The 57,033-nt window shown below is 59.5% G+C and carries 54 protein-coding genes and 1 tRNA gene (2 of these 55 only partly in view); 18 read left to right on the plus strand and 37 right to left on the minus strand.

Annotation, left to right across the window (positions count from 1 at the left end; translation table 11 throughout):
* The 3 genes from AAIL67_RS13345 to AAIL67_RS13355 all read left to right on the plus strand — a co-directional run.
* Window positions 1–1,597, plus strand: partial view of an ABC transporter permease gene (locus AAIL67_RS13345; RefSeq protein ID WP_343484217.1) — the 3' portion only. It extends 1,028 nt beyond the left edge of the window; 1,597 of the gene's 2,625 nt are visible here — the last part of the coding sequence; its start codon lies beyond the left edge, outside the window; its stop codon occupies window positions 1,595–1,597.
* 87 nt (window positions 1,598–1,684) lie between these two features.
* Window positions 1,685–2,125, plus strand: a complete 441-nt coding sequence (locus AAIL67_RS13350; protein WP_034378766.1) for a VOC family protein — start codon at window positions 1,685–1,687, stop codon at window positions 2,123–2,125.
* 64 nt (window positions 2,126–2,189) lie between these two features.
* Entirely contained in the window at window positions 2,190–3,362 is a 1,173-nt protein-coding gene (locus AAIL67_RS13355; RefSeq protein ID WP_343484218.1) for a carotenoid 1,2-hydratase, read from the plus strand.
* On the opposite strand, the gene AAIL67_RS13360 is transcribed toward AAIL67_RS13355, so the two are convergent.
* The 7 genes from AAIL67_RS13360 to AAIL67_RS13390 all read right to left on the minus strand — a co-directional run bounded on the left by AAIL67_RS13360 (window position 3,351) and on the right by AAIL67_RS13390 (window position 11,674).
* Window positions 3,351–4,031, minus strand: a complete 681-nt coding sequence (locus AAIL67_RS13360; protein WP_034359891.1) for a TetR/AcrR family transcriptional regulator — start codon at window positions 4,029–4,031, stop codon at window positions 3,351–3,353. The genes AAIL67_RS13355 and AAIL67_RS13360 overlap by 12 nt on opposite strands.
* A 177-nt stretch (window positions 4,032–4,208) precedes the next feature.
* A complete protein-coding gene (locus tag AAIL67_RS13365) occupies window positions 4,209–6,653 on the minus strand; it encodes a membrane-bound PQQ-dependent dehydrogenase, glucose/quinate/shikimate family (protein ID WP_343484219.1) in 2,445 nt (814 codons plus the stop codon).
* 221 nt (window positions 6,654–6,874) lie between these two features.
* Window positions 6,875–7,867: a branched-chain amino acid ABC transporter permease gene (locus tag AAIL67_RS13370; RefSeq protein ID WP_034389398.1), complete on the minus strand. Its 993-nt coding sequence runs from the start codon at window positions 7,865–7,867 to the stop codon at window positions 6,875–6,877.
* 12 nt (window positions 7,868–7,879) lie between these two features.
* Complete coding sequence (locus AAIL67_RS13375; protein ID WP_003057801.1) at window positions 7,880–8,764, minus strand: branched-chain amino acid ABC transporter permease; 885 nt, start codon at window positions 8,762–8,764, stop codon at window positions 7,880–7,882.
* Window positions 8,765–8,812: 48 nt separating this feature from the next.
* Window positions 8,813–10,009 carry an ABC transporter substrate-binding protein gene (locus AAIL67_RS13380; RefSeq protein ID WP_034378762.1) on the minus strand — a complete coding sequence of 399 codons (1,197 nt, stop codon included), beginning with the start codon at window positions 10,007–10,009 and terminating at the stop codon, window positions 8,813–8,815.
* 55 nt (window positions 10,010–10,064) lie between these two features.
* Complete coding sequence (locus AAIL67_RS13385) at window positions 10,065–10,784, minus strand: ATP-binding cassette domain-containing protein (RefSeq protein WP_003064410.1); 720 nt, start codon at window positions 10,782–10,784, stop codon at window positions 10,065–10,067.
* Window positions 10,785–10,903: 119 nt separating this feature from the next.
* Window positions 10,904–11,674 (minus strand): ABC transporter ATP-binding protein, encoded by a 771-nt coding sequence (locus tag AAIL67_RS13390; protein ID WP_343484220.1) that lies wholly within the window; start codon window positions 11,672–11,674, stop codon window positions 10,904–10,906.
* A 718-nt stretch (window positions 11,675–12,392) separates the two neighbouring features.
* On the opposite strand from AAIL67_RS13390, the gene AAIL67_RS13395 reads away from it, so the two are divergent.
* From AAIL67_RS13395 to AAIL67_RS13405, 3 genes are read left to right on the plus strand one after another with little or no spacing between them, the layout of a single operon-like run.
* Window positions 12,393–12,782 (plus strand): hypothetical protein, encoded by a 390-nt coding sequence (locus AAIL67_RS13395; RefSeq protein WP_012837322.1) that lies wholly within the window; start codon window positions 12,393–12,395, stop codon window positions 12,780–12,782.
* Entirely contained in the window at window positions 12,783–13,310 is a 528-nt protein-coding gene (locus AAIL67_RS13400; protein WP_343484221.1) for an RNA polymerase sigma factor, read from the plus strand.
* 11 nt (window positions 13,311–13,321) lie between these two features.
* The gene (locus tag AAIL67_RS13405) at window positions 13,322–14,110 is read left to right on the plus strand and encodes an anti-sigma factor (protein ID WP_034389395.1); all 789 of its coding nucleotides are present in this window, start codon (window positions 13,322–13,324) and stop codon (window positions 14,108–14,110) included.
* A gap of 45 nt (window positions 14,111–14,155) precedes the next feature.
* On the opposite strand, the gene AAIL67_RS13410 is transcribed toward AAIL67_RS13405, so the two are convergent.
* The 22 genes from AAIL67_RS13410 to rpsO form a co-directional block, all read right to left on the minus strand.
* Complete coding sequence (locus AAIL67_RS13410; protein ID WP_034389394.1) at window positions 14,156–14,668, minus strand: DUF1178 family protein; 513 nt, start codon at window positions 14,666–14,668, stop codon at window positions 14,156–14,158.
* Between the two features lie 8 nt (window positions 14,669–14,676).
* The gene (locus tag AAIL67_RS13415; protein WP_003076486.1) at window positions 14,677–14,982 is read right to left on the minus strand and encodes a DUF2818 family protein; all 306 of its coding nucleotides are present in this window, start codon (window positions 14,980–14,982) and stop codon (window positions 14,677–14,679) included.
* A gap of 56 nt (window positions 14,983–15,038) precedes the next feature.
* On the minus strand, window positions 15,039–16,532 hold the full coding sequence (gene nuoN, locus AAIL67_RS13420) for an NADH-quinone oxidoreductase subunit NuoN (RefSeq protein WP_003064398.1): 1,494 nt from the start codon (window positions 16,530–16,532) through the stop codon (window positions 15,039–15,041).
* A 24-nt stretch (window positions 16,533–16,556) separates the two neighbouring features.
* Window positions 16,557–18,032: an NADH-quinone oxidoreductase subunit M gene (locus AAIL67_RS13425; RefSeq protein WP_003064396.1), complete on the minus strand. Its 1,476-nt coding sequence runs from the start codon at window positions 18,030–18,032 to the stop codon at window positions 16,557–16,559.
* Between the two features lie 16 nt (window positions 18,033–18,048).
* Window positions 18,049–20,085: an NADH-quinone oxidoreductase subunit L gene (nuoL, locus tag AAIL67_RS13430; protein ID WP_177340986.1), complete on the minus strand. Its 2,037-nt coding sequence runs from the start codon at window positions 20,083–20,085 to the stop codon at window positions 18,049–18,051.
* Between the two features lie 30 nt (window positions 20,086–20,115).
* Window positions 20,116–20,424 (minus strand): NADH-quinone oxidoreductase subunit NuoK, encoded by a 309-nt coding sequence (gene nuoK, locus AAIL67_RS13435; RefSeq protein ID WP_003057821.1) that lies wholly within the window; start codon window positions 20,422–20,424, stop codon window positions 20,116–20,118.
* Window positions 20,421–21,101 carry an NADH-quinone oxidoreductase subunit J gene (locus tag AAIL67_RS13440; RefSeq protein ID WP_034365061.1) on the minus strand — a complete coding sequence of 227 codons (681 nt, stop codon included), beginning with the start codon at window positions 21,099–21,101 and terminating at the stop codon, window positions 20,421–20,423. Before AAIL67_RS13440 ends, nuoK begins: the two co-directional genes overlap by 4 nt.
* Window positions 21,102–21,135: 34 nt before the next feature.
* Complete coding sequence (gene nuoI, locus AAIL67_RS13445) at window positions 21,136–21,645, minus strand: NADH-quinone oxidoreductase subunit NuoI (RefSeq protein ID WP_003057824.1); 510 nt, start codon at window positions 21,643–21,645, stop codon at window positions 21,136–21,138.
* Between the two features lie 11 nt (window positions 21,646–21,656).
* On the minus strand, window positions 21,657–22,733 hold the full coding sequence (gene nuoH, locus AAIL67_RS13450; RefSeq protein WP_003057825.1) for an NADH-quinone oxidoreductase subunit NuoH: 1,077 nt from the start codon (window positions 22,731–22,733) through the stop codon (window positions 21,657–21,659).
* Window positions 22,730–24,847 (minus strand): NADH-quinone oxidoreductase subunit NuoG, encoded by a 2,118-nt coding sequence (gene nuoG, locus AAIL67_RS13455; protein ID WP_063661548.1) that lies wholly within the window; start codon window positions 24,845–24,847, stop codon window positions 22,730–22,732. Before nuoG ends, nuoH begins: the two co-directional genes overlap by 4 nt.
* Before the next feature lie 23 nt (window positions 24,848–24,870).
* Window positions 24,871–26,235, minus strand: a complete 1,365-nt coding sequence (gene nuoF, locus AAIL67_RS13460) for an NADH-quinone oxidoreductase subunit NuoF (RefSeq protein ID WP_003064388.1) — start codon at window positions 26,233–26,235, stop codon at window positions 24,871–24,873.
* Entirely contained in the window at window positions 26,232–26,723 is a 492-nt protein-coding gene (gene nuoE / locus AAIL67_RS13465) for an NADH-quinone oxidoreductase subunit NuoE (protein ID WP_003057829.1), read from the minus strand. Before nuoE ends, nuoF begins: the two co-directional genes overlap by 4 nt.
* Window positions 26,720–27,973, minus strand: a complete 1,254-nt coding sequence (locus AAIL67_RS13470) for an NADH-quinone oxidoreductase subunit D (RefSeq protein WP_003076498.1) — start codon at window positions 27,971–27,973, stop codon at window positions 26,720–26,722. The genes nuoE and AAIL67_RS13470 overlap by 4 nt, the downstream gene beginning before the upstream one ends.
* 29 nt (window positions 27,974–28,002) lie before the next feature.
* A complete protein-coding gene (locus AAIL67_RS13475; protein ID WP_012837316.1) occupies window positions 28,003–28,614 on the minus strand; it encodes an NADH-quinone oxidoreductase subunit C in 612 nt (203 codons plus the stop codon).
* Between the two features lie 9 nt (window positions 28,615–28,623).
* Window positions 28,624–29,103 (minus strand): NADH-quinone oxidoreductase subunit B, encoded by a 480-nt coding sequence (locus tag AAIL67_RS13480; protein WP_003057832.1) that lies wholly within the window; start codon window positions 29,101–29,103, stop codon window positions 28,624–28,626.
* Between the two features lie 22 nt (window positions 29,104–29,125).
* A complete protein-coding gene (locus tag AAIL67_RS13485; protein ID WP_003064381.1) occupies window positions 29,126–29,485 on the minus strand; it encodes an NADH-quinone oxidoreductase subunit A in 360 nt (119 codons plus the stop codon).
* Window positions 29,486–29,559: 74 nt separating this feature from the next.
* Window positions 29,560–29,644, minus strand: a tRNA-Leu gene (locus tag AAIL67_RS13490).
* A 120-nt stretch (window positions 29,645–29,764) separates the two neighbouring features.
* The gene (secG, locus tag AAIL67_RS13495; protein WP_034378756.1) at window positions 29,765–30,160 is read right to left on the minus strand and encodes a preprotein translocase subunit SecG; all 396 of its coding nucleotides are present in this window, start codon (window positions 30,158–30,160) and stop codon (window positions 29,765–29,767) included.
* A 57-nt stretch (window positions 30,161–30,217) separates the two neighbouring features.
* Window positions 30,218–30,964: a triose-phosphate isomerase gene (gene tpiA / locus AAIL67_RS13500; protein ID WP_034378755.1), complete on the minus strand. Its 747-nt coding sequence runs from the start codon at window positions 30,962–30,964 to the stop codon at window positions 30,218–30,220.
* Window positions 30,961–31,968, minus strand: a complete 1,008-nt coding sequence (locus AAIL67_RS13505) for an NAD(P)H-quinone oxidoreductase (RefSeq protein WP_343484222.1) — start codon at window positions 31,966–31,968, stop codon at window positions 30,961–30,963. The genes tpiA and AAIL67_RS13505 overlap by 4 nt, the downstream gene beginning before the upstream one ends.
* A 130-nt stretch (window positions 31,969–32,098) precedes the next feature.
* Window positions 32,099–34,357, minus strand: a complete 2,259-nt coding sequence (gene pnp, locus AAIL67_RS13510) for a polyribonucleotide nucleotidyltransferase (RefSeq protein ID WP_343484223.1) — start codon at window positions 34,355–34,357, stop codon at window positions 32,099–32,101.
* Window positions 34,358–34,562: 205 nt separating this feature from the next.
* Window positions 34,563–34,829 carry a 30S ribosomal protein S15 gene (rpsO, locus tag AAIL67_RS13515; RefSeq protein ID WP_003057844.1) on the minus strand — a complete coding sequence of 89 codons (267 nt, stop codon included), beginning with the start codon at window positions 34,827–34,829 and terminating at the stop codon, window positions 34,563–34,565.
* A gap of 235 nt (window positions 34,830–35,064) precedes the next feature.
* On the opposite strand from rpsO, the gene AAIL67_RS13520 reads away from it, so the two are divergent.
* The 10 genes from AAIL67_RS13520 (at window position 35,065) to AAIL67_RS13565 (ending at window position 46,250) form a co-directional block, all read left to right on the plus strand.
* Window positions 35,065–35,346 (plus strand): hypothetical protein, encoded by a 282-nt coding sequence (locus AAIL67_RS13520; protein WP_343484224.1) that lies wholly within the window; start codon window positions 35,065–35,067, stop codon window positions 35,344–35,346.
* 80 nt (window positions 35,347–35,426) lie between these two features.
* Entirely contained in the window at window positions 35,427–36,032 is a 606-nt protein-coding gene (locus tag AAIL67_RS13525; protein WP_063661553.1) for a GspH/FimT family pseudopilin, read from the plus strand.
* Between the two features lie 67 nt (window positions 36,033–36,099).
* Window positions 36,100–36,672, plus strand: a complete 573-nt coding sequence (locus AAIL67_RS13530; RefSeq protein ID WP_082877259.1) for a GspH/FimT family pseudopilin — start codon at window positions 36,100–36,102, stop codon at window positions 36,670–36,672.
* Window positions 36,663–37,310, plus strand: coding sequence for a type IV pilus modification protein PilV (gene pilV / locus AAIL67_RS13535; protein ID WP_053283585.1), 648 nt, complete (start codon window positions 36,663–36,665; stop codon window positions 37,308–37,310). Before AAIL67_RS13530 ends, pilV begins: the two co-directional genes overlap by 10 nt.
* A complete protein-coding gene (locus tag AAIL67_RS13540; RefSeq protein ID WP_082877260.1) occupies window positions 37,307–38,245 on the plus strand; it encodes a PilW family protein in 939 nt (312 codons plus the stop codon). Before pilV ends, AAIL67_RS13540 begins: the two co-directional genes overlap by 4 nt.
* A gap of 3 nt (window positions 38,246–38,248) precedes the next feature.
* Window positions 38,249–39,052, plus strand: coding sequence for a PilX N-terminal domain-containing pilus assembly protein (locus AAIL67_RS13545; protein ID WP_082877261.1), 804 nt, complete (start codon window positions 38,249–38,251; stop codon window positions 39,050–39,052).
* 94 nt (window positions 39,053–39,146) lie between these two features.
* Complete coding sequence (locus AAIL67_RS13550; RefSeq protein ID WP_082877262.1) at window positions 39,147–42,881, plus strand: PilC/PilY family type IV pilus protein; 3,735 nt, start codon at window positions 39,147–39,149, stop codon at window positions 42,879–42,881.
* 11 nt (window positions 42,882–42,892) lie between these two features.
* The gene (locus tag AAIL67_RS13555) at window positions 42,893–43,342 is read left to right on the plus strand and encodes a type IV pilin protein (protein ID WP_063661561.1); all 450 of its coding nucleotides are present in this window, start codon (window positions 42,893–42,895) and stop codon (window positions 43,340–43,342) included.
* 30 nt (window positions 43,343–43,372) lie between these two features.
* Window positions 43,373–44,482, plus strand: a complete 1,110-nt coding sequence (gene ribD / locus AAIL67_RS13560) for a bifunctional diaminohydroxyphosphoribosylaminopyrimidine deaminase/5-amino-6-(5-phosphoribosylamino)uracil reductase RibD (protein WP_343484225.1) — start codon at window positions 43,373–43,375, stop codon at window positions 44,480–44,482.
* 52 nt (window positions 44,483–44,534) lie between these two features.
* The gene (locus AAIL67_RS13565) at window positions 44,535–46,250 is read left to right on the plus strand and encodes a phospholipase D family protein (protein ID WP_343484226.1); all 1,716 of its coding nucleotides are present in this window, start codon (window positions 44,535–44,537) and stop codon (window positions 46,248–46,250) included.
* Here the strand turns inward: AAIL67_RS13565 and AAIL67_RS13570 are convergent.
* Entirely contained in the window at window positions 46,204–47,247 is a 1,044-nt protein-coding gene (locus tag AAIL67_RS13570) for a tRNA-dihydrouridine synthase (RefSeq protein ID WP_343484227.1), read from the minus strand. The genes AAIL67_RS13565 and AAIL67_RS13570 overlap by 47 nt on opposite strands.
* 172 nt (window positions 47,248–47,419) lie before the next feature.
* Here AAIL67_RS13570 and AAIL67_RS13575 point away from each other — a divergent pair, with 172 nt between their 5' ends.
* Window positions 47,420–48,034: a hypothetical protein gene (locus AAIL67_RS13575; protein ID WP_224650000.1), complete on the plus strand. Its 615-nt coding sequence runs from the start codon at window positions 47,420–47,422 to the stop codon at window positions 48,032–48,034.
* 11 nt (window positions 48,035–48,045) lie between these two features.
* On the opposite strand, the gene AAIL67_RS13580 is transcribed toward AAIL67_RS13575, so the two are convergent.
* The 6 genes from AAIL67_RS13580 to AAIL67_RS13605 all read right to left on the minus strand — a co-directional run bounded on the left by AAIL67_RS13580 (window position 48,046) and on the right by AAIL67_RS13605 (window position 55,672).
* Window positions 48,046–49,260, minus strand: a complete 1,215-nt coding sequence (locus tag AAIL67_RS13580) for a class I SAM-dependent methyltransferase (protein WP_224649998.1) — start codon at window positions 49,258–49,260, stop codon at window positions 48,046–48,048.
* A gap of 33 nt (window positions 49,261–49,293) precedes the next feature.
* Window positions 49,294–49,818, minus strand: a complete 525-nt coding sequence (locus AAIL67_RS13585; RefSeq protein WP_034348967.1) for a GNAT family N-acetyltransferase — start codon at window positions 49,816–49,818, stop codon at window positions 49,294–49,296.
* A gap of 267 nt (window positions 49,819–50,085) precedes the next feature.
* The gene (locus AAIL67_RS13590; protein ID WP_343484228.1) at window positions 50,086–51,525 is read right to left on the minus strand and encodes a coniferyl aldehyde dehydrogenase; all 1,440 of its coding nucleotides are present in this window, start codon (window positions 51,523–51,525) and stop codon (window positions 50,086–50,088) included.
* A 180-nt stretch (window positions 51,526–51,705) separates the two neighbouring features.
* On the minus strand, window positions 51,706–52,062 hold the full coding sequence (locus tag AAIL67_RS13595) for a hypothetical protein (RefSeq protein WP_034378739.1): 357 nt from the start codon (window positions 52,060–52,062) through the stop codon (window positions 51,706–51,708).
* 29 nt (window positions 52,063–52,091) lie between these two features.
* On the minus strand, window positions 52,092–54,704 hold the full coding sequence (clpB, locus tag AAIL67_RS13600) for an ATP-dependent chaperone ClpB (RefSeq protein ID WP_343484229.1): 2,613 nt from the start codon (window positions 54,702–54,704) through the stop codon (window positions 52,092–52,094).
* Between the two features lie 131 nt (window positions 54,705–54,835).
* Window positions 54,836–55,672, minus strand: a complete 837-nt coding sequence (locus AAIL67_RS13605; RefSeq protein WP_231905795.1) for a helix-turn-helix domain-containing protein — start codon at window positions 55,670–55,672, stop codon at window positions 54,836–54,838.
* Between the two features lie 207 nt (window positions 55,673–55,879).
* Between AAIL67_RS13605 and AAIL67_RS13610 the strand changes: the two genes are divergently transcribed.
* Complete coding sequence (locus AAIL67_RS13610; RefSeq protein ID WP_343484256.1) at window positions 55,880–56,773, plus strand: DMT family transporter; 894 nt, start codon at window positions 55,880–55,882, stop codon at window positions 56,771–56,773.
* A gap of 88 nt (window positions 56,774–56,861) precedes the next feature.
* Here AAIL67_RS13610 and moaE read toward each other — a convergent pair whose 3' ends face one another.
* Window positions 56,862–57,033, minus strand: the end of a protein-coding gene (gene moaE / locus AAIL67_RS13615; RefSeq protein ID WP_343484230.1) for a molybdopterin synthase catalytic subunit MoaE. Its footprint extends 287 nt past the window's final position; only the last 172 of its 459 coding nucleotides appear in the window; its start codon lies beyond the right edge, outside the window; its stop codon occupies window positions 56,862–56,864.

The raw sequence follows: 57,033 nt of genomic DNA on the forward strand, positions 1-57,033 counted from the left end.
GCAGGTGCTGGGCGGCGATCTGGGCGGCGGCTTCTTTGCCGGCGTGCAGCCAGTCCTGCACTGGAGCCCTGTGGCAGCGCTGGTCTTCGGTCTGCTGGGCCTTGCCGCCACGCTGGCCGGAGCCTGGTGGCCCGCACGCGCCGCCATGGATTTGCCGCCAGCGACCACGCTCAAGGGACTGGGCAGCACGCATGAGAGAGCCCCGCGCCTGTGGCCCGCAGTGACGCTGCTTGCAGCCAGCCTGGTGCTGGCCTTTATGCCACCGGTGGCAGGTATCCCGCTGGCGGCCTATATGGCCGTGGGCCTGCTGTTGCTGGGCGGCATGTCAGCCCTGCCCTGGCTGCTGGGTTCGGTGCTGGGACTGGTACCCAAGGCCTTCTCGCGCCAGCCGCTGGCCATGCTGGCGCTGGAGCGCGCGCGGCGCATGCGCCACGCCACTACCGTGGCCGTGGGCGGTGTGGTGGCAAGCCTGAGCCTGGCCGTAGCCTTGACGGTGATGGTCACCAGCTTTCGCGGCAGCATGATGGAGTGGCTGGATGCCGTGTTGCCCGCCCCCATGTATGTACGCGCCGCAGGCGGCTCCAGCCGTATCGATGCAGCCCTGCTGCCGGCCGATGCGGCGCAGCGCCTGGAGCAGTTACCCGGCATAGAGCGAGCCCAGGCCATGCGCAGCAGCCAGTTGGTGCTGAGCCCCGAACGCCCGGCCATCAGTCTGCTGATTCGACCTCTTCAAGGTGAGCAGGCCATGCAGCTTCCCTGGGTGGAAGGCCCAATCCATGAGACACGCCCAGGCATTGCCGTGCACATCAGCGAAGCCGTGGCCCAGCTCTATGGCCTGAAGCCCGGTGATGCGTGGCCGCTGCTTTCCAAGGCTTTCAGCCTTAAAACCCATGACCACCAAGCGCCAGATGCTTCTTTTTACATAGCATCCGTGTGGCGCGACTATGTGCGTCAGTTCGGTGCCGTGGCCCTGGACTGGAAGGACTACCTGGCACTGTTGGGTCATGCAGGCAATGCAGCGCAGATCAGCGAGATCGCCGTCTGGCCGGAGTCCCAAAGCCAGTTGTCTGGCACCGATCTGCAAGCAGCGATAGAGCAGGCCCTCGGCACGCCGGGGCAGTCGCCCCCTGCGCTGGAGTTTGTCAGCAGCCAGGCGCTGCGCGAGCGCTCCCTGCGCATTTTCGATCGCAGCTTTGCCGTCACCTACTGGCTGCAGGCCGTGGCCATAGGCATAGGCCTGTTCGGCATTGCGGCCAGCTTCAGCGCCCAGGTACTGGCCAGACGCAAGGAATTCGGGCTGCTGGCCCATCTGGGCCTGACACGGCGCAATGTGCTGAGCGTGGTTGCCGCCGAGGGTCTGGCCTGGACCATGCTGGGCACCATCGCGGGCACGCTGCTGGGCCTGGGCGTGGCCGTGATCCTCGTGCATGTGGTCAACCCGCAGAGCTTTCACTGGACCATGGAGCTGCGCCTGCCCCTGCTGCGCCTGTTGGCGCTGGGCGCTGCCGTGGTGCTGGCAGGCGTCATCACCGCGTGGCTGGCCGGACGCCGGGCCGCCAGTGCCGACGCGGTGCTGGCCGTCAAGGAGGACTGGTAGCTATACCTGCACCCCTGTCAGCGTTTTTCACATGATTGCGCCGTTGCGCAGCGCACAATGAAACCTTCACCGCTGCGAGGAGTTCGTATGCAAATCCAGCCCTATCTCTTTTTCGATGGCCGCTGCGAAGAGGCCCTGGATTTCTACCAGGCCGCACTTGGGGCCGAGATCACCATGCTGATGCGCTACAAGGATGCTCCTCCGCAGCCCGAGTCATCGACCCAGCAAGGCTGCGGCCCGGGACAGATGGATCCCGAAAAAATCATGCATGCCAATGTCCAGATTGGCGAGACGCAAATCATGGCATCTGACGGCATGAACAGCGGCAAGCCGGACTTCAAAGGCTTTTCTCTGTCCATCACCGCGCCCAGCGAGAATGAGGCCGACCGCATCTTTGCCGCCATCGGCCAGGGCGGCAAGGTACAGATGGCGCTGGACACCACGTTTTTTGCGCGCCGTTTTGGCGTGGTGACCGACCGCTTCGGAGTCAGCTGGATGGTGATCGTTCCCCTGATCGATATCGGCTGAGGCAGCGCAAAGCAGCACCTCGAAGCTCATGGCATTGCGCTGATCGGCTGGGCGACAATGGGCCATGCCTTATCAGCCCACGCCCTCCCAGCCGCAACAACCGGCACTGCTGGCCCTGTCACGCAGGCAGTCTCTGCAAAGGCTGGCTGCTGCCGGTCTGGGCTGGGCTACCCTGGGCCTGCCTCTGCCAGGCATGGCTTTGCCGTCCAGAACCTTGCAGTTTCCACGCGACTTCGGCAGCCACCCGGATCTGCAGACCGAGTGGTGGTACATCACCGGACAGTTGCAGGCCGGCGGCAAGCCCTGGGGCTTTCAGCTGACTTTCTTTCGCTCGCGCATCGAAGCCGCGCAAGGCCTGCAATCGGCTCTTGCGGCCAAGCAGTTGATCTTCGCCCATGCTGCCCTGTGCGATGTCGAGGGCCAAAAGCTGCGCCACGACCAGCGCATGGCGCGCGCGGGACTGGGCCTGGCCGGAGCCAGCGAAAACGATACCGATGTGCATATCAACGACTGGTATCTTCAGCGTCGACCCGTACCGGGACGAAGCGCCAGCGAAGCCAGTCGCTACAGAGCTCTGCTGAGCAGCCAGGACTTCATACTGGATCTTGAATTTGACAGCACGCAGCCACTGCTTTTGCAGGGCTTGAATGGTCTTTCACGCAAAGGTCCGCGTGAGGAACAGGCCAGCTACTACTACAGTCAGCCTCAGCTCAAGGTCGGCGGCTCCATCACCGTGGGCGGGCAGCAGCTGCCTGTGCAAGCCAGCGCACACAACCGCGCCTGGCTGGACCATGAATGTAGCGCGGCCATCATGGACCCTGAGGCTCAGGGCTGGGACTGGATAGGCATGAATCTCGATGACGGCAGCGCCCTCACGGCCTTTCATCTTCGCCGCCACAATGGTTTGGCGCTCTGGGCCGGCGGCTCATTTCGTGCACAGAACCAGACTGCGCAAATCTTTGCCGCCAATCAGGTACGGTTCAAACCGCTTCGCCACTGGAGCAGCCCGCACAGCAAAGCAAGCTACCCTGTGGCCTGGAGCGTGCAGACACCGGCGGGCCGTTTCGAGGTTCATGCGCTGGTGGACGACCAGGAACTGGACAGCCGCGCCAGCACCGGTGCCATTTACTGGGAGGGCCTGTGCGAGCTGCGCAGCATCGGCGCCGATGGCACAAGCCGCCGCGTAGGCAGCGGTTACCTGGAAATGACCGGCTATGCGAATGCGCTAAGGCTTTAGGGCCTGGGGCTTGCACACCAGAGCGCCGAGCTGATCGAGCAGAAGCTGCAGATGGCGCTCGCGCAAGCTCTCGCCCAAGAGATCGACCTGCAGCAGGCTCTGCCAGGTCGCGGCATGATCCACGCGGAAGCCGGACAGGGCCGAAATCAGATAGTGGACATCGACCGCGCTCAGCTGGTCCTTGAACAGGCCCTGCGCCACGCCGCGCTGCAGAATGCGCTCGATCGGCTCCAGCGCCGCCTTGCGCAACAGCTCGGTCTTGGAGATCTGGCCCAGCATCTCTCCGCCCTGGAAATTCTCCTGCAGCACCAGACGCGTGAACTCCTGGTTCTGCTCGTGATACTCGAAGCTCCTTTGCGCCAGCGCATGCAGCGCCTGCAAGGGCTCCAGCGCATCGAGATTGAGCTGCTCCTCCGACTCGCGAATATCCGAGTAGCTCTGCTCGATGACCGCGAGGTACACGTCTTTCTTGTTGCCGAAATAGTAGTAGAGCATGCGCTTGGCACAGCCCGCCTTGGCGGCAATGCGCTCCAGCCGCGCTCCGTCATAGCCGTAATTGGCAAACTCGGTCTTGCCCGCATCCAGCAGGGCTCGGCGCATATCGGCCGATGCCTCGTCTGCCGAAGGCTGCTGGCTCAGTGAATTTTCAGGACCTTGCTGCTCGCTCACGACCACATCTCCATTGACTCAAGCGCGCGAGCGTAACACGCAGCGCAGGCATGAAAAAAGGCCACCACGCTTCCCACTGCGTGTGGTCGCGGCCCCTCCGAGAGGGGCGCTGCCCGGCGATGAAAAAAGCCATGGCTCTGACGAGCCATGGCTTTTCGGGTTCAATGCCTGCGTCGCTTATTTGCCGCTATCGGGCAGCGCGTAGGCAATCACATAGTCACCGCGGTCGGGCGACTGGCGGGCACCACCGGCCGAGATGACCACATATTGCTTGCCGGTCCTGGGCGACTTGTAAGTCATGGGGCCGCCCTGGCTGCCAACTGGCAGTCGGCCCTTCCAGATTTCCTTGCCGGTGGCGCTATCCCAGGCGCGCAGGTAGTAATCCTGCGTGCCGGCAAAGAACACCAGACCGCCCTGGGTCGCCAGCGTGCCGCCCAGTGTGGGCAGGCCCACAGGCATGGGCATGCGCATCTTGATGCCCATGGGACCCTGATCCTGCACCGTGCCCACGGGCACCTGCCAGACCACTTGCTGGGTCTTCATGTCGATGGCGGTCAGCGTGCCGAACGGAGGCTTCTGGCAAGGAATGCCCAGAGGCGACATAAAGCGGTCCTTGATCACCGCATAGGGAGTGCCTCCCAGCGGCACCTGACCCATGCCTGTGTTGGGCGCTTCACCGCCGTCGGACAGCTTGTCCTTTTTCTGCTGGGGCATCATCTGCACCCACAGGCCCAGACGCATGTCGTTCACAAAGATCAGATTGTTGCCGGGATCCGCAGACAGGCCGCCCCAGTTCATGCCGCCCAGCGAACCCGGGAAACTCAGCGACACATCGGTGCCAGGCGCGGTGAACAGGCCTTCATAGCGCATGGACTTGAACTTGATGCGGCAGATCAGCTGATCCACCGGCGTCGCGCCCCACATATCGGCTTCGGTCAGGGTCTTGGTGCCGATCTGCGGCATGCCCACGGACAGAGGCTGGGTCGGGGCATACTTTTCGCCAGGAATATGACCGGGCTTGACAGCAATGTCCTCCACCTTGGTCAGCGGCTTTCCGCTGTGGCGGTCCAGCACAAAGATCTGACCGGCCTTGGTACCGACCACCAGCGCTGGCGTCGTCTTGCCGTCCGGCAAAGGGAAATCGATCAGTGTGGGAGCCATGGGAAGGTCGAAGTCCCACAAGTCGTTGTGCACGGTCTGGTACACCCACTTTTCCTTGCCCGTGGCAGCATCCAGCGCGAGGATGGACGCACCGTACTTCAGGTCCGCTGCAGAGCGCGTGGCGCCATACAGGTCCACCGAAGCCGATCCCATGGGCAGGTACACCGTATTGGAGCTGGGATCGTAAGTTGTTCCCGCCCAGACATTGGCCGATGAGCGGGTGTAGGTCTCGCCGGACTTGAGCACTTCATTGGGCGTGGCCGAGCCTGAGTCGAACGCCCAGCGCTGTGCGCCAGTCATTACATCGAAGCCGCGAATCACGCCACCGGGCATGTCCACCTGTACGTTGTCGGCCACGCGACCACCGATCACCACGGTGGTGCCGGCCACCGTGGGCGCCGATGTCAGGGTGTAGAACGCGGGATTCGAAATAGTGCCGACGCCCTGCTTGAGGTCGACCACGCCGTGATCGCCGAACTCATCGCACAGCTCGCCGTTGTCTGCATTGATGGCAAACAGGCGTGCGTCGATGGTGTTCATCAGAATGCGGCGCTTGCAAGCGGCGCTGGCAGGCAGGCTCACCGCCTGCACGGGAGTCGATCCCGGCACGCTGGGCTGAGCCAGTGCGGCATCCGCATCGAAGTAGGCCAGTCCGCGACAGCGCTCCCACACACCGCCCACATGGGAGTTGGTGTCATGGCGCCACAGTTGCTTGCCGGTGTCGGCGTCGAGCGCAATCACGTTGTTGCTGGGCGTGCAGACAAACACCTTGTCGCCCACCTGCAGCGGTGTGGTCTGGTCTTCAGCGCCGGCGCCTGTGGACTTGGGTACGTCGCCGGTGCGAAAAGTCCAGGCCACCTGCAGCTGGTTGACGTTGTCCACGTTGATCTGATCCAGCGCGGCAAAGCGGTCGTTGTTGCTGCTGTTGCCGTAATGGCTCCAGTCCTTCTGCTCGCTGGCCGCATCCACAGGCTTGCGTGCCACGGCAGACGGGGTCTGCACCTCGGGGTGAATCTGAAACATGGACACAAAGGCCGCCATGCCAGCCACCAGCATGACCGCCGCTGCAGCAAATGGCGCCTTGCTGGACAACGCCTTGCCCGGCTCGCCAGCCTTGCGCAGCAGGGGCATGCTGGCCAGCACCACCACGGCTGCAAAGGTCAGCGCCAGCAGACGCGAAATCAGGCTCCAGTAATCCAGGCCCACTTCGGCCAGCGCCCACAGCACGGTCGCGCCGAAAGTGCTCAGGTAGAACCATGCGCCGCTCACGCGGCGGCGAACCAGTTGCACGCCGGACAACAGCAGCCCCAGGCCAGCGAGCAAAAAGTACCAGCTGCCGCCCAGGCTGATGAGCTTGCCACCGCCTATCAAGAAGAACAGGCCGGCAAGTGCCAGCGCTGCCCCCAGAACCCAGAGCCAGATGCGCGCGGCCAAGGGCTGCGCCTGCTCCCGATGTGTCATATCGAACCTCGAACTGTATGCGCCTGCACGCGCACCGGCATCCGGCTGCACTCAGGCATTTTTTAAATGAGAAAAAAAGTCCATTGTTGTGAGAAATAAAGTCCATCGCTTGCAAACGTGTACCAGGAATTTCAGGAATCTCTGAAATTTCGATTTCCACGCTGAAGTCAGGACAATAAAAAAGGCCGCAGATGCGGCCTTTGGAGAGAGGGCGAAGCGCCTTATTTGCGACGCAACAGCCAGGCGATCAACTCGCCCATGATGCCCTTGCGGAACAGCAGCACACAGAGCACAAAGATCAGGCCGGTGACGATGGTGACCGATTCGCCCAGCGTGCCAAACCATTCCACTCCCGTCGTGTGCGCCAGAAAGGTACCGAACTCGCCGATCTTGTTTTCCAGCGCCACAACGACGGCCGAGCCCAGCAGCGGACCCGACAGCGTGCCCAAGCCGCCCATCAGCGTCATCAGAATCACATGCCCGGAGGTGGTCCAATGCACATCGGACAAGGTCGCAAAGCCGAGCACCAGAGTCTTCAGAGAGCCGGCCAGACCCGTCAGGGCCGCAGAGATGACAAAGGCCAGCAGCTTGAAGCGGTTGACGTCATAGCCCAGGGAGATGGCGCGCGGCTCGTTCTCCTTGATGGCCTTGAGCACCTGCCCGAACGGCGAGTGAATGGTGCGCACGATGAGCAGAAAGGCCGCTGCCACGATGATCAGCGCCACGTAGTACATGACCATATCGCTGCTCAGATCGATCACGCCGAACAGCTTGCCGCGCGGCACGCCCTGCAGGCCGTCTTCGCCGCCTGTGAACTTGGCCTGCAGCGCGACAAAGAACAGCATCTGTGCCAGCGCCAGCGTGATCATGGAGAAATAAATGCCCTGGCGACGGATGGCCAGCCAGCCAAAGATCAGGCCCAGCAGACCGCCGACCACCGTACCCAGCAACATGCCGACTTCGGGCGTAAAGCCCCAGGCCTTGATGGTGTAGCCCGCCACATAGGCCGCACCGCCCAGAAACGCGGCGTGGCCGAAGGACAGCAGACCCGTATAGCCCAGCAAGAGATTGAAGGCCGAAGCAAACAGTGCAAAGCACATCAGCTTCATGACAAAAACCGGATAGGCACCGAGGAAGGGCGCGACGATCAGGCCCAGCAGCAGCAGGCCATAGCCCACGGGGGCAATGCGTTGAACAAGCGTCTTGGATTTCATGTCGTGCCCCTCTTATTTTTCTTTACCGAACAAGCCAGCGGGGCGAATCAGCAAAACAATGACCATGATGAAAAACACGACGGTAGACGATGCTTCGGGCCAGAAAACCTTGGTCAGCCCTTCGATGACGCCCAGCGCCAGACCGGTGAGAATCGATCCCATGATGGAGCCCATGCCGCCAATCACCACCACGGCAAACACCACGATGATCAGGTTCTGCCCCATCAGCGGCGTGACCTGGTAGACGGGAGCGGCCAGCACGCCGGCAAAAGCCGCCAGCGCGGCACCGAAGGCATAGGTCAGCGTGATCATCACGGGCACGTTGACGCCGAAAGCCTCGACCAGACGCGGGTTTTCGGTGCCGGCACGCAGATAGGCACCGATGCGCGTCTTCTCGATCACAAACCAGGTCGCCACGCACACCACGATGGAAGCCACAACCACCCAGGCACGGTAATTGGGCAGGATCATGAAGCCCAGATTGGTCGCGCCTTCGAGCAGCTCGGGCGTGTCATAGCCCAGGCCCGAGACGCCATAGACGGAGCGGAACACCCCCTCGATCAGCAGCGACAGCCCCAGCGTCAGCAGCAGGCCGTAGAGATGATCGAGCTTGTAGATCCAGCGCAGCAAAAAGCGCTCAATCAACACCCCCAGAATCCCCACCAGCACCGGCGACAGGATCAGCATCACCCAGTAGTTGATGCCGAAATAGCTCATGGCCATCCAGGTGCACATGGCCCCCAGCATGAACAGGGCGCCATGCGCAAAGTTGATGACATTGAGCAGGCCGAAGATCACGGCCAGGCCCAGACTCAGAATTGCGTAGAACGAACCGTTGACCAGCCCCAGAAGGAGCTGGCTCATCAGGCCGGGCAATGAAACGCCGAAGATTTCCATGAGAGATACGCTGGTGAGGGTGAGGTGTGCATCAAACCGGTAGCGCCATTACTTCCAGAGCGCGCACTTGGTTTCGGCCTTGGTGGTCCAGACCGTATCGGCAGGCAACTTGGTCAGCACCTTGAGGTAGTCCCAGGGCTTGGTGGATTCGCTGGGCTTCTTGGCTTCGACCAGATACATATCGTGGGCGAAAGTGCCGTCGGGACGGATCACGCCCTTGCCGTAGAAGTCGTTGATGGGCGTGCTCTTGAGATGGGCCATCACCTTGTCGGCATTGGTGGTCTTCACCGCTTCCACGGCCTTCAGGTAGTTCATCACGGCCGAGTAGTCGGCGGCCTGCACATCGGTAGGCATGCGCTTGGTCTTCGCAAAGAACTTGTTGGCGAACTTGCGCGATTCGTCGTTCATGTCCCAGTACCAGCTGGTGGTGTGCAGCAGGCCTTCGGTGTTCTTCAGGCCCAGGCTGTGGATGTCGGTCAGAAAGACCAGCAGACCGGCGGTCTTCATGGTCTTGTTGATGCCGAACTCCTTGGCGGCCTTGATGGCATTGATGGTGTCGCCGCCCGCATTGGCCAGACCCAGGATATGCGCCTTGGAGCTTTGCGCCTGAAGCAGGAAGGACGAAAAGTCCGAGGCGTTGAGCGGGTGCTTGACCGAGCCCAGCACCTTGCCGCCCTTGGCGTTGATGACCTTGGTGGTGTCGGCCTCCAGTGCCTGGCCGAATGCATAGTCGGCCGTCAGGAAGAACCAGTCCTTGCCGCCGCGATCCACCACCGCACCGCCCGTGCCCTTGGCCAGGGCCACGGTGTCGTAGGCGTAGTGCACGGTATAGGGGTTGCACTGCTCGTTGGTCAGCGCGGAAGAACCCGCGCCGCTGTTGAAGTGAACGCGCTTTTTCTCGTTGGCGATCTGGGAAACCGCCAGTGCCGTGCCGGAATTGGTGCCGCTGAAGACCATGGAGATGCCCTGCGTATCAATCCATTCGCGCACCTTGGAGGCGGCGATGTCGGCCTTGTTCTGATGGTCTGCGCTGACCAGCTCGATGGGCTGGCCCAGGACCTTGCCGCCGAAGTCGTCGATTGCCATCTGCATGGCGACCGCACCGTTCTTGCCCTCCACGTCTGCGTACAGGCTGGACATATCGGTGACGAAACCGATCTTCACCTTTTCCTGGGCCTGGGCCAGAGGGCTGGACAGGCCGGCCACGGCCAGCATGCACGAGAGAACGCTCAGTTTTGCTTTCATCTTTATCTCCACGGGTTGGTTCTTTGTTATGAACGAAATGGAATTGCTTGCAGGCTCAGACACCCAGCAGCTCGTTGAGTACGGACATCTTCTCGTCCAGTTCGCTGGCTCCGAAGCGCAAAGCGACATGACCGTGCTCGACCACATAGAAGCGGTCGGCCAGCGGCGCGGCAAAGCGGAAGTTCTGCTCCACCATCACCACGGTGTAGCCCTTTTCGCGCAGCGTGGTGATCATGCGAGCCAGGGTCTGGACGATGACGGGGGCCAGGCCTTCGGAAATTTCATCGAGCAGCAGCAGGCGCGCGCCCGTGCGCAGGATCCGCGCCACGGCCAGCATCTGCTGCTCGCCGCCCGAAAGGCGCGTGCCCTGGCTGTTCCTGCGCTCATAGAGATTGGGGAACATCTGATAGATCTCGTCGATGCTCATCCCCGGCTCGCCGGTCTTGAGCGGCGGCGGCAGCATCAGATTCTCTTCACAGGACAGACTGGAGAAAATGCCGCGCTCCTCGGGGCAGTAACCCACCCCCAGGTGGGCGATCTTGTGCGTGGGCATGTGAATGGTTTCCACGCCATTGATCCTGATCGAGCCCTTGCGCGAGCCGGTCAGCCCCATGATGGCGCGCAGCGTGGAGGTGCGCCCCGCTCCATTGCGGCCCAGCAAGGTCACCACCTCGCCGGGATTGACCACCAGGTCCATGCCATGCAGCACATGGGATTCGCCATACCAGGCATTGAGTCCCGAAATTTCCAGCGCCGGAGTACTTGTTTTATTCATTGTTCATCTGATCTCAAAACTGGCACGAACCCAAGTCAGAAACACCAAGCAAGGGCCGCCCCGCAGCGATGGTGTTGTCCCCCTCCGGGGGAGGCCGCGTGAGCGGCACAGGGGGGCATTCAATGCGCCCCCTGAAGCTGCCCGTCCGTGGTCCCCATATAGGCTTCCATCACCTGCGGATTGCGCGAAACCTCTTCGTAGCGCCCTTCAGCCAGAACGGCGCCGCGCTGCAGCACGGTGATGCGATCGGCGATGGTGGCAATCACCTTCATGTTGTGCTCCACCATCAGGATGGTGCGGCCGGCAGAGACCTTCTTGATGAGCTGGGTCACGCGATCCACATCCTCATGGCCCATGCCCTGTGTGGGTTCGTCCAGCAGCATCAGCTCGGGCTCCATGGCCAGCGTGGTCGCAATTTCCAGGGCGCGCTTGCGCCCATAAGGCAGGTTCACGGTCACTTCATCGGCCAGGTCCTGCAGCCCGACTTCGGTCAGCAGCTCCATGGCGCGGTCATTGAGCTGATTGAGTGTCTTCTCGCTGGTCCAGAACTGATAGGCCGTGCCCAGCTGGCGCTGCAGGCCTATGCGCACGTTCTCCAGCAAGGTGCAGTGCGGAAACACGGCGGAAATCTGAAACGAGCGAATCACGCCGCGTCGCGCAATCTGTGCCGGCGCCTCGCGGGTAATGTCCAGCCCGTTGAACTGGATGCTCCCGGAAGTGGGCTCCAGAAACTTGGTCAGCAGATTGAAGCAAGTGGTCTTGCCTGCTCCATTGGGCCCGATCAGCGCGTGAATGGAGCCACGCTGCACGGCCAGATCCACCTTGCTGACGGCGGTAAAGCCTTTGAACTCTTTGGTGAGTTGCCTGGTTTCGAGAATAAGGTCGCTCATGCGCTGGCCGTCAGTCCTGAATGCTGCAAAACAAAGAGGGGAGCAACTTGCTGTACTTCCTCTGCCTGAGCGGCATCTTGGTCTTTCATGCTGCAGTGCCGCAGCGGGAAACTCCTAGGAATGAAGAGCCATCGGACTTATGCTTTCCCTAATCTTCCATAAAACAAATAGCAACAACAGAAGTAACTGCAAACTTCAAACTCATCGCAACTGCAAGCCACGCCAGAGACAGCGGCATCCCCAGGAATGTCAGCATCCACTTCGGAATCTCTAAAAAAGCTTATGCCTTATACATATTGCGCTATCAATATTAGTAAGACTGGGCGAAATGCGCCCTCATAGCACAGCGCTCCCCAGATTGGCCCTGATGCCGTAAACCCTGAGTCGCTCAATTCCCACTGGAGTAACCGGGTTACTAGCCCAATGCTCGCAAATATGCTTGCCATTTGTCGTCCTTAAAAACCAAGGGCGACAAAGAACAGCCATATCGCTATTAATTTAAAAGCTGCTTCCGATTGCCTCATATGAATTTCATGCTCTTTTATCCATGAAATAAATACTCAATCGGCAATAGCAGCTATCAAATTATTCAGCAATCGATGCCTGAGGCCATGCCTGCAAGACCTGCCGCGCTGCTCTTGAGTTCCTGCGTGAAAACGAATGGAATAAAACCCCTTGCAGAACTGTTTACTGCAGGTCAACCACAAGGAGAGACCTCATGTTTCGCATCGCTTCTCTGACGCTAGCTTCCGCCGCCCTGCTGGCGGCCTGCTCGACCGGCTCGGTCACTTCGGCAAAATCCCCTGCCACTACCCTCAACGGCGTGCTGGTCGGACCGACCCAGATGACGCTCTACGTCTTTGACAAGGATGCCGCAGGCTCCGGCAAAAGCGTCTGCAACGGCGGCTGCGCCACCAACTGGCCGCCTCTGATGGCCCCCGCGAGTGCGGCGCCGATCGGCGACTGGAGCGTGGTGATGCGCGATGACGGCAGCAAGCAATGGGCTTACAAGGGCCGCCCCCTCTATCACTGGGTCAAAGATGCCAAGCCCGGCGACATGACGGGTGACGGCTTTCTCAACAATAGCTGGCATGTCGCCAAGCCTTGAGTGAAGGTCGACGCCGCCCTGGTCCATATTCCCCGCCTGCGCCGCTATGCACGTGCGCTGGCGGGCGATGCCGCGCTGGCAGACGATCTGGTGCAGGACACCCTGGAGCGCGCCTGCCAGAAGTGGGCCCTGTGGCAGCCGCCGGCCGCCGCCTCGACCGAGCTGGTGCAAAAGGCCTTGCTCAGCTGGCTGCTGACCTTGATGCACAACCTCTATGCCAATCAGTGGCAGCAGTCCTCGCGGTATCGCATGGTGGAGCTTGACGAGGCGCAGGACACGCCTCACGACCCCATGCCCAGACTGACGCTGCAACTGGATCTGGAGCGGGCCCTGTCCCATCTCACGCCGCAGGCACGCGAGGTGTTGCTGCTGATCGGCATGGAGCAGTTCAGCTATGGCGAAGCCGCGCAGATGCTGGGCGTTCCCGTGGGAACGGTGATGTCGCGCCTCTCGCGTGCCCGCGAACAGCTCAGGCGCCTCATGGAAGGAGAAAGACCCGCGACGACCGTGTTGAGGGCTGTCAAATGAAGGAAAGTGCAATGACACCCCAGCGCCCCGATGAAACCACGCTGCATGCCTGGGTGGATGGAGAGTTGCAGCCCGATGCCGCTGCGACCGTGGCGCAATGGCTGGCCGAACACCCCGAAGAAGCAGCGCGCATGGCCGCCATTCAGGCCCAGAACGCGGGCCTTCAGGCTCTGCATGCGCAATTGCTCGAAGAGCCGGTCCCGCCCCGGCTCATACTATCCCTGCAAAAGCCGGCGCTGCAGTGGCGCTGGCAACATGCGCTGGCCGCAGGCATCATGCTCAGCGTGGGCCTGGGACTTGGCTATGGTGCAGGCCAGCAAAAATCCGGCTCGCTGCCAGCGGACACGGCCGTGCAGTTGCCAGGCTTTGTCCGCGAGGCGGCTGCTGCCCATGCCGTCTATGTGCCCGAGCAGCGCCACCCCGTCGAGGTCGCGGCACAGCAGCAGGCGCATCTGGTGCAGTGGCTGTCCAAGCGGCTGGGCGTTGCGCTCAAGCCCCCGGTGCTGGAAGCCCAGGGCTTTCATCTCATGGGCGGGCGGCTGCTGCCCGGGGAGACCGGCCAGGCCCGCGCCCAGTTCATGTACGAGGATCAGGCCGGCCAGCGCGTCACCCTGTATGTCTCAGTGCTCAAGCCCGGGACGGCAGCCACCACCGCCCCTGCCTCCTTTCAATGGAGCAGCGACGGTGCAAGCCATGGCTTTTACTGGATCGACGGCCGGCAAGGCTATGCCTTGAGTGCCTCCCTGCCGCGCGAGCGCCTGCAGACTCTGGCCAACGCGATCTATCAGCAACTGAGCTGAAGCTACAGCCCCTGGCGTCGTGCAAGGGAGAGTGAAGGTCCGGGCTTATTGCAGGCTGCCGCTGCCGCCTTCGCCACTGGCCGACTCGGGCAAGGCCAGGGGCAGAACGCCAATGCCCTCTTCCAGCAGCTCCATGGCCTCCTGGGCGCTGGTCTGGCCGCGAATGGCACGCTCCTCGGTTTCACCGTAGTGAATGCGACGCGCCTCTTCGGCGAATTTTTTGCCGACGTCCTCGGTATTTTGCGCAACCTGGCGCGACCACTGCATCCAGGCGGCATGCATGGACTGCAGATGTGCCCGCGCCTCGGCGCTGATCTCGGGTACGGCGACGGGAAGCTCCGGCGCTGCGGCAGGAGCCGGCTTCGCAGTCTGGGCAGCTTTGGGCGGCTGTGCGCCCAGATTGAGACGGGGAGCACTCAAGCGCTTGGTCACATCACTGTCGCCGCAAACAGGACATTCCACCAGCTTGCGCTGCAGCTGATTCTGAAAATCATCTTCCGAAGCAAACCAGCCTTCAAAGACATGGCCTGCAGGGCAGTGAAGATCAAGCACTTTCATGGCGCCACTCAACCCTTGCGGTGAACCAGATAGCGATAAACGAAGCCGGGAAATGCCAGCGTCAAAAACAGCGTAGCAGTAATGGCATAGAACTCCCAGCCTTGGGGAGATATCTGACCGGCGCGACGCTCCAGCAGCAAGCCCAGGCCGCCCACCAGCAGGTACAGGGCAATCATTTCCAGCAGGCGCACCCACAGCGGCTTGCGACCGGCCATGACGGGGCCGATGATGCCCAGACGCTGGTTGATAAAAGGCAAATTGGCTGCCACAAGGGCAGCCAAGATGATGAGCCAGATAGAGGCGGTTATAGACACAAAGCCATTCCTAGAAAAAGCGATGAGGGCATCAAGCCCTCATCACATTCGTCTTATCAGGAAGCCAGAGCACGCACAACGGCGTCAGCGCACAAGGCCATCAGACCGCCGGGCAGGATACCCAGCAGCAGAACCAGCGCACCGTTGATCGTCAGCACAACGCGTACATCCAGAGGGGCAGACACGCTGGTAGCAGTGATTGGAGCATCAAAGTACATGACCTTGACCACGCGCAGGTAATAGAAGGCGCCGATCAGCGACATGATCACGGCGAACACGGCCAGACCGATGTACAGGCTGCTGCCCGAAGCAACCAGTGCCTGCAGCACGGACAGCTTGGCGTAGAAGCCGACCAGCGGAGGAATACCGGCCATGGAGAACAGGCAGATCGCCATCACGCCGGCGTACAGCGGGCTGCGCTGGTTCAGGCCGGCCAGATCGGCGATCTCTTCGCTTTCAAAGCCTTCGCGGGCCAGCAGCAGGATCACGCCGAAGGAAGCCAGGGCGGTCAGCACATAGGTCACGATGTAGAACATCGCCGAGCTGTAGGCATTTTCGACGGTGGCAGGATCGACCTTGCCGTCCACCACACCCGACATCAGACCCAGCAGCACGAAGCCCATCTGGGAAATCGTCGAGTAAGCCAGCATGCGCTTGAGGCTGGTCTGCTGCAGACCGGCCAGGTTGCCGATGAGCAGCGAGCAGACGGCCAGCACCATCAGCATCTGCTGCCAATCGATGGCCAGCGGCAGCAGGCCGTCCACCAGCAGGCGGATGGTCATGGCAAAGGCAGCCAGCTTGGGTGCGCCACCGATCAAGGCAGTGATGGCGGTAGGTGCACCCTGGTAAACGTCGGGCACCCACATGTGGAAAGGAACCACACCCAGCTTGAAGGCCAGACCGGCGACCACGAAGACCAGACCGAAGACCAGCACCTGGTGCTTGATTTCACCGGAATTGATGGCCTTGAAGACCTGTCCGATATCCAGCGAACCGGTGGCGCCGTAGAGCATGGACATGCCGTACAGCAGGAAACCGGAAGCCATGGCGCCCAGAACGAAGTACTTCATGGCGGCTTCGACGGACACGGTGTGGTCACGGCGCAGAGCCACCAGCGCATAGCTGGACAGTGTCAGCAGCTCCAGGCCCAGATACAGGACCAGGAAGTTGTTGCCGCTGATCATGATGAACATGCCCAGCAGGGCCAGCATGGACAGTGTGAAGAACTCACCGCCGCGCAGCATGTCGCGCTCGGCCGCATAAGGGCGGCCGTAGACCATGGTGATCATCACGGCGATAGTGGCAAAGCACTTGAGCCAGTTGCCCATGGCGTCCGAGACAACCATGTTGCCCCAGCCGTAGAAGGTATTGCCGCTCGCGGCGTACATGCCTTGCATCACCGCCACGACAAGCAGGGTGAGCATGGTCAGAACATAGGTGCCGGTGCGACGGGCGCTCTTGACGCCCAGGTCCACCAAGGCAATGACGCAGGCCATGACCAGGAGAGTGATCTCCGGGTAGATCGCCAGCCAGCTGATGTTGTCAATCATCTCGTGTCTCTCGTTTCAGTCTGGTCAGTTGAGCTTGCTCACAGCCACATGCTTGATGAGCTCTGCCACAGACACATCCATCACATCGGTGAAGGGCTTGGGATACAGACCCATGACCAGCACGGCCGCGGCCAGCAGGCCCAGCACCAGGAATTCGCGGCAGTTGATGTCCTTGAGTTCAGCCACATGGTCGTTGGCCACGGCACCCAGGTACACGCGCTTGTACATCCACAGGGTGTAGGCAGCGCCGAAGATCAGAGCGGTTGCAGCGCCCAGACCAATCCAGAAGTTGTATTGCACGGCACCCAGGATCACCATCCACTCGCCGACAAAACCGGCGGTTGCAGGCAGACCGCAGTTGGCCATGGCGAACAGCAGGGCAAAGGCAGCGAACTTGGGCATGGTGTTGACCACACCGCCGTAAGCGGCGATTTCGCGGGAGTGAACGCGGTCGTACAGCACGCCGATGCACAGGAACATGGCGCCGGACACGAAACCGTGGGCAATCATCTGCACCAGGCCACCGGAGATGCCCAGGTTGTTGAACATGAAGAAGCCCAAGGTCACAAAGCCCATGTGAGCCACGGACGAATAAGCCACCAGCTTCTTCATGTCCTTTTGCACCAGAGCCACCACACCCACATAGATCACGGCAATCAGCGACAGCGTGATCATCAGGCCCGACCACTCATGCGCCGCATCGGGAGCAATGGGCAGAGAGAAGCGCAGGAAACCATAGGCACCAAGCTTCAGCATGATGGCGGCCAGCACGGCGGAACCGCCGGTAGGGGCTTCAACGTGAACGTCAGGCAGCCAGGTGTGGACCGGGAACATGGGCACCTTCACCGCAAAAGCGGCGAAGAAGGCGAAGAAGATCAGCGTCTGTGCGGTACCGGACAGGGGCAGCTTGTGCCAGTCCAGGATCTCGAAGCTGCCGCCCGATTGGGTGTACAGATAGATCAGAGCGACCAGTGTGAGCAGCGAGCCCATCAAGGTGTACAGGAAGAACTTGAAGGCTGCGTAGATCTTGTTCGGACCACCCCAGATACCGATGATCAGATACATCGGGATCAGAGTCGCTTCGAAGAACACATAGAACAGCATGCCATCCAGAGACGCGAACACACCGATCATCAGACCCGACAGGATCAGGAAAGCGGCCATGTACTGGTTGACGCGCTCGGTGATGTTGGTCCAGGAGGCGATCACCACGATGACGGTGATGAAGGCCGTCAGCGGCACAAACCACATGGAGATGCCATCCACGCCCAGGTGGTAGTGGATGTTGAAGCGCTCAATCCAGAGCGCGTTCTCCACAAACTGCATATTGGCAGTCGTGGTGTCGAAGCCGGTGACCAGAGGAATGGTCACCGCAAAACCGATCAGCGCACCGATCAGTGCCAGCCAGCGCACCGCGTTGGCCTGCCCTTCTTTGCTGAAGGCCAGCAGGAGGGCGCCAAAAGCAATCGGCACCCAGATAGAAAGACTCAACAAACCCATTTTTGTTCTTCCCCTACTACTTGTTGAGCCACACGAAGTACGTCATGAGGGCAACGATACCCAGCAGCATGACCAACGCGTAGTGATAGAGATAGCCTGTTTGCAGGCCGCGCACCCACTGACCGAACTTGGCCATGAGCTTCCAGGAGCCGTTCACGATGGCGCCATCGATGATGGCCTGATCGCCGGCCTTCCAGAAGAAGGTACCGAAGGCACGGGAGCCGCGGGCGAAGATGTTCTCGTACACCCAGTCCACGCCGTACTTGCCTTCCAGAACCTGGTAGAGACCAATCTTCTTGGAGAAAGCCATGATGGCGGCAGGAATCTCGGGCTTGACCATGTAGAACACATAGGACACCACCACACCGGCCAGAGCCAGCCAGAACGGTGCAGCCGTGAAACCGTGCAGTGCCATGGGCACCCAGCCGTGGATCTTCTCGGCCAGTTCGGCCATGGCGCCATGCTTGGAGCCATCGACGTGGATCACGCCCTTGAAGAAGTCGCCAAACAGCATGGGCATCAGCGCAATCGCACCGATCACCACCGAAGGAATGGCCAGCAGCACCAGAGGACCGGTCACCACCAGAGGCGACTCGTGGGGCTTGGCATCATGGCCATGGCCGTGGTCGTCATGACCGTGGTGGTCATCATGGTGGGCATCGGGGTTCTGGTCGTAGCGCTCCTTGCCGTGGAAGACGATGAAGTACAGACGGAAGGAGTAGAAAGCCGTGATGAACACACCGGCCAGAACTGCAAAATTGGCAAAGCCGGCAGCAGGCAGGTTGGAAGCGTGAACCGCCTCGATGATGGCATCCTTGGAGTAGAAGCCCGAGAAGAACGGCGTGCCGATCAGCGCGAGGTTACCCAGCAGGAAGGTGATCCAGGTGATGGGCATGTACTTGCGCACGCCGCCCATCCAGCGGATGTCCTGATTGTGGTGCATGCCCATGATGACGGAGCCGGCACCGAGGAACAGCAGCGCCTTGAAGAAGGCGTGGGTCATCAGGTGGAACACGGACACCGAGTAGGCCGACACACCCAGAGCGATGGTCATATAGCCCAGCTGGGACAGCGTGGAGTACGCAATCACGCGCTTGATGTCGTTCTGGATGATGCCCAGGATACCCATGAACAGCGCTGTGATGGAGCCGATCACCAGGATGAAGTTCAGCGCAACATCCGACAGCTCATACAGAGGAGACATGCGCGACACCATGAAGATGCCAGCCGTCACCATGGTCGCTGCGTGAATCAGCGCGGAGATAGGCGTGGGGCCTTCCATGGAGTCCGGCAGCCAGGCGTGCAGCGGGAACTGTGCCGACTTGCCCATTGCGCCGATGAACAGGCAGATGGCAGTCACGGTCACCAACAGCCAGCCCGTACCGGGCAGCTGGGTGTTCTGGATCTCTGGCAGCTTGGCAAAGATTTCAGAGTAGTTCAGCGTGCCGGTATAGGCAGCAATCAGGCCGATACCCAGAATGAAGCCGAAGTCACCCACGCGGTTGACCAGGAAGGCCTTCAGGTTCGCGAAGATGGCCGTAGGCTTCTTGTAGTAGAAACCGATCAGCAGATAGGACACCAGACCCACGGCTTCCCAGCCGAAGAACAGCTGCAGCAGGTTGTTGCTCATCACGAGCATCAACATGGAGAAGGTGAACAGCGAGATATAGGAGAAGAAACGGTTGTAGCCGTCATCCTCTTCCATGTAGCCCATGGTGTAGATGTGAACCATCAGCGACACAAAGGTCACCACGCACATCATCATGGCCGTGATGGAGTCGATCAGGAAACCGACTTCCATCTTCAGGCCACCGACAACCATCCAGGTGTAGATGGTTTCGTTGAACTTTGCGCCGTCGAACACGACAGCCTTGAACGTGAGGGCCGACAGAACGAAGGCCAGGAGCACGCTCAGAATCGTCAGGGAACTGCTGCCGGTGCGACCAATCTTGTTGCCGCCAAAGGCCGTGCCCCAGATACCCGCGAGTGCGGAGCCGACCAGCGGTGCCAACGGCACCGCAAGCAGCATGGATGCAGAAAGGGTTTGACTCATTTCTTGAGAACCTTGCAAGTTACGGCGGACTCAACCCTTGAGGGCGTTGAGATCTTCCGCATCGATGCTTGTCTTGTTACGGAACAGCAGCACCAAGATCGCCAGACCGATGGCCGATTCAGCAGCAGCCACTGTCAGGATGAAAAACACGAACACCTGGCCGTGCATGTCGCCCAGATAGCTGGAAAACGCGACAAAGTTCATGTTCACGGCCAGCAGCATCAGCTCGATGGCCATGAGCAAGACGATCAGGTTCTTGCGGTTCAGAAAGATGCCAACCACGGAGAGTGCAAACAGCATGGCACCCAGCGTCAGGAAGTGGCCCAAAGTCAGCGTCATGCTTTTGTCTCCACAGCAGGCGCTGCAGCCACGGCTTCAGCGTCAGGTTTTTGTGCAGGCTTGGTGCTGTCGACCTTGACCAGCTTGATGCGGTCAGAGGCGCGTACACGAATTTGATCTGCAGGGTTCATGGCCTTGCTGTCCTTGCGCTTGCGCAGCGTCAGGGCAATTGCGGCAATCATGGCCACCAGCAGGATCACGGCCGCAATTTCCACGGGATACAGGTATTCCGTGTACAGCAGCTTGCCCAGAGCCTGTGTGTTCGAGTAAGGAACGGTCTGGCCGGCGGCATTGACCATGGTCGCACCAACAGCCTTGGCGTCTTCGACATCACCGAAGCCGCCCATCAGCACCATGCCCATTTCAAAGGCGATCAGCACACCGATCAGGGCGGCGAACGGGAAATGCTTCCAGAAACCGCGGCGCATGGAGTCGATACGGATATCGAGCATCATCACCACGAACAGGAACAGCACCATCACAGCGCCCAGATAGACCAGCACCAGAGCGATGCCGAGGAATTCAGCCTTGAGCAGCAGCCAGATGGCGGCAGCCTGCGAGAAGGCCAGAATCAGATTGAGCACGGCGTGCACAGGGTTGCGAGCCGTGACAACCCGGAAGGCTGCAAACAGCAGCACGACCGAGAACAGATAGAAAAAACCAGTTTTGGCGTCCATGGATCGAATCTTTTCAAGTGATCAAGGAGCCGCTTCAGCGGTACTTGGCATCTGCTGCCTTGTTGGCAGCGATCTCGGCTTCATAACGGTCACCCACTGCCAGGAGCATGTCCTTGGTGAAGTAGAGATCACCGCGCTTTTCGCCGTGGTATTCGAAGATGTGCGTCTCCACGATGGAGTCCACCGGGCAGCTTTCTTCGCAGAAGCCGCAGAAGATGCACTTGGTCAGATCGATGTCATAGCGCGTGGTACGGCGCGAGCCGTCGTCACGCACATCGGACTCGATGGTGATGGCCATGGCAGGGCACACGGCTTCGCAAAGCTTGCAGGCAATGCAGCGCTCTTCGCCGTTTTCGTAACGGCGCAGGGCGTGCAGACCACGGAAGCGTGGCGACTGAGGTGTTTTTTCCTCAGGGAACTGCACCGTGATCTTGCGACGGAAGGTGTAGCGGCCAGTCAGGGCCATGCCCTTGGCCAGTTCCCAGAGCATGAAGCTCTTGAGGAAATCCTTGAAGGAGAAAGGTGTTGCAGCTACTGCAGACATACGTACTCCGCTTATTTCCAGATGTTCCAGGGCGAGTACAGCCAAGCACCCACAACCACCAGCCACACCAGGGTGACGGGAATGAAGATCTTCCAACCCAGACGCATGATCTGGTCATAACGGAAGCGCGGGAAGGTAGCGCGAATCCAGATGAAGCACGACACCACCAGGAAGGTCTTGATCGCCAGCCAGATCCAACCGGGGATGAAACCCAGGAAGTCGAACGGAGGCAACCAGCCGCCCAGGAACATGATCACGGCCAGGATGGAAACCAGCCACATGCTCGCGTATTCGGCCAGGAAGAAGACCGCAAAGCCCATGCCCGAGTACTCGACCATGTGACCTGCCACGATTTCGGCTTCGCCTTCGACCACGTCAAACGGGTGACGGTTGGTTTCGGCAACGACCGAGATCAGGTAGACGATGAAGATGGGCAGCAGAGGCAACCAGTTCCAGGACAGGATGCTCATGCCCATGGATGCGAACTGACCTTGACCCTGGCTCATCACGATGGCCGAGAGGTTCATGCTGCCCGTGACCATGATGACCACCAGGAAACAGAAGCCCAGCGCGATTTCGTAGCTCACCATCTGGGCCGAGGCACGCAGCGCGCCCAGGAAGGCGTACTTGGAGTTGGAAGCCCAGCCCGCAATGATCACGCCATAGACTTCGATGGAAGTGATGGCCATGAGCAGCAGCAGACCTGCATTCACGTTGGCCAGGGCCACATCGGGGGCAAAGGGAATCACCACCCAGGCCGCCAGGGCCGGCATGATGGCCATGACGGGGCCCACATAGAACAGGCCCTTGGCAGCTGCCGTGGGCTGAATCAGTTCCTTGGTCAGCAGCTTCAGGCCGTCAGCCAGAGGCTGCAGCAGACCCGAGGGACCCACGCGGTTGGGGCCCAGACGGATTTGCATGAAACCCAGCAGCTTGCGTTCCCACAGCGTGAGGTAGGCCACGGCACCCATCAGGGGAGCCACGATGGCCACGATGCCGAGCAGAATCCAGATGACGGGCCAGGCCACATCGGTCCAGAAAGGAGCGGCGGACAGGCCCGCGCCCCAGGCTTTCAATGCGTCGATCATGCGGCGCCTCCCTCACGAACCTGACGAGCGTCAGCCGTCAATTGCAGCGACGTAGCGCGGCGCACGATGCTGTCGAGCTGGTAAATGCTGGCGACTGCAGGCGCAGTCACTGTGCCGGCGGGCACTGCGCTCACGGCCTGGGCCGCGTTGCTCAGCACATTGGCTGGCACTTGGGCAGCGCCGCCGGTGGCCTCAGCCAGCACGTCCTGCGACGTCTCATAGTCAACGCCCGGCACACCCATCAGGTTGGCCAGCACGCGCAGCACCTTCCATGCGGGACGTGTGTCGGCCAGAGGCTTGACCACGGCATGGAAGCTCTGCAGACGGCCTTCGGCGTTGACGAAGCTGCCCGAGGTTTCCGTGAACGGAGCAATGGGCAACAGCACATCGCTGAATTCAAGGTTGGCCTTGAAGGGGCTCAGTGTCACCACCATCTCGGCCTTGTTCAGACCTGCGATGGCGGCCTTGCCGGCAGCGCTGTCGAACTCGGGCTCGTTGTTCAGCAGGATGGCAGCCTTCAGGCCACCATCAATCATCTGAGCCGCATTCAGACCGTTGCCAGCAGGCATGGCCTTGACCCATTGCGCGCCCACGGTGTTGGCGGCTTCGGTCAGATAGCCCACGGCGGCGCCGGTCTGCTCGGCAACCCAGTTGGCCAGAGCCAGCAGTGCGGAAGCCTGAGCATGGTGCGCTGCGGCATTGCCCAGCAGCACGGCCTTCTGCTCGCCGGCCAGCAGGGCGGCGGCAATCGCCTTGGCTTCGTCATGGGCCTGACCGGCCACGGGAGCCGAGACACCCTTGGCTTCGGCCACGGCAGCGGCCACATCGGCCAGGGCCTGAGCCCAGTCGCCGGCTGCGACCACCGATGCGTTGACGGGCAAGGCCCAGTCATAGACGCGATCGTTGATGGCGAAGACCTTGCAGCCCTTCTTGGCAGCCTGGCGGATGCGCTGTGCGAACAGCGGATGGTCCTTGCGCAGGTTGGAGCCCACGATCAGAGCCGACTGCAGAGTGCTCAGTGCGGCGATGGGCAGACCCAGCCACTGCACGCCTTGCGTGGCAGCAAACTCGGCATTGCGCAGACGGTAGTCGATGTTCTCGCTACCGATGCCGCGCACCAGCTTGCCAGCCAGGAACAGCTCTTCCACCGTGCTGTGCGGGCTGACCAGAGCGCCGATGGCGCTGACGCCATGGTTGTTCTTGATCTGCTGCAGGCCGTTGGCCACATATTCCAGAGCAGTCTGCCAGTCGACTTCCTTCCACTCACCGCCCTGCTTGAGCATGGGCTTGGTGAGGCGTTCGTCGCTGTTCAGCGCTTCGTAGGAGAAGCGGTCACGGTCGGCAATCCAGCATTCGTTGACTTCTTCGTTCTCGAAGGGCACAACGCGCATGACCTTGTGGTTCTTGACCTGAACGATCAGGTTGGAACCCGTGGAGTCGTGCGGAGCCACCGACTTGCGGCGCGACAGCTCCCAGGTACGGGCGCTGTAGCGGAAGGGCTTGCTGGTCAACGCGCCCACGGGGCAGATGTCGATCATATTGCCCGACAGCTCGGAGTCCACGCTATCGCCCACAACGGTGGTGATCTCGGAATGCTCGCCGCGGTGAATCATGCCCAGTTCCATGACGCCGGCCACTTCCTGGCCAAAGCGCACGCAACGTGTGCAGTGAATGCAGCGGCTCATTTCCTCCATGGAAATCAGCGGCCCCACGTTCTTGTGGAACACCACGCGCTTTTCTTCTTCGTAGCGCGAAGAGCTGCTGCCATAACCCACTGCCAGATCCTGGAGCTGGCATTCGCCGCCCTGGTCGCAGATGGGGCAGTCCAGCGGGTGATTGATGAGCAGGAACTCCATCACCGACTGTTGTGCCTTGATGGCCTTCTCGCTCTTGGTGCGCACGATCATGCCCTGCGTCACTGGCGTGGCGCAGGCGGGCATGGGCTTGGGAGCCTTTTCCACATCCACAAGGCACATGCGGCAGTTGGCCGCAATGGATAGCTTCTTGTGGTAGCAGAAGTGAGGAATGTAGGTGCCGGCCTTCTCGGCTGCATGCATGACCATGCTGCCTTCCGTCACCTCGACCTTTTTTCCGTCCAGTTCAATTTCAACCATATGCTTGTCTCGCGATCAGGCGCTCATGCTGCCTGTTTGGAAGCGTTCTGGATCTTCGCTTCGAACTCGTGGCGGAAGTGCTTGATCATGGCGCGAACCGGCATGGCTGCCGCGTCGCCGAGCGCACAGATCGTGCGGCCCATGATGTTCACGGATACCGAGTCCAACAGCTCGATATCTTCCGGACGGCCTTCGCCGTGCTGAATACGGTTCACCACGCGCCACAGCCAGCCCGTGCCTTCACGGCAGGGCGTGCACTGGCCGCAGGACTCGTGCGAATAGAAGTACGACAGACGCAGCAGGCACTCGACCATGTCGCGCGAATCATCCATCACGATCACGGCGCCCGAACCCAGCATGGAGCCGGCCTTGGAGATGGAGTCATAGTCCATCGTGCAGTCCATGATGATGTCGGCAGGCAGCACGGGCGACGAAGAGCCGCCGGGGATCACGGCCTTGAGCTTGCGTCCGGTGCGCACACCGCCGGCCAGCTCCAGCAGCTTGCTGAAAGGCGTGCCCATGGGAACTTCGTAGTTGCCGGGCAGGTTCACGTCGCCGCTGACCGAGAAGATCTTGGTGCCGCCGTTGTTGGGCTTGCCACATTCCAGATAGGCCTGGCCACCGTTGCGGATGATCCAGGGAACGGCCGCAAAGGTCTCGGTGTTGTTGATGGTCGTGGGCTTGCCGTAGAGACCGAAGCTGGCGGGGAATGGCGGCTTGAAGCGGGGCTGACCCTTCTTGCCTTCCAGCGATTCCAGCAGCGCGGTTTCTTCGCCGCAGATGTAGGCGCCAAAGCCATGGTGGGCATGCAGCTGGAAGCTGAAGCTGCTGCCCAGGATGTTGTCACCCAAGTAGCCGGCCGCACGGGCTTCTTCCAGGGCCGCCTCGAAGCGCTCATAGACTTCGAAGATTTCGCCGTGGATGTAGTTGTAGCCGATGCTGATACCCATCGCGAAAGCGGCAATGATCATGCCTTCGATCACGATGTGCGGGTTGAACATCAGGATGTCGCGGTCCTTGCAGGTACCGGGTTCGCCCTCATCCGAGTTGCAGACCAGGTGCTTCTGACCGGGGAACTGGCGGGGCATGAAGCTCCACTTCAGACCCGTGGGGAAGCCCGCACCGCCACGGCCGCGCAGACCGGATTCCTTGAGCGTCGCGATGACCTGATCTTGTGTCAGGCCTTCGCCGCCATCCTTGCCCAGCAGCTTGCGCAAGGCCTGATAGCCGCCGCGTGCTTCATAGTCCTTGATGGACCAGTTGCTGCCGTTCAGATCCGCATAGATCTGGGGGTTGATGTGACGGTCGTGGAAGCAGGTTTCATTGCCGGTCGATGCGAACTTGGCCAGCACGGCATTGGCGGCAGGATTGTTCAGAATCGTGCTCATGCCTTGCCCTCCGCTGCGCGCAGGCCGTCGACCAGCTCGTCGAGCTTTTCATTGCTCATGAAGCTGCACATGCAACGGTCGTTGACCAGCATCACGGGCGAGTCGGCGCAGGCGCCCAGGCACTCGGACTGCTGCAGCGTGAACAGGCCATCCTTGGTGGTCTCGCCCATCTTGATGCCCAGCTTGTGCTCCAGGTGGTGCAAGGCCTTGTAGCCGTCACGCAGCTGGCATGGCAGATTGGTGCAGACATTGAGCTTGTACTTGCCAACGGGTTGCTGGTTGTACATATTGTAGAAAGTGGTGACTTCGTGCACCGCAATCTCGGCCATGCCCAGGACTTCGGCAATCACTGCCTCGCTTTCCTGGCTGACCCAGCCCTGCTCCTGCTGCACGATAGACAGGCAAGCCATGACGGCAGACTGTTTCTGGTCAGCCGGATACTTTGCCACCTCACGCGCAAAGCGTTCTCTGGTCGCTTCGGTAATCATCGGTCAACGTCTCCAAACACGATGTCCAGGGTACTGAGCACCATCACGGCGTCAGCCAGCATATGGCCACGGCTCAGTTCATCGAGAGCAGCCATGTGCGCAAATCCTGGTGGACGAATCTTCAGTCGATAGGGCTTGTTGGCACCATCGCTGATCAAATAAATGCCGAACTCACCCTTGGGGTGCTCGACGGAAGCGTAAGCCTCGCCTTCGGGAACCTTGAAGCCTTCGGTAAAGAGCTTGAAGTGGTGAATCAGCTCTTCCATGTTGGACTTCATGGCTTCACGGCTTGCGGGCGCAACCTTGTGATTGTCCGTGATCACCGGGCCGGGATTCACACGCAGCCAGTCCACGCATTGCTTGATGATCTTGTTGGACTCGCGCATTTCGGCCATGCGAACCAGATAGCGGTCGTAGCAGTCGCCCGTGGCACCCACCGGAATATCGAAGTCCAGCTTGTCGTAGACCTCGTAGGGCTGGGTCTTGCGCATATCCCAGGGCAGGCCCGAGGCACGCAGCATGGGACCGGTCAGACCCAGATTGATGGCGCGCTCAGCAGACACCACACCGATGCCGACGTTACGCTGCTTCCAGATGCGGTTGTCGGTGAGCAGGGTTTCGTACTCGTCCGCACACTTGGGGAAGCGCTGCGTGAAAGCATCGATGAAGTCCAGCAGCGAGCCCTTGCGGTCTTCGTTCATAGCCTCCATGGAGCGCACATTGCGCACCTTGCTGGCCTTGTACTGGGGCATGCTGTCCGGCAGGTCGCGATACACGCCACCGGGACGGAAGTAAGCCGCGTGCATACGCGCACCCGACACTGCTTCGTACATGTCCATCAGCGCTTCGCGCTCGCGGAAGCTGTAGATCAGGATGGTCGAGCTGCCGGCATCGTTGCCCGAGGAGCCCAGCCACATCAGGTGATTCATGATGCGGGTGATTTCCGAGAACATCACACGGATGTACTGGGCACGGATGGGCACTTCGATGCCCATCAGTTTTTCAATGGCCAGGCAGTAAGCGTGCTCGTTGCTCATCATCGAGCAGTAATCCAGACGGTCCATATAGGGCAGCGACTGGATATAGGTCTTGCTTTCGGCCAGCTTTTCGGTCGCGCGGTGCAGTAAACCGATGTGCGGGTCGGCGCGCTGCACCACCTCGCCATCGAGCTCCAACACCAGACGCAGCACACCGTGCGCTGCCGGGTGCTGCGGACCAAAGTTCAGGGAATAGTTCTTGATTTCAGCCATGGTCTTCCGTCAAAAGGCGACGTGCGCCTTTAGTGCAGGCCTCCGCCGTAGTTTTCTTCACGAATGATGCGCGGCGTGATTTCGCGAGGCTCGATCGTGACGGGCTGGTACACCACACGTTGCTGTTCGGCGTCGTAGCGCATTTCCACGTGACCGGACAGGGGGAAATCCTTGCGGAATGGATGGCCGATGAAGCCATAGTCAGTCAGGATACGACGCAGGTCTTCGTGACCTTCGAACACGATGCCGAACAGATCGAAGGCTTCGCGCTCGAACCAGTTGGCCGAGTTCCAGATGGGGTTGATCGAGGCCACCACGGGGAAGTCGTCGTCGGCGCAGTACACACGCACACGCAGGCGCTGGTTCAGCGTCAGGGACATCAGGTGGGATACAACGGCAAAACGCGGACCGTCCTTGCCGACTTCCGCATAAGTGGAATAGTCCACGCCGCACAGATCCAGCAGCATCTCGAACTGGCAGTCCGGGGCATTGCGCAGAATCTGCATCACGTCCAGATACTTGTCAGCGGATACTTCCACCGTCACTTCGCCATAGGCCAGAGTGACGGAGCGCACCCTGTCACCCAAGGCAGCAGTAACCACATCCCGAAGCTTCTCGGGGTGAATTGCAATTGCAGTCATCTCAGCCCTTTAAACGCGAGCGATGGTGTGGGTACGACGAATCTTCTGCTGCAGCTGGATGATGCCGTAGATCAGCGCTTCCGCTGTCGGGGGGCAACCAGGCACATAGACGTCGACGGGAACAATGCGGTCGCAACCACGCACCACCGAGTAGCTGTAGTGGTAGTAACCGCCACCATTGGCGCAGGAGCCCATGGAAATTACCCAGCGCGGCTCGGACATCTGGTCGTACACCTTGCGCATCGCGGGAGCCATCTTGTTGCACAGCGTACCGGCAACAATCATCAGGTCAGAGTGGCGGGGGCTGGCACGGAACACTTCGGAGCCGAAGCGACCGATGTCATAGCGAGCAGCTGCTGCGTGCATCATCTCCACCGCACAGCAGGCCAGGCCAAATGTCATGGGCCAGATCGACCCTGTCTTGGCCCAGTTCACCACCGTGTCATAACTGGTGGTGACGAAGCCTTCCTTCATCACGCCTTCGATCATCGTGTTTCCTCAGAAAAGCTGCTTATTCCCAATCCAGGGCGCCTTTTTTCCACTCGTAGGCAAAGCCCACGACCAGAATGGCCAGGAAAATCAGGACAGCAACAAAACCCACGCCGCCGACATCTTTGAGTGCGACAGCCCAGGGCAGCAGAAATGCGATTTCCAAGTCGAACAGAATGAACAGGATGGCGACCAGGTAGTAGCGCACATCAAACTTCATTCGAGCGTCTTCAAACGCCTCGAAACCGCATTCGTAGGGGGAGTTCTTGGCAGCATCAGGGCGGTTGGGACCCAGCACGTAGCCGAGCACCAGGGGTACAACACCCACAGCCATGCCAATAAGAATGAACAGAAGAACGGGAAGGTACTGATCGATGTTCATCGAGTGGGCCTTGTTATGAAAACATGCCTCACCGATCACTGCCTGATCAGCAGGGCAGGTTTTTAGTTATGTGTTGGTGCCGTCGGCGAGACTCGAACTCGCACAGCTTTCGCCACTACCCCCTCAAGATAGCGTGTCTACCAATTCCACCACGACGGCTTCGTCTCAAAGTCCGGCAATCCCTGGAACCTTCGTTGCAAAGATTCTGATCCCCAGACAATCCCTAGATTCTAGCCTGAAAAACCCCACTCTTTGGGGTTCTTCAGGATTTTCTCCAAATTATTTCGTTGGGATCTGGGCTGCGCCCTCAGCACCAGCCGCCGGAGCAGCAGGAGGCACGGCTGCATCGCCGGCAGTTGCGGGCGGCACATTGGCAGCAGGCGCAGGAGCCGAAACAGGAGCAGCGCCTTCCAGCACACTACCCGAGCTCACTGGGCGAGCGTTGCCCAGATAAGCCAGAGCCAATGTAGCCACGAAGAACACGGTGGCCAGAGCCGCCGTGGAGCGCGACAGGAAGTTGGCGCTGCCCGAGGCGCCAAACAGGCTGCCCGACGAACCGCTACCAAAGGAAGCCCCCATATCGGCACCCTTGCCGTGCTGCATGAGAATGAGGCCGATCATGCCCAGAGCGGCCAGCATCTGGACCGCGAGAATGACGCTGGAAAAGACGTTCATATCAAAACCTAAAAGTCTGAATCATTGCGCACCACACCGGAGTGCGGCGCAGACGAATTATTGCGCTGCCGCAATAATGGTGAGGAAATCCGGGGCCTTGAGAGCCGCACCACCGATCAGGCCACCGTCAATATCGGCCTGAGCCAGCAACTGCGCCGCATTGCCTGCATTCATGCTGCCGCCGTAAAGCAGGGGCACGCGATCAGCCTTGTCGCTGGCCGCCGCCAGCTGCGCCCGCAGCACGGCATGCACCTGTTGGGCCTGCTCGGGAGTGGCAGTCTTGCCGGTGCCTATGGCCCAGACAGGCTCATAGGCCACAACCAGCTCGCTCACGCAGTGGCCGACCTGATGAATCACGGCTGCCAGTTGACGCTTGACCACGGCCTCGGTCTGACCCGCTTCACGCTCCGCCAGGGTCTCGCCCACGCAGACGATGGGCGTGATGCCCTTGGCCAGCGCAGCCTGGGCCTTGGCGGCAACCACGGCATCAGTCTCGCCATGATATTGACGACGCTCGGAGTGACCGACCAGCGCATAGCGCACGCCGAACTCCTTGAGCATGGCAGCCGAAGCCTCGCCCGTGAATGCACCCTGCTCGTGCTGGGACACATCCTGTGCGCCCACCCCAATGGAAGTACCCGCAAGTTCCGCCTGGACTTGAGCCAGATAGGGCGCAGGAGCAGCCACGGCCACGCCCGCCTTGTTGTCAGCAGGCAAGCCCTGCTTGATGGCCTGCAGCAAAGCAGCATTGGCAGCCAGGCTGCCGTTCATCTTCCAGTTGCCAACAATGAGTTTTTGCTTCATGTTTCCCAAGTCAAAACGATTTTTCCGGTGTGCTGGCTGGATTCCATCAGCGCATGAGCCTGCGCCGCATCAGCAGCATCGAATTCACGATAGATGGCTGGGCGCACCTTGCCGGACTCCAGCAGGGGCCAGACATTGCGCTTGAGCGCCTCGGCGATCGCCGCCTTGAAGGCCACGGAGCGCGGGCGCAACGTGGAGCCGGTCACAGTCAGTCGCTTGCGCAGCACCAGGCCGGCATCGAACTCGGCCTTGACGCCGCCCTGCACCGCGATGATGACCAGGCGACCATCGGGAGCCAGGCATTGGACTTCGCGCGCCACATAGCTGCCGGCGACCATGTCGAGAATGACGTTGACGCCCTCGCCTGCCGTGATGCGCTGCACTTCTGCCGCAAAGTCCTGTGTCTTGTAGTTGATGGCGTGGTCGGCACCGAGCTTGAGGCAGTCATCGCACTTGGCATCACTGCCCGCCGTGACAATGACCGTCGCGCCCCAGGCCTTGGCCAGCTGAATCGCCGTCACACCAATGCCGCTGCTGCCGCCCTGCACCAGCAAGGTTTCACCGGGCTGCAGAGCCCCCCGGTCAAACACATTGCTCCAGACCGTGAAAAAGGTCTCGGGCAAGGCAGCCGCCTGCACGTCGCTGAAGCCCGCCGGCACCGGCAGGCACTGGTCCACGGGCGCAGCACAGAAACTCGCATAACCGCCACCGGCCACCAGCGCGCAGACGCGGTCGCCGAGTGTGAAGCCCGCCTTGGCCATGGCCGCCTCGTCGCCCGCCACGATCACACCCGCCACCTCCAGCCCCGGAAGATCGGAGGCCCCGGCAGGCGGCGCGTAATGACCTTTGCGCTGCAGCACATCGGGGCGATTGATGCCGCTCGCGGCCACGCGAATCAGCACCTCCCCCTCAGCTGCCACCGGCATGGGACGTACACCCATGCGCAGCACGTCTGGCGCACCATAGCTGGTGATTTCCACCGCTCGCATTGTGTTGGCTTCCATAGTCAGGCTTTGCTCTATCAAAGAAATCAGGCTCAAACGCTTATGCAGAAAGCGCCAGCAGCTACAAATCAGGATCAGCCAGCAAACGACAAAACAGGAGACCACCTCGCGGCGGACTCCTGCTCAGCCTTTACTGCTGCTGTTGCTGTTGCTGTTGCTCGTCAGCGGCTGCGCGGTTTTCACGTGGCTCGCGGTTCTCGCGGGGTTCGCGATTCTGACGAGGAGCACGTTCGCGGTACTCGCGATCGCCACGGGGTTCGCGCGGCTCGCGGGGCTCGCGCTCGGGCATGCCGGCGGGACGCTCGGTCAGCGCCTTCATGGACAGCTTGACGCGACCCTTGTCGTCGGTTTCCAGAACCTTGACCTTGACCACTTGACCTTCTTGCAGGTAGTCGGTGACCTTTTCCACGCGCTCGTGAGCGATCTGGCTGATATGCAGCAGACCGTCCTTGCCGGGCAGCAGGTTGACCAGGGCACCGAATTCCAGGATCTTGACGATGGGGCCTTCGTAGACCTTGCCGATCTCGACTTCGGCCGTGATCTGCTCGATGCGCAGCTTGGCAGCTTCAGCCTTGGCGCCGTCGGTGGCGGCAATGGTGATGGTGCCGTCTTCCTCGATGTTGATCTGGGTGCCGGTCTCTTCGGTCAGCGCACGGATGGTGGCGCCGCCCTTGCCGATCACGTCACGGATCTTCTCGGGGTTGATCTTCATGGTGTAGAGCTTGGGCGCGAAGCTGGAGACTTCGGTCTTGGCTTCGCCCATGGCTTCCTGCATCTTGCCCAGGATGTGCATGCGCGCTTCCTTGGCCTGAGCCAGGGCAACTTGCATGATTTCCTTGGTGATGCCCTGGATCTTGATGTCCATCTGCAGGGCGGTGATGCCGTTGGTGGTACCGGCCACCTTGAAGTCCATGTCACCCAGGTGATCTTCGTCACCCAGAATGTCGGTCAGCACGGCGAACTTGTTGTCTTCCTTGATCAGACCCATGGCGATACCTGCCACATGCGCCTTCATGGGCACGCCGGCGTCCATCATGGACAGGCAGCCGCCGCAGACCGAAGCCATGGACGAGGAGCCGTTGGACTCGGTGATTTCCGACACCACGCGGATGGTGTAGGGGAACTCTTCCTTGGTCGGCAGGCAAGCGGCCAAAGCGCGCTTGGCCAGACGGCCGTGGCCGATTTCACGGCGCTTGGTCGAGCCCATGCGGCCCACTTCGCCGGTGGCAAAGGGAGGCATGTTGTAGTGGAACAGGAAGCGGTCTTCAAACTCGCCAGCCAGCGCGTCGATCTTCTGAGCGTCACGCTCGGTACCCAGCGTGGAGATCACCAGGGCCTGGGTTTCACCACGCGTGAACAGCGCGGAGCCGTGAGTGCGGGGCAGCACGGAGGAGCGGATTTCGATGGGGCGCACGGTACGGGTGTCGCGGCCGTCGATACGGGGCTCGCCCGCCAGGATCTGCGAACGCACGATGCCGGCTTCGATATCGAACAGCATGCCTTCGACCTTGACGCCGTCGAATGCCACGCCTTGCTCGGTCAAGGCGGCCTTGACATCAGCGTATGCAGTGCGGCAAGCCAGGGTACGCACCTGCTTGTTGCGTTCCTGGTAAGCGGCGCGCAGCTTGGCTTCGCCCAGCTCGGCCACCTTGGCGATCAGCGCTTCGTCCTTGGCGGGAGCAGTCCAGTCCCATGCGGGCTTGCCGCCTTCGCGCACCAGATCATGGATGGCGTCAATGGCGATCTTGCCTTGCTCGTGACCGAACACCACGGCACCCAGCATCACTTCTTCAGGCAGTTGCAGGGCTTCGGATTCCACCATCAGCACGGCGGATTCGGTGCCGGCAACGACCAGATCCATCTGAGAATCCTTGCGCTGGGTCTGACCGGGGTTCAGCACATATTCGCCGTTGATGTAGCCCACGCGAGCAGCACCGATGGGGCCGCTGAAGGGAATGCCGGACACAGCCAGGGCCGCCGAAGTGGCGATCATGGCAGCGATGTCGGCGTCGACTTCGGGATTCAGCGAAATGGTGTGGATGACCACATGCACGTCGTTGTAGAAGCCTTCAGGGAACAGGGGACGGATGGGACGGTCGATCAGACGCGAGGTCAGAGTCTCCAGCTCGGAAGGCTTGGCTTCGCGCTTGAAGAAGCTGCCGGGGATCTTGCCGGCGGCATAAGTCTTCTCGATGTAATCAACGGTCAGGGGGAAGAAGTCCTGGCCGGCCTTGGCGATCTTGGAGCCCACGACAGTGGCCAGCACCACGGTGTCGTCGATGTTGACCAGCACGGCGCCGGAGGCCTGACGGGCGATTTCGCCGGTTTCCATGGTGACCGTATGCTGGCCCCACTGGAAGGTCTTGGTAACTTTATTGAACATGGTCATATTGACTCCCTTATGAATAGCTGGATACGCTCATCCAGTCTTGATTTGGAGTGCAAACAGAACACGATGCCATTCCAGTGCTGCGCTGAGCGCTATCAATAGTGCAGCATTGGAATGACACAGCTTCGCTCTGTTTTGCGAACTCCGAAGTAAAAAACGCCTGAGCTAGGCAATCTAACTCAGGCGTTTCGATCTTTCACCGTGCTTACTTGCGCAGGCCCAGCTTGGCGATCAGTGCTGTGTAGCGGTCAGCGTCCTTGGACTTCAGGTAGTCCAGCAGCTTGCGGCGACGGCTCACCATGCGCAGCAGACCGCGACGACCGTGGTGGTCCTTGGCGTTAGCCTTGAAGTGGGGAGTCAGTTCGTTGATGCGAGCTGTCAGCAGAGCCACTTGCACTTCGGGGCTACCAGTGTCGTTTTCGGAACGAGCATTGGCCTTGACAACTTCAGCCTTCTTATCGGCAGCGATCATTTTGTTTTCCTTAGGATTTGGCACTCGACGAGGAGCACCTTGGTTACTTGCGCCAAGGCTGGAAAGGCCTCAGCGTGCGTCTTGCACCATGCAAAACTTGGCGATTATATCAAGAGGCGATTTATTCCCTATGCAGTAGCACGACTAGGCACCAGACCAAGGCAGGCAAACCCGCTTGCCCGCTCCTAAGCGAGACTCGGACAATGCGCCCATCACCTCCAGCCGGGGATCTGCAATGACCAGCTTTTCTAGACGCTATTCGTTTGCCAGCCTCTGCACTGCGGCCCTGATGGTCTTCGCTCTCGCAGATCAGCCAGCACTCGCAGCCAACGCAGGCCAGCGCAACCACAAAGCAGCCAAGAAGCAAAACGGCAAGGTCAAGATCCAGAACACCCGGAGCAGTTCGGAAGAAACAACTGCCGAACGCGATAGACGGCTCTATCGGGAATGCCAGGGAAGACCCAACTCCGGGGCATGCGCGGGGTATGCCTACCCGGCTTCCGGCCGCCGCCGCTGAGAACAACCACCGATCTCCCCATCAAGACCACTCATCCAGTCACAAAGCATTTGGCATGCAACGAAACGTAATATGCCGGCATGCTCAACCTGCACCTCATTCGTCGCCATTTTTCCAGAGGCTTCACAGCCATTGAACTCATGGTCACGGTTGCCGTTCTGGCCGTTTTGGCCGGCATCGCCGCGCCCAGCTTCAATCCAATGATTGAACGCTGGCGAGTGCGCCAGGCATCCGAGGAGTTGCAGTCCACGCTGTACTTTGCGCGGTCAGAGGCGATCAAGCGCGGGGGAGGAGTTGCCATTCTCCGGAACACCAGCACCGACGGATGCACGATTTCCGACACTGACACGGATGCGTGGAATTGCGGATGGCTCGTATTTGCCGACAAAAACAGCGACGGCGTCAAAGACAATGGTGAAGAAATTCTTCAGCAAACGCCTCCTCCTCGCCGCGTTAAAGTCAAGCTCACAAGCATTAATAGCAGCACCGGGCAGGACAGCGGAAGTCTGACCAAGCCCGTTCAGGTCGATCGCTGGGGTCAACTTACAAGCAACAGCGTATCTTTTTTCGCCTTCCGCCTGACGCCAGCGAACAGCAGCAACGCAGAAGCCAGTGCAAGCTCGCTTTGCGTGAGTGGCAGCGGACGCATCAAGCGTATGAATTCAAGCACCGTCGCCTGCATCTGAGAAAGCCCATAGAGGAACAGCAATGCAGGTCGGCTACATAGCTCGTGATTCTTAATAAGGAGTCCGCGTGTCTTGCTCTACCAGCTGCAGTTGCCAAAGGCAATCTTCATCTCGTGGACTCACGGCCATTGAGATGCTGATGACCATGGCAGTGCTGGCCGCCTTGACTGCAATTGCGGCACCCAGCTTCAACCCCTTATTTGATCAATGGCGCGTATATCAAGTGACTGAGGCAATGAAATCCAGCTTGATGCTTGCCAGATCCGAAGCCATCAAACGTGGTGGCAAGGTCTATCTGGAAAAGCTTCCGAAAACCACCGCCGGATGTGTAACGGATGGAACCACTCAAGACTGGGATTGCGGCTGGGTTGTCTTTGTTGATGCCAATGCCAACAAACGCTGGAATGCGGGCGAGGAAATTCAGCGCTTCGACACACCCAAAAACATTCTGGTCACCAAAAATCCATCCGGCGCCACTATTAGCCTGAACCGCTGGGGTCAAGCCAATGGCGCCAACCTTTTCAGCTTTTATATCTCCCCAAAAAAAACTGGAATTACGTCTCCTGCAGCCAAGGGCATATGCCTTGCTGCGGGCGGTCGCATTCGCATCATTGATCAAAAAGATATCCCATGCGTCTAACCCATACCATCCGCGCAAAAAAACAGCTTGGAATTACTCTGCTTGAGTCATTGATTGCCATTGTTGTTGCTGCACTTGGCATTCTCGGCATTCTGGGCGTCCAGATGCGCACACTGACAGACACGCAGACCAGCATGCGCCGCACCCAGGCCATTCGGCTAATTGAAGATCTAAGCGAACGGATGAAGGTCAACCCCAATGCCCTCCTAAGCATTGGAGATTACACATCCACCTTTACGAAAAAAGCTGCCGACTACGCCAGCGCTGACTGCTCAACAACAGCATGCACCCCCAGCAAACAAGCCAGTTTTGACTTAAAGATCTGGAAAACAACGCTCCAGCAAACACTTCCACTAGGGCAAGCTCAGATTTTTCTAGCCCCAGGAGAAAGTGCATCTGATGGCAATCGTCGCCAACTGGGCGTTATTATTGCCTGGCGTGAAAATGAACAGGATGGCGCCAAGGCCGACATCATTGATGCCAGCAAAATAAAAAGCTCCGATGGGAAGTTTGAAAATGCAGGCGGCGATGATAACGCCTGTCCTGAAAATTTCATATGCCATCTGCAATATATCTCTGTCTCTGCACGCTGCGCACCATATGGCGATAGCTCCAACCCCACCGTCTATTGCTCATGAAAATAGCGAAACACATCAAACTGCGCCCGAAACCACTCCACTATTCGAGTAAATATAGACGCCACGCCCCAATTCAACAAAGAGGTGTAACTCTACTAGAAATGCTAGTGGGTCTAGTTATTGGATTACTAGTGGTAGCAGTTGCAGCCGGCGCGCTAATGGTATCACGCGGTGTTTCAGGCACTGTCAGCGATGTAAGTGGAATTCAGCAGCAAGGCGCTCATATTATTCGCATATTAGCCTCACAACTGCGTCAAGCCGGTTCTCTATATTTGAACCCCAACCCAAGCTCCGCTGCAGCCTCAGCAAATGATGCACTCAGCGCCGTAGTTTTTGAAATCAAAGCAAAATCTAAAGACAACAAAGGAAATAGCTTCGATCAATCAAACACTCTAATCGGAGGAGCTGACACGTTAACTACCGGATTCAGACGCTATCAAGATAATGTTTTTTTCTCCAGCAAATCCGGAAGCAACACAGATTTTCAGGCTCGAAATTGCTTGGGAGCACCAGGAAATGAAAGCACAGATGAACGTGTAGAAAGCATTTTCACATTTTCCGAGGACAGCCTTCGCTGCGCAGGCAATAGTAGCAATGCACAACCAATTGCCCAGAATGTTGCTGAGTTTCAAGTCGCTTACCTTGTTCAAACTGTTGCCTCAGGTACTGGCTCCAGCATTCAGCGCGTGAAAGCAGCAGACATGCCCACAGAAAATACTGATCCAAAGTGGCGTCAAGTTCAAGGTGTAGAGATTTGCTTTGTTCTTTATGGTAATGAACTTATAGACCTCAAAGACCTCCCCAAAGCAACGAGAAGTTACACGCAGTGCGATGGCCAAAGCAAAGACCTCACCGAGCTCACCGGCGCTCGCAAGAGTCGCATCCACTTGCTTTTTCGCAATACCTTTCAGCTACGTAGCCAAGGCTTGCTCTGATTTATGCAATCTCACAACACCCCATTGCAACCAACCCACGTGCAACCAAAAATTCAATTCACAAGAAAAAATAAACAGCAAGGAATCGCATTATTTTTGGTGATTATTTTTGTCATGCTCTCAATGCTCTTGGCACTGTGGGCATCACGCACCTCTTTATTTGGCGAAATGATTGTTGGCAATGATGCGGATTACCAACGAGCCTTTGAAGCAGCTCAAGCCCTACTACAGGATGCTGAACTGGATATTCGCGGAGAAACCTCCAGTGGTACAGCATGCAGTGCACCACCATGTCGCGCGTACAGTTCCGCCTTGCAGTTCCCGGGGGATTCTCAAGAAATAAACCCATTGATTACAAAACTGGAAGCTGAAGCAACGAGATGCAAAGATGCCCTTTGCGCAAGACGTGTGGGCCGACAGGATTTCTGGAATTTCGCGACATCAGAAACTGCCATATCACCAGCAGCAGATGCAAGTCTTGGCGAAGTACCTCTTTCGGCAATGACACCCGTTGGGGCACGTTATGGCCAGTTTACAGGCGCCGCTCATAAGACAGACAACGGCCAGTTAAACCCGATTCTCGCGGAAACCGCCGATGGTAAAGGTGGTTGGTATTGGATTGAGGTCATGCGCTACAGCGATGCCGCCAAAACTGCGAATTTAATTACAGATTCAAGCACCAGCCAACTGCCTCTTAATCTTGATGTATATGTAATTTACAGAATTACAGCCTTGGCAAAAGGACGAAAAGATGGAACTACTGTTGTATTGCAGGAAACTTACGCTCGCCAGCGCATGAAGGACTGAGCACAACTACCAACCAGAGATTTTAACGGCTCTTCTTCAACAATAATATCGATAATTTTTCTTCTATTTCATATTCAACAAAATGGAAGCAACCATGTCCCAAATTACAGTTTTTCCATTTCAGAAGAGACTACTTGCCATTGCCATCGGAGCAATACTCACACCCACGGCAACCTGGTCAATAAATTTAGTACAAGAACCCCCTCTTCCCACATCAAAGTCCGCTTTCGTCGCACCCAATGTAATTATCTCAATTGACGACTCTGGAAGTATGGACTGGGGCGTAAAAACCACGCAAGACGGCCCAAGCACCATTGGCCCTGGATATACAGAACCCGACAGCGACGGCAAATGGAAAAGCAATGCAAAGCGCATCAATGTCCTCAAATATGCTCTAAAAGCAGTATTTAACGACAAAGAACTCATTCCAGATAATAAAATACGCATTGCTTGGCAAGCAATGCATGATAATGGCGGGTCAAAAAACAGCACCGCGAGCAGTGTTGATTCAACCTCAATGAACACTAATTCGATGCGTCCCATTGATGCAAAAATAAACAATAGCACCCAACACAGAGATAACTTCCTTAGCTTCGTAAGTGGTTTGAAAGCTAATAATGGAACACCTTCACACAGGATGTTCAGTCAAGCCGATTCCTATATGCGAAGACCTTTGGGCAGAAATAGTCCTTGGTCCAGTGACCCCGGCGGAACAGGAAGTAAAAGCACTGAGTATTTAGGATGCCGTCGAAATTACCATATCATGATGACTGATGGTGTTTGGAACGGAACCGCCACAGGAGGAGACCAAGATGGCCAAAATTGGCCTGCACTCAATGGTCGCCAAGCATATGATGCTTCATCAGATCAGACAAAAATCTATTATGACGCATACTCCAACATGGCCGCTGACTGGGCTTTTAAAAGCTGGATGAGCCCACTCCAAGACCCTACAAAACTTAAAGACTCTGACAAACTCAAGCCCTCGCAAATTTATACAGAAGCGAGCACCACTCAAAATTTTTCAGCCACAAAGAATGTAGGTGTTTTCGAAACGCGCCCTGTATATGGACAAGTTTGCACTCAATGGAACTGGTGGAATCAATGTACAAAATATGAAACCAAACAAACAGGCACCGAACAAATTCAAGTTGGGACACGGCAAGAGACAAGGTCTGTCAATTTAAACAAATATTGGAATCCTGCGTACAACCCTGCTACGTGGCCTCATATGGTCACTTACACAATTGGTTTCAGCGAACAAGCAGTCTCCTGGAACCTGAGCCCCGATATCATTGCCCCCAGCAACAAAGTTCCATTTGGATATACAGATGGATTCATTGACTTAATCACTGGTTGGGTGACTTGGCCAGACCTACTCTCCAGCGAACATCACAAGTCCGACTCAAATTCGGACCGTGCACTAGACTTATGGCATGCAGCCATTAATGGACGGGGTCGCTTCTATGCAGTGACAGAAGCAGAAGACCTAGCCAAAGCATTTCGCGAAATCATTGGCAAGATCAACGACGAAAGCGCCCCCCTTCCCGACAAAATTGCTGGCGGTGGCAGCACCAGCGGCTACAACGTTTCACAGAATAATGCCGGTATCTATGCCTCAGCCTATAGCCCCAAGGATGGCTGGAGCGGCTATATCACCGCCACTCGCGCACTTGAGCCAGAAACATACGCCTGCCCCACTAAAGACGATCCAGAAAAGACCTGCATCCGCTTTCCCGATGTGGTTTCCGGCTGGGACGGCAAAAGCACGGCAGAGAGGTTAGATGCTCTGCAGCCAACGAATGGCCAACCCGATGGTCGACTGGTACTAAGCTGGAGCGACGAAAGCAATGCAGGCATTCCTTTCAAATGGACCACAACAGCTAGCCCGATAGGCTACAGCACGACCCAAATCAAGACGCTGATCGGCAGCACTGCCGCAGGTGCTCTGACGGATGCCGATAGAGTCCTGGGACAAAACATCGTCAACTACATCCGAGGCGACCGCTCACTCGAAGGCACCACGGATGCCAAACCCCTGCGCGTACGCGCGAGTCGGCAGGGAGACATTGTGAACTCTGAAATCTGGTACACCGGTGGCCCGATAAGCAACTATTCCATGGGCTATTCGGCCTTTGTGACTGCGCAGAAAGACCGCAAGCCTGTTCTGTATGTTGGTGGCAACGACGGTATGCTGCACGGCTTCTCAGCCACCAATGGCAGTGAATTGCTGGCCTATGTACCCCGTGGCGTCGTAGGCGGACTCAAGAAGCTGACAGATAAGGACTATCTACATCAGTATTACGTCGATGGTTCACCAATGACCGGAGACATCAAGGATGGTGATAACTGGAAGACAATGCTCGTCGGCTCACTGGGAGCGGGAGGCAAAGGCTATTTTCTGTTGGACGTAACCAATCCAAGCAGTTTCACCGCAGCAGCAGTCATAAAAGATCGCACCCGCAGCAATAGCGAGGCAGCCCCCACCTGTAGCGCGCTAACCGGAACCGCACAGCAAGATTGCGCCGCTACAGTGACTGAAGATGCCGATATCGGCAATATCACCGCCCGGCCTGGACGCAACCCCGCCAGCCTGCAAGAAGCAACGCAAATCACGCGCCTGAACAATGGGCGCTGGGCAGTGCTAATGGGCAATGGCTATAACAGCACCAATCAACGTCCCGTGCTGCTGGTGCAATATCTGGACGGCGACAGGACTCTTAAACGCATTCAAGCCACCACTGCCACGACCGGCACAGGCAATGCCAGCGACAACGGATTGGCATCGCCCGCATTGGTGGACCTTGATGGCAATGGCAAGACCGACGTCGTCTATGCTGGGGACAATTTGGGCAATCTCTGGAAATTTGATCTGACCAGCACCGTCGACAGCAACTGGGCCGTAGCCTATGGCTATGACAAGCCTCTGTTCACCGCACGCGGCCCTGCCACACTGACAAGCACCACTCGCGACCAAGTGCAACCAATTACGGCTCCGCCAATTGTGCGAGCCAATGACCGAAGTATGACCATAGGCACAGGCACTGATGCTAAAAGTGTGCCCTTGGGTGGCATGATGGTTGCATTCGGTACAGGCCGGAACCTCACGGCAAATGACCGCCGCACCGACATCGCGCAAAACGTCCAAACACTGTATTCAGTCCTGGACAACACACGCTATCGAATGAATACGGATAAAACCGCCTTGGAGGTTCACCCAGGCTCAGGCGACTGCACTACAAACCCAGCATGCATCCCAACACCTGCGCCTGTTGGCACCATGAACAGCACAGGGAAGCTGCTTGCACAGCAAAGCATTACTGTGCCCACCGGGGCTACCAATGATGACGCAACCGTAACGGCCAATCAGGAGCTGACCGCTGCAACCTGGAAAAGCTATAAGGGCTGGTATCTAGACCTACCAGCCGCTGGTGAGCGCCTGCTCAAACCCATGCAGTTCTTTGATGGCAGCAATATTTTGGCCGTTTATAGTGAGTCGCCCTCTGGCACCAAGAATGCCGAGAGCGACAACATCAACGAGAGTTGTGTACCCGTCAAAGTGGACACCAGTGCCGGAGCTCAATGGCGCACACTTATCAACATCATGGATGGCAAGCGCCCCACCATTCAACTCGTGGACACCAATAACGACGGCTTCTACAACAGTTCGGACATGAACATTGCACGGGTAGCAGTCAAGACCGGTACACCACTGCTGATTACAAAGCGCGATCGTATTACCGACCTCACTGGCGGCGGTGGACCGCGCGACACATTGGCACGCATGCCCGAACAATCCACACGCCCTAGCTGGCGCCAAATCAAATAAGAAGGGAAGCCATGACTTATCGAATTCGCACCGATCAACAGGGCTTTACTTTGATTGAACTGATGATCGTGGTTGCCGTCATTGGCATTCTCAGCGCCATCGCCTACCCGAGTTATACGGAATATGTGCGCCGCGGCCATAGAGCTGATGCTCGGGCAGGGCTGTTGCAAGCGCAGCAATGGATGGAGCGTGCAGCAACGGCAACAGGCGTCTACCCAAGTGCTATACCAGATACGCTGACTTGGGCCAGTGACACAAACAAGCGTTACACCATCAGCCTCAATAAAGATGGCAACAAGGACACTCAACTGGCATTTATTTTGAGTGCAGCACCCAAATCACCCGGCCCACAAGCCAGCGATAAATGCGGGACCTACACGATCAGCAATACAGGACTGCGTGGGGCAAATGGAAAGACATCTGGTCAAACCGGCTACGACACAGATTGCTGGGGCAAGTAAGCCAGACGCCTCTGCATTACCATCCTGGGCATGACACCCTCTGCCCACTTCATGAACAAAGCGCTTGAGCAGGCTGCTCAGGCGCTTTTTCTTTCTTCACCCAACCCGCGCGTTGGCTGCGTGATCGCCGATGCCTCGGACCGCATCATCGGCCAGGGCTTTACCCAGCAGGCCGGCGGCCCGCATGCCGAAGTGATGGCTTTGCGCGACGCGGCTTCCAAAGGCAACGATGTGCGCGGAGCCACGGCCTATGTGACGCTGGAGCCCTGCTCGCACCATGGCCGCACCGGCCCCTGCTGCGACGCCTTGATCGCAGCCGGCATCGGCAAGGTGGTGGGTGCGCTGACGGATCCCAATCCGCAAGTGGCCGGCCAGGGTTTCGAGCGGCTGCGCGCTGCGGGTGTTGAGGTGGAGATAGGCCCCGGCGGAGCCGAATCACGCGAGCTCAATATCGGCTTTTTCAGCCGCATGATTCGCGGCACACCCTGGGTGCGCATGAAGGCTGCCAGCTCGCTGGACGGCGTCACGGCCTTGCACAACGGCCAAAGCCAGTGGATTACCTCGGCGGCCGCCCGGGCCGAGGGACATGCCTGGCGTGCCCGTGCCTGCACGATTCTGACCGGCATAGGCACGGTGCTTGAAGACAATCCGCGCATGAATGTGCGTGATGTAGACACGCCACGCCAGCCACGCATTGCCGTGGTGGACAGCAAGCTGGACATCCCGCTGGATGCTCATGTTTTGAAAGCACCTAGCGGTTGCCTCATCTATACCTGCAGCACAAAGCAATCCAAAATTGAAGCACTGCAAGCGCTAGGTGCTACGGTTATTGCTATGCCCAATGCTGCAGGCAAGGTGGATCTCGCGGCCATGCTGCGGGATCTGGCCCAGCGCGGCACGAATGAGCTGCATGTGGAAGCTGGCTTCAAGCTCAACGGCTCCCTGATTCGCGAAGGCCTGGTCGATGAGCTTCTCTTCTATCAAGCCCCGAAACTGCTTGGCACGGGCGCCATGGGTATTGCCAACTTCGGCCCGCTCGACAGCCTGGACCAAGGTCTGCCACTGGTGTTCCATGATGTCGCCCGCCTGGGACCGGACCTGCGCATTGTTGCCAGAGTCCAGGGACGAGAGCAGTTCTAGCGCAGTCTGTGTCCGACATGTGAACCCGGTCATCATGGGTTACAAAGCAGCAATGACGGCTTCTATCTCCACATCGTCACGGCTGCAACCATCAGGGCCGCAAAAGCATCTGGCGCTGCTTGCCGGCGTCATTGCCGCGATGCTGCTCACAGGTTGCGCGGCATCGCTGCCCAAGGATGTGGAGCGCCCCGTCAGCACCGCACTGAGCCAGCCCCAAAGCACAGAGCTGGGCCTGTTCATCTCTCAGGCTCGCCCGGCCAAGGCAAAGCCAGATGCCTCGGCTTTTGCCTTGCTCTCCGGCCCCAAGCATGCCCTCAGCAGCCGCATGGCGCTGGTGGAAAACGCACAGAAAACGCTGGATCTGCAGTACTACGCCATCCATGCAGACCAAAGTACCGGGCGACTGCTGCGCGCCGTCGTGCAGGCGGCCAAGCGCGGCGTGCGCGTACGCGTGCTGCTGGACGACTTCCACAGCACGGGGCCGGACGCGCAGGTCATGCGCCTGGCTTTTGTGCCCAATGTGGAGATGCGCATGTTCAACCCGCTGGCCGGCTCGCGCGCCTCCACCATCGGCCGCGCCTGGACCTTGCTGACCGACTTTCAGCGCGCGCAGCAGCGCATGCACAACAAGCTGTTTGTGGCCGACAACACCCTGGCCGTGATTGGTGGGCGCAATCTGGGCGATGCCTACTTTGACGCCTCCAATGAAGGTAATTTTGTCGATCTCGATGTCTTGACCGGCGGCCCGGTCGTCAAGGATTTGTCGCGCAGCTTCGACCGCTACTGGAACAATGTGCGCGCCTACCCCGTGCAGTCGCTGATCAGCGAGCCTGACTTGCTCAAACTCAAAAAGCAGTTTGAACAGGAAGACGCCAGGAGCGAAGCCGAGCATGCCCGTAACACCACCGTCCCCAGACCGGAACCCGAAGACAGCCCCTTGAATCTGACCCAGATCCCATGGATCTGGGCCCAGGCCATGGTGCTGGCCGACAGCCCGACCAAGATTCCCGCAGAAGGGGCGGAGCGGACTGCCGCCGATGAGTCATTCGAAGCAGCGGTGCTCAAGGCCGACGACGCCAACAACCTCCCCCCCTTGGCCACACCAGCGCTGAATGCCGAGTCGGTGGTCGATGGTCTGCTGGCTCTGATTCGCTCTGCCAGGCGGGACTTACTGGTCGTTTCGCCCTACTTTGTACCGGGGCCGGAGATCATGGATGCCTTTCGCACCGCACGCAGCAAAGGCGTACGCATCCGGGTACTGACCAACTCCCTGGCCTCCAACGATGCTCCACTGGCACATGCCGGCTATGCCCGCCATCGCAAGGCACTACTGGAGATGGGCATCGAATTGCACGAAATGCGCAGCGAAGCGGCCAATGTCAGCTCCGCCCTGCGCGCAGGCGGCACGGGCTCCAGCGGGGGCAGCTCCGGTGCTTCGCGGGCCATGCTGCACACCAAGCTGCTGGTCATAGACGGGCGGCTGGTCGCCGTGGGTTCCATGAATCTGGATATGCGCTCACGCCTGCAGAACACCGAGATCGCCGTGCTGATCGCCAGCCGCCGCTTCAGCCAGCTGGCCGGCGACAGCATCGATGAAAGCCTGCCCGAAAACAGCTGGCGGGTGGACCTGGATCCCAAGGGAAAGCTGGTCTGGCGTGCACCTCAGGACAGCGGGCTAGCGGACTCTTACTCGGAGCCCGATGCCAGCCTGGGGCTGCGCCTTATGCTGCAGCTGCTCGGGCCTCTGGCTCCGGACAGCCTGCTTTAGGCATGGTTTGCGGCCAGGCCCATTCCTGCTGCAGATCACGCTGTGGCAGCGCCTGTACCCAGTCGCTGATGGCGCGTTGATCGGTCTGGGTGCGCACTTCCTGATAAGCCAGCTCGGCCTCGGGAAAACGTCTGCGCATGAGGTTGAGCCACTGTTTGAGGCGACCCGCACGCTGGCGCGGCTCCAGATCCTCGCAGACCATATGCCAAAAACGCTGCACCTGGGGCACCAGCACCAGCCAGTCAATGCCAGCGACCGTGCTGACGCTGCCGTGCTCCACGGCGCGGCGCACGGCCAGGGCCAGACCCGGATCGGCCACAATGCCACGCCCGAGCATCAGATCGTCGCAGCCCGAAACTTCGCGGCAGCGCAAGGCCTCTTCCACAGTCCAGATCTCGCCATTGGCCACCACATTCACGCCCACTGCATCGCTGATGCGTGGAATCTCTTCCCAATAGGCCGGCGGACGATAGCCGTCCAGCTTGGTACGCGCATGGACGACGATCTCACAGGCACCGCCCTGCTCCATGGCTTGCGCGCACTCGGTCATCAGCGCACGGTCGTTGAAACCCAGCCGCATCTTGGCCGATACCGGCAGCTGCGCGGGCACGGCACGGCGCACGGCGTCGACCACGCGCACGATCTGCTCGGGATCCTGCAGCAGCGATGCACCGCCGCCATGGCGGTTGACCACCTTGGCCGGGCAGCCGAAATTCAGATCGATGCCCTCGGGGCCCAGGCGCGCCAGATTGGCAGCGTTCTCGGCCATGCTGACGGGGTCCGAGCCCAGCAGTTGCGCCCGCACCGGCACGCCGGCCAGCGTCCGGCTGCCGTTGCGCAGCTCGGGCATGGTACGCAGATAAACCTTGTCCGGCAGCAGCGAGCCGCTGATGCGAATGAATTCGGACACGCAGCGATCCGCGCCGCCCACTCGGGTCAGCACATCGCGCAACACAAAATCCAGCAGCCCTTCCATGGGCGCAAGCAGCAGTCTCATTTCAGATTCAAATCAGATTGACCTGTGGCGCTTATTCAGAAAACGCCAGCAGCTATTAATTCAGAAGCAATTGGCAAGCTTGGGCAGTAATGACTGGCCGATCCACTGCGAATTGGCGCAGATTCACACCAGTGTCATCGTCAGCTCATGCAATAGCGCATCCGCACTTGTAATGCGCCAGACAGAAGCAGCCATGATTTTGCAGAAAACCGCCAAGGCCCAGGAGGAACTTCAGCCCGGATCGCGCCAGCTGCCGCAGCGCGCGCGCTCCCTGCTGTTGCTGGCCGGCGGCAAGAGCATGGAAGAACTTGCCGCCATGCTGGGCAGCGATCATGCCGCACTGGCCCAGCAATTGGTGGAACAGGGATATCTTCAGCTGGTGACTTCATCCAGCGCCCCCAGAGAGCGCAGTCTGGCCACTCATCCAGCGATCCCTCTCGCCAAAGTTGGAGACAGCCCGGCCACACCTGCCCTGGCGCCAGCCGAAGAAGCCACTGATTCGACACCAGCCATCAATATGGCGGGCACGCGCATGTATTTATTCGATATGTGCGAGCGCCTGTTTGCCAACCGCCACGAGGCACTGGCCCAGACGTTGCGGACCCAGCTGCGCGAGGCCAGAGACCTGACCAGCTTGCGCAGCGCCGGCATCAGTCTGCTGACTGCGGTAGAGGAATATGCAGGCGAAGAGCGCGCACATTCGCTGCGCGAGAGGCTGGCGGCCCTGCTGGCGCATGGGGAAGCAACCGATCCAACCTGCCAGGAACTGCAAGGCGCAATCGCCTAGCAGCCTGGCTGTCAGCCCGCCTTGGCCAGACGCCAGAGCGAGGTCACTTCGGCAGAGCGCGCAATGTGCAGAGGATCCTCTCGGTCCTGTACCTTGCCATGATGCGGGCGAACATCCTCACGCCCCAGCACCTTGAGTCCGGCGGCTTCAATCCAGCCCAGCAACTCGTCACGCGTGCGCAGCTTCAGATGCTCGGCCAGGTCGGAGATGATGAGCCAGCCTTCGCCACCTGGCAGCAGGTGTGCCGCCAGCCCTTGCAGAAAGCCGCGCAGCATGCGGCTGTCTTCGTCATAAATCGCCTGATCGAGCACCGATGCTGCCTTTCCCGGCAGCCAGGGCGGGTTGCAGACGATCAGACCGGCCTGCCCTTGCGCGAACAGATCGGCATGCTGCAGCTCAACCCGGGAAGCATGACCCAGGCGCTGCAGATTCTCGCCGGCGCAGGCAAGCGCACGCTCGCTGGTATCGGTGGCGACCACCGACTTCACGCCGCGCCTGAGCAGCAATGCCGAGAGCACGCCCGTGCCGACACCAATATCCCAGGCCTGTTCCAGACCGGCTGCGGGAATGCTTGCACGCGCCACCAGATCGAGATACTCGCCGCGCACGGGCGAGAAAACACCGTAGTGCGCATGAATGCGGGCGCCATCCAGGGCAGGAATCTCCACCCCCTTCTTGCGCCACTCATGGGCGCCGACCACACCCAGCAGATCGCGCAGCGGCACCAGCACGGACTGCGCATGCACTTCGGCCGGAACTGTGCCCCAGGCCTCGGAGCAGGCCTGACTCCAGTCAGGAGCCCGGCGCAAGGCGCAATGCCATTGCACATCCAGCTCGATCAGAATGCTGGCCAGCATGCGTGCACGCTGGGCCTGGGACTGGCGGTACAGATGAAAAGCGTGGGGAAAGCCTGCAGCAGCAGGGCTCTTTGCCGGGCTCTTGCGTCGCGACTTCTTGTCCAGCCGGCGGCCCAGTGCCAGCAACAGCTGACGCGCATTCTGAAAATCACCACGCCACAGCAGCGACGCACCTTCGCTGATATGGCGAAACGCCGTATCAGCGGGCATGGTGTCATCGGCAACTTCGATGCGGCGGGGCTTGGGCAAGCTGCTTTCGCTGCGCCACAAAGCCATATGGACCTGGGCTTGCTCCTGCCATTGCAGCAGGTCGAAAGCAGATGCGGGAGCGCAGACTGAGGCCGCGAGCTTGCTATTGGGAGACGTCACGGCCTGTCTTTCAGTGAGTGCTGAACGCTGTGATCAGCCGTTCAGAGGACGCTTGACGCGCACTTCTTCAATCTTGATGCTGCCAATCACAGCCGTCTTGGCCGTGGACATTTCACGCTTGAAGCCTGCCATTTCATGGAAACGCAGGGCACGCTCGTTGCGCAGCGGAATCCAGGCTGTCACATTGGTGCAGCCTTCTTCCAGCAGACCATCTCGGGCGGCGTCCCACAGGGCAACGCCAACACCTTGATTCCAGTGCGAGGGAGCTGCATAGATAGCCCAGATCTCGCCGGTGGTCTGGCGGGATTTTTCATCACGGGAGCGGTCAAAGCCGACAAAGCCAACGATCTTGTCGCCGTCAATGGCGACCTGGACCTGTGGCTCACAGTATTCAATAGCTTCGCGCCAGTAAGCCTGGCGCTTTTCAACCGAGGACATGGCCTTCAGTTGATCATCGGGAACCAGACCTCGATAAGCCTCCAGTGCGGAAGCAGTATGGATCTGGGCAATCGCTTTTGCATCGCGAAGAGTAGCGGGACGGACCTGGATACTAGACATGGAAAAACCGGGGCGGAAACATGTAAGAATAGAAGGGCGTAATTGTCTACAGATTCAGAGTTTTGGCACGCGGTGCAGTGGTTAGCCATTTGCTCAACTGCGGCTGTTCGCAATTTCTTGCTATGGCGCAATCTATGTGCTATGCGCTCCACTAAGCAGAGCAGAAAGCCCGCAACCATCAATGGTTTGCGTCACATTTGATGACAATCTGGCAAGCGCTCACGACAGCACCGAAGCGCTCAATCCCTGTTCGGCGGCCAAGAAACTTCAGAGCCAGCGTCGCATGAAGTCCATCACCCGGTCGAATTTCTCCCCAAACGGCGGGTACAGCAGGGAAGTCGCCGCCCAGCGCGACTGCACGAAAACCGCCTTCTGGTGCACAAAGCGCAAAAAGCCCTGCTCTGCGTGATAGGCACCCCAGCCGCTGTCGCCGACACCGCCGAATGGCAAGTTCTCATGCGCCACATGCAGCAAGGTGTCGTTCACACAGACGCCTCCGCTGACGGTGCGCATCAACACCGCATTGCGCTCGGCCTCGTCGTTGCCAAACCAGTACAGCGCCAGCGGGCGCGGGCTGGCGTTGATGGCATTGATCACGTCTTCGATATGCTCGTAGGAGATCACAGGCAGGATGGGGCCGAAGATCTCTTCCTGCATCAGCTGCATCTCGCCCGTGGCGCCGAACACCAGCGCCGGAGCGAACTGCCTCTCCACGGCCTCGCCCCAGGCCGTGGTGTCGCCGTCCGCAGCGGGGGCCGCTGCCTCATGCATCCAGTGCACCTGTGCTCCCAGGCTTTGCGCCTGGCGCAGCATCTGCTTGAGCCGTGCCAAATGGCGCTTGCTGATGATGGCCGTGTAGTCCGGATTGCCCGAAATGCGCGGGTACAACTGCTGCACCGCCGCCTGATAGGCCTCGGCAAACTCCTGCTCCTTGCCGCGCGGCAGCAGCACATAGTCAGGAGCGATGCAGGTCTGCCCGGCATTGACCAGCTTGCCATAGGCCACCTTGAGCGCAGCGGCCTGCATATCGCAGTCCTGCGCAATGATGCAGGGCGACTTGCCCCCGAGCTCCAGCGTGGTGGGCGTCAGGTGCACGGCGGCCGCCTGCGCCACACGCCGCCCCACGGCCGTGGAGCCGGTGAACAGCAGATGGTCGAACTGCAGACCCGAGAACTGCGTGGCCACGGCCACATCACCCTCGATCACGCAGAACTCTTCGGGTGCAAAGAACTGGGCGACCAGTTCCGCCATTTTTGCCGAGGTATGTGGCGTCAGCTCGCTGGGCTTGAGCATCACGCGATTACCCGCCGCCAGCGCCGTGATGGCCGGCGCCAGCGATAGCTGCAGCGGATAGTTCCAGGGCGAGATGATGCCCACCACGCCCAGAGGCTGGCGCTCCACCCAGGCCTTGCCGGGCTGCAGCATCAGCGGCGTGCGCACGCGCTGGCGCTTGCTCCACTGGGGCAGATGCTTGAGCGTGTGCCTGAGCATATTGCGCACCAGCATCAGATCCAGCATCTCGGTCCAGCGCTCGGAGCGCACGCCAAAGTCCTGCTCCACCGCCGCGCACAAGGCCGGGCCGTTCTCGTCCAGCATCTTCTGCAGACGCAGCAGTCTCTCCCGGCGCACCAGCAAAGGTACATCGACCTGCGTGCGGCTGGCTTGGTACTGCAAGTCAAAAATGCGGTGCAAGTCCATGTAGTTCATGCCTGTCTGAAAATCCCAAGATCACAGTCCCGACCATACCGCGAGACTGCGTAAACGCAGCGTAAAAAAAGAGCCTGATGCAACACTGCACAGGCTCTTGTGTGTTGACCGCGAAACAAGCCTGCGGCCCTTTATTGCCTCACCTGCTCCAAAGTATGAAGCCTGTGTAAGCGCTTGTCATTACGACTCGTGCACCTCGCGTGGCTGCACATCGGTCACATCGCCGGCACCCGGCAGAACGCCGCGACGCCCGCGGGCTTCACGCCCATCCTTCTTGGCATCGGCATTGCCCGACGATTGCGCCATCCACTCGGCCCCCGAGCGGTACACCGTCTGCCAGCCGGCAAAGGGGCTCATGGCGCCCATGCTCATGGGCACCACGGGCTGGCCCGTGAGCCTAGCCCACAGGGCGCGCGCACCCCAGGCCAGGGCGATGAGGCAAGCCACGGCCATCAGGCACAGGAAGAACACCAGGCCCACCAGCATCAGCATGATGCGGACGGCCCAGCGGGTTGCAGTGGCGGCGAAATCGTTCAAAGCAATACCTCTTTCTAGGGTTCAGGTCCTCAGGCAGCGCCTGCGGACTCGAACCGGAACACCCCGGGATCATTCACCGGGTCGACTGTCACCGCTATCGTACTCTTGGGCGGGAATTTCCCCTCAAGTAACAACTTGGACAGCGGGTTTTCAATACGCTGCTGGATTGCGCGTTTGAGCGGACGGGCACCGAACACGGGATCGAAGCCCACCTTGGCCAACTCGGCCAGGGCCTGCTCGGACACCTGCATGCTCAGTTCCATCTTCTGCAGACGGCTTTCCAGCAACTTCAGCTGAATCCTGGCAATCGCCTCGATGTTCTTGGCATCCAGTGCATGGAAGACCACGGTTTCATCGATGCGGTTCAAGAATTCGGGTCGGAAATGGTTTTTAAGTTCCCCCCAGACCGCTTCCTTCACATCATCGGCATCCTCGCCAACCATGGCCTGTATCAGATGCGAGCCGATATTGCTGGTCATCACGATCACGGTGTTCTTGAAGTCCACCGTGCGGCCCTGGCCATCGGTCAACCGGCCATCGTCCAGAACCTGCAGCAATACATTGAAGACATCAGGGTGGGCTTTTTCCACCTCGTCCAGCAGCAGCACGCTATAGGGCTTGCGGCGCACGGCCTCGGTCAGATAGCCGCCTTCCTCGTAACCCACATAGCCGGGGGGCGCACCGATCAAGCGTGCCACAGAGTGCTTTTCCATGAACTCACTCATGTCAATACGCACCAGATGGTCCTCGCTGTCGAACAGGAAGCCTGCCAGCGCCTTGCACAGCTCTGTCTTGCCCACGCCCGTGGGGCCCAGGAACAGGAAGGAGCCGGTGGGGCGATTGGGATCGGACAGACCCGAGCGCGAGCGGCGAATGGCATTGGCCACGGCGCTGATCGCCTCCTCCTGGCCCACCACGCGCTCGTGCAGCTTGTCTTCCATGTGCAGCAGCTTGTCTTTTTCGCCCTGCATCATCTTTGCCACGGGGATGCCCGTGGCACGACTCACCACCTCGGCGATCTCCTCGGCTCCGACCTGGGTGCGCAGCAGCTTGTTGGCCGTCGCGCCATCCTGGCCATCTTCCTTGGCCTGGGCCTCATGCAGCTGCTTTTCGAGTGCGGGCAGCTTGCCGTACTGCAGCTCGGCCACCTTGTTGAAATCGCCCTTGCGCTTGAACTCCTCGATCTGGATGCGCAGCTGATCCACTTCCTTGCGGATCTGCTCCGACCCCAGGGCGCTGGCTTTCTCGGCCTTCCAGATTTCCTCAAGGTCGGCGTACTCGCGCTCCAGGCTCTCAAGCTCTTCCTCGATCAGCTGCAGACGCTTTTGCGAAGCCTCGTCCTTCTCGCGCTTCATGGCCTCGCGCTCGATCTTGAGCTGGATCATGCGGCGCTCGAGCTTGTCCATCACCTCGGGCTTGGAGTCCATCTCGATCTTGATCTTGGCCGCGGCTTCGTCGATCAGGTCAATGGCCTTGTCTGGCAGGAAGCGGTCGGTGATGTAGCGATGACTCAGCTCCGCAGCGGCAACGATGGCGGGGTCGGTGATATCGACGTTGTGATGCGCCTCGTACTTCACCTGCAGGCCGCGCAGAATGGCGATAGTGTCCTCCACCGAAGGCTCGTCCACGATGACCTTCTGGAAGCGGCGCTCCAGAGCGGCATCCTTTTCGATGTACTTGCGGTACTCATCGAGCGTGGTCGCACCCACGCAATGCAGCTCGCCACGCGCCAGCGCGGGCTTGAGCATATTGCCGGCGTCCATGGCGCCATCGGCCTTGCCGGCGCCCACCATGGTGTGGATTTCGTCGATGAAAAGAATGATGCGGCCTTCGTCCTGTGCGATTTCCTTGAGCACGGATTTGAGGCGCTCCTCGAAGTCGCCGCGGTACTTGGCACCGGCCAGCAGGCCCGCCATATCCAGCGACAGCACGCGCTTGTTCTGCAGGCTCTCGGGCACTTCGCCGGCCACGATGCGCTGGGCCAGGCCTTCGACAATGGCGGTCTTGCCCACGCCGGGCTCGCCGATGAGCACGGGGTTGTTCTTGCTGCGGCGCTGCAGCACCTGGATGGCGCGGCGGATTTCATCGTCGCGGCCGATCACGGGATCGAGCTTGCCGCTGCGGGCGCGCTCGGTCAGATCCAGCGTGTATTTCTTGAGCGCTTCGCGCTGGCCTTCGGCTTCTGCACTGTCCACGTTCTGACCTCCTCGCACGGCATTGATGGCCGCCTCCAGGCTGGATTTGCTCACGCCGCTCTGCTTGAGCAAGGCACCGGCACGCGTGGCCGAGCCTGCGGCATCGGCCAGCGCCAGCAGAAACAGCTCGCTGGCGATGAACTGGTCACCGCGCTTGAGGGCTTCTTTCTCCGAGGCCTGCAGCAGGCGGGCCAGCTCGGAGCCGACCTGCACATCGCCTTGCTGCTGCACGCGCGGCAGATCAGCCATGGCCTGTTCTGCCAGGTTCTTGAGTTGTTGCACATTGCCGCCGGCGCGCTGCAGCAGCGCACGCGGGCCGTCGTCCTGGCGCAGCATGGCCACCAGCAGGTGCAGAGGGTCGATGGTGGATTGATCAGCACCGAGCGCCAGGGACTGCGCGTCGGCCAAGGCTTCTTGGAATTTGGTCGTCAGTTTGTCAATTCGCATGGTTTGTCGCTTTCGCTCCAATCAGATTCATTGCCATTTATCTGATAGTCAAACAGGGGGTTTCAAGACCCGAATGCGCAAAAAACAGCAAAAAGCAGATCCGCAACCGCCCTGCTTGCGGTATATCAAGTTCAAGCATCGCGCCAGCACCGAGCCAGTTGCGTAGGAGTAAGCCCATAGTGCTTGCGAAAGCTGCGCAGCAAATGACTGGCATTGGCAAACCCCGTTTCGGCGGCCAGCCATGCAAGCTGCGGCGTGCGTCCTCTTGCACCGCCTGCGCTACCCAGCAGGCGGGCGCAGACCTGCTGCAGACGCCGCTGCATGACCCAGTCATGCACGGTGCATCCCATGCTTTGATGGAACATACGGGCAAAGTGATATTCGGACAAGGCCACGACCTGCGCCAGCGCGGGCAAGCTCAGGGCTTTGCTGTCGGCGAGATGAGCCTCCACATAGTCAAGCACCTTGCGCCGGGCCGTGGATGACAGGCCACCCAACGGTTTCAGCAGCTTGTGCCGCTGCCAGGGCGCCGCCGATTGCAGCACCAGCCGATCCAGCACTTGCTGGCTCAGGAAGTCCGCCTGCCATATGTCGTGAGCCTCACTCCAGTCCAGTCGCCACAGCGCCTGCGACCATTGCGCATAGATTGGATCCTGGGAATAAATCTGCGGTGTCAGCGTAATGCTGCGCGGCTCGGCATCCAGCAGGCGCACCACTCGGTCGGCCCAGGCAATGTCAGAGACATACAGGTGCAGAAACTGCACAGGCTCACGCACCAGCCAGCGCGATTCATGCTCGGCCGGGAGAACGCAAAAGCGCCCTGCTTCGCCTCGGGCCAGTGCATCGCCCTTGAGTTGCGATCCCCGACCTCCTGCCAGATAGACAGACAGCGTGTGATGGCCTTGCTGCCGGTAGTGCACCTCATCATCGTGATTGGTCCAGATTGCCAATTCCAGCGACTGACTCAAACCCGCTCTGCGCCTGATCTGGGCGCGTGACCGAGCCAGTACATGACTCAGATGCGATGGGGCGGATACAGCGCTGGCGGGCATGCCTGCATTGTGGCGCCAGCTATCTGGCCGCGCTTGCTGCAGCGCCACAAAACCGCAGGAATGTGCAATGCAGAGCCAATCCAGGCGCGCAAGATCTGGTTCTTCGAAGCACCAAGACTTGCCATGCTTTTACCTCTTTATGCCCTGGTCGTGCTGATCTGGGGCTCCACCTGGATCGCTCTCAAGATGCAACTGGGCAGCGTCCCCGTAGAGCTGTCCATCGCCTACCGCTTTGGTCTTGCCTCCCTGGTGCTTTTTGCCTGGCTGCTGCTGACCCGCCAGTGGCGCATCCCCCGCGGCGCAGCCATTCCACGCGTGCTGGGCCAGGGACTATGCCTGTTCAGCCTGAACTTTGTCTGCTTCATGCACGCCAGCGAGACCCTGACCAGCGGCCTGGCTGCCGTGGTGTTTTCCAGTGCCAGCATCTGGAATGCATTTCTGGCGCGAGTCATCCATGGCCGCAGGCTTGCGCCCAATGTGCTCGCAGGCAGCGCTCTGGGCCTGACGGGTCTGGTGATTCTGTTCTGGCCAGAGCTGCAGCAGGGTCAGCACGCCAGCTGGCAAGGTCTGTTGTGGGCGCTGGGTGGAACGCTGTGCTTTTCCTGCGGGAACATGCTTTCTGCATCGCTGCAGGGCCTGGGCTACAAGCCGCTGCACACCAATGCCTGGGGCATGCTGGCCGGCACGCTGCTGCTGCTAGCGTATGCGCTGATCGCCGGTCTGCCCTGGCACTTTGACACCAGCCCGCAATATGCAGGCGCACTGCTGTATCTGGCCATTCCCGGCTCGGTGATTGCCTTTACTGCCTACCTCACACTGGTGGGTCGACTGGGCCCCGAGAAAGCCGCTTATGCCACGGTGCTGTTCCCCATAGTGGCGCTCAATATCTCGGCCGTGGTGGAAGGCTATGAATGGACTGCTGTGGGACTGCTGGGCCTGGCCCTGGTGATGGCCGGCAATGTGCTGGTCTTCAGGCCGCCACGCTGGCTGCAGCCGAACGGTCTGCAAAAAGCATAGCATCTACCGCTCTTATGCACTTCATTTCAGATGATTTTTCGACTGAAACTCAATGAATAAATGCGAAAGCAGCTATCAATTCATAGAATTATTGCCATCGCGCCAATGCCTGCTCGTCGCTGACACGCGCATCCACCCAGCGTGCGCCCTGCCCTGTCTGCTCTTTCTTCCAGAACGGCGCCTCGGACTTCAGATAGTCCATGATGTATTCACAGGCCTCGAAGGATTTGCCGCGGTGGGCGCTGGTCACGGCCACCAGC

Source organism: Comamonas sp. A7-5, assembly GCF_039581385.1.
In the GTDB taxonomy this organism is placed as follows: domain Bacteria; phylum Pseudomonadota; class Gammaproteobacteria; order Burkholderiales; family Burkholderiaceae_C; genus Comamonas; species Comamonas thiooxydans.

Coding starts and splice junctions, on each gene's coding strand:
- AAIL67_RS13350 (WP_034378766.1), top strand. CDS start 1,685: ATGCAAATCCAGCCCTATCTCTTTTTCGATGGCCGCTGCGAAGAGGCC.
- AAIL67_RS13355 (WP_343484218.1), top strand. CDS start 2,190: ATGCCTTATCAGCCCACGCCCTCCCAGCCGCAACAACCGGCACTGCTG.
- AAIL67_RS13365 (WP_343484219.1), bottom strand. CDS start 6,653: ATGACACATCGGGAGCAGGCGCAGCCCTTGGCCGCGCGCATCTGGCTC.
- AAIL67_RS13370 (WP_034389398.1), bottom strand. CDS start 7,867: ATGAAATCCAAGACGCTTGTTCAACGCATTGCCCCCGTGGGCTATGGC.
- AAIL67_RS13375 (WP_003057801.1), bottom strand. CDS start 8,764: ATGGAAATCTTCGGCGTTTCATTGCCCGGCCTGATGAGCCAGCTCCTT.
- AAIL67_RS13380 (WP_034378762.1), bottom strand. CDS start 10,009: ATGAAAGCAAAACTGAGCGTTCTCTCGTGCATGCTGGCCGTGGCCGGC.
- AAIL67_RS13385 (WP_003064410.1), bottom strand. CDS start 10,784: ATGAATAAAACAAGTACTCCGGCGCTGGAAATTTCGGGACTCAATGCC.
- AAIL67_RS13390 (WP_343484220.1), bottom strand. CDS start 11,674: ATGAGCGACCTTATTCTCGAAACCAGGCAACTCACCAAAGAGTTCAAA.
- AAIL67_RS13395 (WP_012837322.1), top strand. CDS start 12,393: ATGTTTCGCATCGCTTCTCTGACGCTAGCTTCCGCCGCCCTGCTGGCG.
- AAIL67_RS13405 (WP_034389395.1), top strand. CDS start 13,322: ATGACACCCCAGCGCCCCGATGAAACCACGCTGCATGCCTGGGTGGAT.
- AAIL67_RS13410 (WP_034389394.1), bottom strand. CDS start 14,668: ATGAAAGTGCTTGATCTTCACTGCCCTGCAGGCCATGTCTTTGAAGGC.
- nuoN (WP_003064398.1), bottom strand. CDS start 16,532: ATGATTGACAACATCAGCTGGCTGGCGATCTACCCGGAGATCACTCTC.
- AAIL67_RS13425 (WP_003064396.1), bottom strand. CDS start 18,032: ATGGGTTTGTTGAGTCTTTCTATCTGGGTGCCGATTGCTTTTGGCGCC.
- nuoL (WP_177340986.1), bottom strand. CDS start 20,085: ATGAGTCAAACCCTTTCTGCATCCATGCTGCTTGCGGTGCCGTTGGCA.
- nuoK (WP_003057821.1), bottom strand. CDS start 20,424: ATGACGCTGACTTTGGGCCACTTCCTGACGCTGGGTGCCATGCTGTTT.
- AAIL67_RS13440 (WP_034365061.1), bottom strand. CDS start 21,101: ATGGACGCCAAAACTGGTTTTTTCTATCTGTTCTCGGTCGTGCTGCTG.
- nuoI (WP_003057824.1), bottom strand. CDS start 21,645: ATGTCTGCAGTAGCTGCAACACCTTTCTCCTTCAAGGATTTCCTCAAG.
- nuoH (WP_003057825.1), bottom strand. CDS start 22,733: ATGATCGACGCATTGAAAGCCTGGGGCGCGGGCCTGTCCGCCGCTCCT.
- nuoG (WP_063661548.1), bottom strand. CDS start 24,847: ATGGTTGAAATTGAACTGGACGGAAAAAAGGTCGAGGTGACGGAAGGC.
- nuoF (WP_003064388.1), bottom strand. CDS start 26,235: ATGAGCACGATTCTGAACAATCCTGCCGCCAATGCCGTGCTGGCCAAG.
- nuoE (WP_003057829.1), bottom strand. CDS start 26,723: ATGATTACCGAAGCGACCAGAGAACGCTTTGCGCGTGAGGTGGCAAAG.
- AAIL67_RS13470 (WP_003076498.1), bottom strand. CDS start 27,973: ATGGCTGAAATCAAGAACTATTCCCTGAACTTTGGTCCGCAGCACCCG.
- AAIL67_RS13475 (WP_012837316.1), bottom strand. CDS start 28,614: ATGACTGCAATTGCAATTCACCCCGAGAAGCTTCGGGATGTGGTTACT.
- AAIL67_RS13480 (WP_003057832.1), bottom strand. CDS start 29,103: ATGATCGAAGGCGTGATGAAGGAAGGCTTCGTCACCACCAGTTATGAC.
- AAIL67_RS13485 (WP_003064381.1), bottom strand. CDS start 29,485: ATGAACATCGATCAGTACCTTCCCGTTCTTCTGTTCATTCTTATTGGC.
- secG (WP_034378756.1), bottom strand. CDS start 30,160: ATGAACGTCTTTTCCAGCGTCATTCTCGCGGTCCAGATGCTGGCCGCT.
- tpiA (WP_034378755.1), bottom strand. CDS start 30,964: ATGAAGCAAAAACTCATTGTTGGCAACTGGAAGATGAACGGCAGCCTG.
- AAIL67_RS13505 (WP_343484222.1), bottom strand. CDS start 31,968: ATGGAAGCCAACACAATGCGAGCGGTGGAAATCACCAGCTATGGTGCG.
- pnp (WP_343484223.1), bottom strand. CDS start 34,357: ATGACCATGTTCAATAAAGTTACCAAGACCTTCCAGTGGGGCCAGCAT.
- rpsO (WP_003057844.1), bottom strand. CDS start 34,829: ATGATCGCTGCCGATAAGAAGGCTGAAGTTGTCAAGGCCAATGCTCGT.
- AAIL67_RS13520 (WP_343484224.1), top strand. CDS start 35,065: ATGACCAGCTTTTCTAGACGCTATTCGTTTGCCAGCCTCTGCACTGCG.
- AAIL67_RS13525 (WP_063661553.1), top strand. CDS start 35,427: ATGCTCAACCTGCACCTCATTCGTCGCCATTTTTCCAGAGGCTTCACA.
- pilV (WP_053283585.1), top strand. CDS start 36,663: ATGCGTCTAACCCATACCATCCGCGCAAAAAAACAGCTTGGAATTACT.
- AAIL67_RS13540 (WP_082877260.1), top strand. CDS start 37,307: ATGAAAATAGCGAAACACATCAAACTGCGCCCGAAACCACTCCACTAT.
- AAIL67_RS13545 (WP_082877261.1), top strand. CDS start 38,249: ATGCAATCTCACAACACCCCATTGCAACCAACCCACGTGCAACCAAAA.
- AAIL67_RS13550 (WP_082877262.1), top strand. CDS start 39,147: ATGTCCCAAATTACAGTTTTTCCATTTCAGAAGAGACTACTTGCCATT.
- AAIL67_RS13555 (WP_063661561.1), top strand. CDS start 42,893: ATGACTTATCGAATTCGCACCGATCAACAGGGCTTTACTTTGATTGAA.
- ribD (WP_343484225.1), top strand. CDS start 43,373: ATGACACCCTCTGCCCACTTCATGAACAAAGCGCTTGAGCAGGCTGCT.
- AAIL67_RS13565 (WP_343484226.1), top strand. CDS start 44,535: ATGACGGCTTCTATCTCCACATCGTCACGGCTGCAACCATCAGGGCCG.
- AAIL67_RS13570 (WP_343484227.1), bottom strand. CDS start 47,247: ATGAGACTGCTGCTTGCGCCCATGGAAGGGCTGCTGGATTTTGTGTTG.
- AAIL67_RS13575 (WP_224650000.1), top strand. CDS start 47,420: ATGCGCCAGACAGAAGCAGCCATGATTTTGCAGAAAACCGCCAAGGCC.
- AAIL67_RS13585 (WP_034348967.1), bottom strand. CDS start 49,818: ATGTCTAGTATCCAGGTCCGTCCCGCTACTCTTCGCGATGCAAAAGCG.
- AAIL67_RS13590 (WP_343484228.1), bottom strand. CDS start 51,525: ATGAACTACATGGACTTGCACCGCATTTTTGACTTGCAGTACCAAGCC.
- clpB (WP_343484229.1), bottom strand. CDS start 54,704: ATGCGAATTGACAAACTGACGACCAAATTCCAAGAAGCCTTGGCCGAC.
- AAIL67_RS13610 (WP_343484256.1), top strand. CDS start 55,880: ATGCTTTTACCTCTTTATGCCCTGGTCGTGCTGATCTGGGGCTCCACC.